Raw genomic sequence first — 57,671 nt, 5'->3', positions numbered from 1 at the left:
ATTCATTACCGGCAAGCGGCATATAGCTGGTCCAGCCGGCAGATGGTGATCCCCCGATAACGAAGGAAATGTTAAACAGCATGGCACCAATAAAGAATGTCCAGAAACTGACGGCATTCAAATATGGAAAAGCCACGTCACGTGCTCCGATTTGAAGCGGAATAACAACGTTGATAAGTCCAATCAAGAACGGCATGGCCATGAAAATGATCATGATCGTACCATGTGTTGTGAAAATTTCGTTATAGTGCTGTGCATCCAGAAACTTGGAATCCGGTGTAGCAAGCTGCACACGCATAAGCAAAGCATCGACACCGCCACGGAACAGCATGAGCACTGCGGAAGCGATGTACATAATTCCTAATTTCTTATGGTCAACGGTAGTAAGCCATTCTCTCCATAGCCACTGCCATTTTTTAAAATATGTCAGATAAAATAGAATTCCGATTACTGTTAAACCGATGGAAACGTCCGCACCATAAATCAGCGGGTCACCGGTAACAAAAAATTCATCCCATTTCATAATTTTGTGCCTCCTCTATTAATGAGAATGAGATACCCCATGAGAGTCTTGTTCCGGATTATTCGCATCTTTCGCTTTTGAACCGTGCGGGTTTTGCGGAACTACTCCTAAGCGTTCACGGGTCTTCACTGCATAGTCTCTATCTTTAGCATGATCTACCCATTTTAAATGTGTGGATGAGAATGTCATCTTTTTTGCTTCGCCTTGAAGCATTAACTGATCATACTGTTTTTTAGACAACTTAGGCGCCTTGCTCTTCGTATCTTTTGCCCATTTGTCAAAATCACTTTGTGAAACAGAATGCACATCAAAAATCTGGTGAGTGAATCCTTCACCATTAAAGTTCGAGTTTCTGCCGGAGAATGTTCCGGTATGGTCGGCTTGTAAGTATAATTTCGTTTCCATACCTGGCATCGCGTACTTTTGGCCCCCAAGTGCAGGAACCCAGAATGAAGACATTGAATCTGCAGAGGTCAATTTAAACTGAACCGGACGGTCTTTTGGAATATTAATGTAGTTGACCGTTTCAATGCCCTGCTCCGGATAGGAGAAGATCCATTTCCAGTCTACTGCTGTAGCAGTAATGACAAGAGGTTCCTTCTTTTCGCCTGAAGCAGAAACCGGCGCCTTCTCGAGATCATAAATCGATGTAACCGTCGGAATAGCAAGAGCGATAATAATCAAAATCGGAATAACTGTCCAGATCGTTTCAAGCTTTTTGCTTCCATGATGATCCGGTTCAAAGTTATCATCGTTCTTTCGGTCGCGGTATTTAATAACGATGACTGTGAATAAGACATAAACCACAACACAAATAAGTGCCATAAACCCAATAGAGTAAAGAATAAGATCCTTCTGTTGCGCAGCAACAGGCCCTTTCGGATCAAGAACTATATAATTGCTGCATCCGCCCAAGAAGAAAACGGACAGCAAAAGTCCCAACGCAAAAAACGGTTTAAACCGCTTAAACACTAGGCCCACCTTCCTTCCTTTCAACATCGTGTGAGGTTTCTCACTGCAAAATAACTAACATTGTGCTTTTGTTCACATAATACCAAATTCCCACCAAAAATAGATACCCTTTTATAAACTGTCATAAGTTCTTCAACTAAATTTCACGACTTCATCACATATTTTTCAAAGAATGTTCATATTTCTGGGATTTCCTTCTTACGCTTCCATTTCCGAATTATTTCCATACGCAAGAAAAGAAAAAGCCGCCGTCTACGGCGACTCATTTAAGTTCTAACTATGTTATTTCCCTCTGCGTTTCATATTAAACCACTTCCGAAAAATAATTTCAACACTTAAGTTTTTCCATTCTTAGGTCTTATTTTTTTCCCATCATTCCCTTATTTATTGGCGGGCGAAGAGTCAGAAGTAATGGATTCCGGATGGTATACCATTTTGCCGCCGTAATGCCCTGTAAGAGACAATGTAACCGCACCGGCTAATGAAAGGACAAGCACCAGCGGTAAAAGAGGCTTAATGAATCCAAACATATGGACCAGTTTTAGCAAAACGACAGCTCCAAAAATAAAAAGAGTGACCAGTGCATAGGTTTCATGAATATGAACCTCACTCTCAATACTGTGACCTGCCTGGTCTCTTAAAAAGTGTTCAGCCCCGTCTCCTGACACATAAGCAAGGATTCCTGTCAAAAAGCCGGTCGAGAATAGGAATAATGCCAGCCGGTCAAAAAATGGTTTCTTCCAAACAGCGATGATCTGTACAATCACACCAATGATAAGCAAGGCAATAGGGAAGTGAACTAACAATGGATGAAGCGGAGTAGATAGCATTAAAAATTTCAGCTCCCTTGTGTTTTTTTTTAACATACACAAAGAAACTGAAATTAAACTGAAAAAAACATTATATATTACGCCAGGACCGGCAGCTCTACTCTGAAGGTAGTGCCTTTGCCCGGCTGGCTTTCGGCCTCTATGCTTCCTCTATATAGACTGGTGATTTCTTTAGCAATCGATAAACCAAGACCTGCCCCGCCCTGTGTCCGGGACCTTCCCTTGTCCACTCGATAAAAACGGTCAAACAGATAAGGCAAATCCGCAAAAGGAATGCCTTCTCCTTCGTCTCTTATTTCAATCACCAAATTATTCTTTGCCTGCGCTTTAAGCCTGATTTCAACTGGAGAACCCGCGTCAGAGTATTTAAGCGCGTTATCGAGCAATAGTTGAAGCAGTTCTTTAATTCTCACCCTGTCCGCTTCCACTATAAGATCTTCAGTAGGGGCAATCACTTTGACAGTTCGTGTGCTTTGAGAGAGCCGCTCATATTGACTGGCCATTTTCCTTGCAAGCTCATTAATCGAGAACGAATCTTTATGAATTTCTTGCCGTTCCTGGTCTTTGGCCAGCGTCAGGAGATGAGACACCAGGTTTTTCATCTGATGAACCTCTTCCTTTAATTCATTGAGCGTTTCCTTGGAAAAAGACGACATCTTGCTTTTTTCCTCTTTTTCCAATACTTCAAGTGAAGCAGAAAAGATACTTATGGGTGTCCGGAGTTCATGGGAAGCATCAGCAATAAATTTTTTCTGGCTCTCCATATTCTGAATCACCGGCTTTAACGCTTTTCTGGACAGTCGTTCTCCCATGACGACGGATAAAATAAAGACCGCCAGACCCAGAAGGGAAAGCAGGAAAAACCAGCGCTCCACCTTTTCATGGACGCCACTGATGTTTTTTCCGACATACAGGACCGTTTTCTCATTCAGACGTGCACTTGCATAGATGATGTGCTGTTTCTCATGGCCGTTCTTTCCGTTTAATTCTGCGAGTTTGCCTTTCCGGGAACAGCATGATTTGGATTGAACAAATCGGTTAAACGCCTGATTCGTTTTTCCTGTTGAATTACCGGATCCGTTTTTTACGACTACTGAATAATAGGGTGAACCTTGATCCTGTGTTACAGAATCTTCATTGAGCTCTGAAGCCTTGTCTTTATTCAGCTCGTAATGAAGAATATCCTGGATGTCCTCTCTGGCAGTCTCAAACATCATGCCTTTTACTAAAAAATATAACAGTACAAAAATAATAAACAGCGTAATAAAGAACCAGCTGCTGTAATTCCATGTCAGTTTCCGTCTCAATTGTTGCAGCATCAGTCTCTCACCATTTGGTAACCGATTCCCCTGACGGTTTGAATGTATTTTTTCTTGCCGGAAGGATCCAGCTTTTTCCTCAATAATTTGATAAATGCTTCAAGTGTATTCATCGTCACGTCACTTTCTGCTCCCCAAACATGTTGAAGAATAACTTCTCGTGTCAGCACCTGATTTTTATGGCGGGCAAACAACTCAAGAAGCTGAAATTCTTTTGGCGTCAGCTGTATGGTTTCATCTTTTCGCTTTAGCACATGGCGTTGAATATCGAGACGTAAATCCCCGATTTCCATCCAGCTTTCTTCATATTGAAATGTCCGTCTTCTGCCCAGCGCAGCCAGCCTGGCAAATAGCTCCTTGAACTCAAAAGGTTTTGCCAGATAATCGTCGGCACCCGATTCAAATCCGAGAACAAGGTCATCCACCTGATTCCTTGCAGTAAGCATAAGAATGGCGCCATTATAGCCTTCTTCCCGCAGTTCACGGCAGACAGCAATTCCGTCTTTTTTCGGAAGCATCCAATCTAAAATCATAATATCAAAAGGTTCTTCAATGCCACGGTACAAAGCGGTTTCGCCATCTTCACACCACTCGAGCCGATATCCTTCATCTTCAAGCATTTTTATGACCAGACGGGCGAGACGGCGATCGTCTTCAGCCAATAAAACTTTCATAGATCATTGCTCCCATATGAGTCATTACCTCCGGGGCCTTTTGCCTTTTTTAAAGCTTGATTGATATGGCTCACGGGGGTTCTGCCCATTTTTTTTCGCTTCTGGTGAGATGATATCCTTCCGTTCCGGCTTTTCCAGAACTTGCTTTTGGATCGGCTGCCGGATTCCTTTTTCAATCAGCTCCAGATACTTTCGGTCCTTTTGAGCAACCAGGGTGATGGCCAGCCCCTTGCTGCCTGCACGCCCTGTACGTCCGATCCGGTGGATATAGCTTTCGGTATCATGGGGAATATCATAGTTAATCACATGAGTAACGCCCTCGACATCCAGTCCCCGTGCAGCCACATCGGTTGCAATAAGGAAACGGGTCTCTCCCTGCCTGAAGCGCTGCATTGCTGCTTCCCGCTTAGCCTGTGATAGATCTCCGTGCAGTTGGTCCGCTTCAAGCCCGGCTTCCCTCAAGGCTTCATACAATTTGCTCACTCTGCGTTTCGTACGGCAAAAAATGATTGCCAGATACGGCCGGTGCATCCGAAGCAGTTTTTTTAAGTCATCCTGCTTGGAGCGGTCGGTTGTTTCTATAACCCGCTGCCTGATTTCTTTCACGGTGATTTCCTTTTTTCGTACGGAAATCTCTTTCGGGTGGTTTAAATAGGTTTCTGCCAGTTTCACAATCTCAGGAGGCATTGTAGCGGAAAAAAGCATCGTTTGGCGCTCTTTGGATGTCTGCCGGATAATTTCTTCCACGTCTTCAAGAAATCCGATATGAAGCATTTGGTCGGCTTCATCCAGAACAAGCATGGAGGCTTGCGATAAATCCACTGTGCCCCTCCTGACATGGTCCAGAAGGCGGCCTGGGGTAGCAATAATGATCTGCACGCTTCCGCCGAGCTTATGGATTTGCGCGGCTACATCCTGTCCTCCATACACGGATAAAACATCAATGCCCATCGGTTCACTTAATTTTCTTACTTCCTCCGCCACCTGGATGGCCAGTTCTCTTGTTGGTGCCACAATCAATGCTTGGACATTTTTGACTTTTGGATCTATCCGCTGCAGAACAGGCAAGGCAAATGCCATGGTTTTCCCTGTTCCGGTCTGTGACTTGGCGATCACATCCGTTCCCTCCAATAGAAGAGGGATAACCTGTTCCTGGATCGGCGTCGGCTCGTAAATCCCCTGGTTCTTCAGTGATTCCAAAAGCCGCTGGTTCAGATGCATGAAGTTAAAATCAGCCATTTATGTACTCCTTTCCGTTCTAAAAAAGGAAGCCAGTTCAGGCTTCCTTTTTCTTTAGTATTTAATTTGCCACTTTGTTGTTCAGCTTATCAGTAAGCTTTGACAGCATATCTGCTGTCATTTTATCTAAATTATAGTCTGTTTTAAAGCCCCATTCATTGGCAGCAGCAGATGAATCGATATGGTTGGGCCAGCTTTCGGCAATTGCCTGTCTGATTGGATCCACATCATAATCCATCCTAAAGGAAGGCATCTGCTTTTTGATAGATGCTGCGATTTGTTCCGGTTCGATGCTCATGGCCGACACATTAAACGAATTGCGGTGTATCAGCTTGGAAGGGTCTGCTTCCATCAGGTTGATGATCGCATTCAAGGCATCCGGCATATACATCATATCCATGTAGGTTTCTGCATCAATGAAAGAGGTATAGCTTCCTTTGCGTACCGCTTCGTAATAAATTTCGACCGCATAATCGGTTGTTCCGCCCCCAGGAGGCGTTACATATGAAATTAACCCAGGGAAACGAAGACCCCGTGTATCCAGTCCAAACTTGTGATAATAATAATCACAGAGCAGCTCGCCAGCTACTTTGTTGACTCCGTACATCGTGGTTGGACGCTGAATCGTATCCTGCGGTGTCTGGTCCTTCGGTGTAGACGGGCCAAAAGCGCCAATGGAGCTTGGCGTAAAGAACTGACAGTTCATTTCTTTGGCCACCTCCAACGCATTCACCAGTCCACCCATATTCAGGTTCCACGCGAGCAAAGGCTTTGCTTCTGCAGTGGCAGAGAGCAGGGCTGCAAGGTGGATCATGGTATCTGCCTGATGTTTTTTCATAATGCTTGCCATCGCTTGCGGATCGGTAACGTCCAGCACTTCAAATGGTCCCGAATGGACGACCGCGCTGTCGGTTTTTCGGATATCTGTCGCAATAACATTGTCATTTCCATATATGTTACGGGCATGCATGACCAGCTCTGAACCGATTTGGCCAAGCGCCCCTGTAATCAGAATCTTCTTCATCATCATTCCTCCAAATCTACGCCGGTTGTGCGATCAGGAGATAATCCCCATCTGCTTGCCGACTTTTGCGTAAATGGCAAGAGCTTGGTCGAGCATTTCCTTTGTATGGGCGGCAGTAGGCATATTTCTTACTCGGCCAGTCCCTCTTGGTACGGTAGGAAAAACAATGGACTTCGCATATACGCCTTCTTCGTTCAGCTTTTTACTGAATTCCTGCGTCTTGACTTCATCCCCAACGATTACCGGTGTAATAGGTGTTTCGCTGTTCCCAATATCAAAACCGAGCTTTTCAAGACCCTGTTTTAAGTATTTGCTGTTTTCCCAAAGACGTTCCTGCAGCTCTGTGCTGGAAGTCAGGATTTCGATGGCTTTTGTACAAGCGGCCACATCTCCTGGAGTAAGGGAGGTGGAGAATAGGAATGGACGGCTTCTGACTTTGAGCCAGTCGATTAAATCCTTCTTGCCGGCCACATATCCGCCGACCACACCAATTGCCTTTGAAAGTGTACCGATTTGGAAATCTACTCGGTCGGACAGCCCAAAGTGCTTTACCGTTCCTGCGCCATTGCCCAGCACGCCAGAACCGTGGGCATCATCCACATACGTAATCAGGTCAAATTCTTCTGCAATTTCAACGATTTCAGGCAGTTTGGCAATATCTCCGTCCATGGAGAAAACACCGTCCGTAATGACCATGATTTTGTTATATAAGCCGGATTCCTTGGCTTCCTTCGCTTTCGCACGAAGATCGTCCATGTCGGAATGGTTCACCCGGATAATCTTTGCTTTTGATAAACGGCAACCGTCGATAATGGAGGCATGATTTAATTCATCAGAAAGGATTGCGTCATTTTTATCCATGACAGCAGAGATGGCAGCCATGTTGCAGTTGAAACCGGACTGATAAGCGATCGCGGCTTCCGTATGTTTGAATTCCGCCAGCTTTTCTTCAAGCTTCAAATGAAGCTCCATCGTACCGTTGATCGTACGCACTGCCCCTGCACCAACACCATATTCTTCAATGGCCTCTTTGGCAGCCTTCTTCAGGCGCTCATCCGTCGCCAATCCAAGATAGTTGTTGGAAGAGAGGTTGATCAGTTCATTTCCGCCAACCTTGATGACCGGTCCGTTCGCACTTTGGAGCGGATCAATCACGTTATAAAGCCCTTTTTCTTTTAAATCTCCAAGGTTTTCTTGTAAAAATTGGTCCAGTACATGACTTGACATAATTTACTCTCCTTTCATGGATAAAAAAAATATGTTATGTGAGTCTGAACAAATGTACACGTGAGAAAGACACTTTTATTCAGAGTTTAGTCAGTGATGATAAGTATCTCGTTCTTAAATTATATTATCATATTTCGATTTTGTTTACATCATGTGGACAATATTCACACTTCTCTGTCTACTATTTTATTCCCCGTTTCTCAAGGATTTATCGGTGAATGCAAAAAACCGCCGGCATGAAGGTTATGCTGGCGGTGATATTTAAACCAAGCCTATTTTTTATTGTTACTCTTGAAAGGATGATCTCCGTTCCAAGGTGCTCGCTTTCCACTTCAATCAATTGCTCAAGGAAGTTTTAAAAATTCCTCAAAGCAAGCAAAACTAAAGAAAGCTCTACTATTTTACCAAATTATGCTTAAAAGCATAGATGACGGCCTGGGTGCGGTCTTGTACGTCGAGTTTGCTCAGGATGTTGCTTACGTGGACTTTTACGGTTTTCTGGGCGATGAAGAGGGCATCGGCGATTTCCTGGTTGGATTTCCCCTCTGTCATGAGGAAGAGGACTTCCAGCTCGCGGCTCGTGAGTTCCTCGTGCGGCTGCTGCTGGTTCCTTTGCCGCATGCGGTTCATCATTTTGCCTGTCACTTCGGGCTCAAGAACGGACTGGCCATAATATGTATTTCGAACCGCATCCGCAATCTCGCTGGCTTTGGAGGTTTTTAGCATATAGCTTACCGCACCGGCCTCAATGGCGGGATACACTTTTTCATCATCCAGAAAGCTGGTGACAATAATGATTTTGGCTTCGGGCCATTGTTCGATAATCTTTTTGGTTGCCTCAATGCCATCCATTTCATTCATAACAAGATCCATCAAGATCACATCCGGACGCAGCTCAAGAGCCAGCTCTACGGCCTTTTTTCCATTTTCCGCCTCACCGACCACGGTCAGGTCCTGCTGGGCGGAAAGGTAGGATGAAACACCGATCCTCACCATTTCATGATCATCCGCAAACAATACTTTAATCATTTTGATCCTCCTCCATCGAAATTACGGGTACTTTAACTTCCAGTCGGGTCCCTTTGTCGGGCAGACTCACCACTTTTAACGTACCGCCAATTTCCAGCGCCCGTTCCTGCATATTTTGCAAACCATATGAGCCTGCTTTATTTTCATCAAGTGCAAACCCAACGCCATTGTCGGACACCCGTAAAATAATCAGGCCTTCCCGCTCGATCAGCAAAATCTCCAACGAGGTGGCTTTTGCGTGCCTTAATGTATTGGAAACCGACTCCTGCAAAATCCGGAACAGATGGTCTTCCACACCTTTATCCAAACGCATGTCTTCAATTTTTTCATGAATGTCAATCGGTACTTTTTGAGTCAGTTCATCGAGCAGCTCTTTAATTCCTTCCTGCAATGACTTTCCTTTCAAAGCGGCAGGGCGAAGATGGAGCAATAAGGCTCTCATCTCCAGCTGGGACTGATGGATCATCTGCTCCACCAAATTGAGCTGACGGTTTTCGGGTGCATCCGGATCTTTGGATTCATTAATGGCGGACATCAGCATAGAGGCGGCAAACAGCTGCTGGCTGACGGAATCATGCAGTTCCCTTGCCAAACGGTGCCGCTCTCTTGAGATCATTTCCTGAATGACTTTTTCCTGGTCTTCCGCTTTCTCATTCGCCAGCTTCTGGGATGCCCTTGCCTGCTCCGCAGCATGGCGCTGAACATTTTTCATTCTTTTCCAGAGCGCATCCACTTCCGTGCCCTCGGACACCACCGGAAGATAGATGGGTCTGCCGTTCTCGATTTCCCGCAATCCTTCTTCCACCTGCTTCAGCTGCCGGCGTGCAGTAATGCCCTGAAACAAACCAAAAAAACCGCCAATAACAAGGCTCAAGGCAGGAACAACCACTATAAACGGCAGGCTGAACAGATGCTGCTCCCATAAATAAGAGACATCAGGCAGGGGAAACGCCATAAACACCGTAATAAAGATCACCAACATAACGACAAAAGCGATGGCAAGGGACATGACGACACTGCGCATTAACATACTCATGTCCGCTTCACCTCTAAATCCCCAACCGCCAACGTCGTGATGATCTTAATCCGCTGTGACGCTTCATAGTAGTTATCCGTATGGTAGGAAAAAAGCTGATTAAACACTTTCGGTTCATGGATATCAAAAATGGTCGCGTTGCCTGCAAACACTGAGTGATGGACGCTGACGGCCACTTCGTACGGAACGAAAATTTTGATATTGCCGACAATGTTTCGAACCGTGATTACTGACTCGCCCTCAGGGAGGACCGTATTGCTGAGATCAATGACCGTGTCGCCGATTCCGCATTGAATATTAATATCTTCCCACTCGTACACATGGTCCGGGGTTTGCTGAGGTCCGTACACAATGTTTTTAAATAAATTTTTCTTTTTAAAGAGTGACTCGGACAGCCTGGAATCCGGTTCTCTGATTTCCGGCTTAATCCATGCCGGCCGTTTTTTGTTCTGGTACACCTGGATCAGCAGATAAATGAGAATAGCAACAAGCACAAATTTGAATGCCATCATATTCAGCAATGTAACTGCTGCTCCAAACCATCCTCCCCAATAGAGGAGCTTCCCGAATGTCCGAGTCCTTCTTTTCCCTCCAACATAGATGCAGCCTGCCATAACGGCAAAAATGAAAATCAGTTCGCCGCCGCGAAAAATAAGTTCAAGAATAAGAAGAAATAGACCGATCAATAGCAGCCAGCTGATTAAATCTGTTTTCTTACCGCTAAACATGGTGCACCCCCTTCTCTCTCAGTCTCCGGCTCCTAAATATTCCTAAAAGGCGCAGAGCTCTACGCCTTTTAGAATACCATTTTTATCTTAGGAAATCGTAGGTTTTTCTTTATTTTCCCATTGTTTTTCAAGCTGGGCAAAACGCTCATCGATCGTGTTGCGGTGATAGTCGGAATTGACTTGATGCTCAAGCCGCTCAAGATAACGCTCCATTTCATCGAAACGCAGCCCCGGCTTAGCGCCTGCACTCGCATCAAGCACCTTGTTCATGCCCCGGTTTGCCCGGGCAATATTCTCACGGCCCATTAATTCCATGCGCTTCACATACATATCCTTTAATTTATGCTTCATTTGCTCAAACTTTTGCTCCAAATTTTGAAGCTCGCGTGCCGCTTCTTCTCTTGATTGATTCAGCCGGGCTGCACGTTCCTCGTATTGCTGCTGTTCAGCCACTGCAAATTCATACAGCTCGCTTTCACCGGCTTGAAGTGCCAAATCCGCCTGCCGCTTTCGTTTTTCTGCGTGGGCCTTTGCTTCCCGATGTTCTTTTGTAAATTCCTCAGTCAGCGTATATTGGCGTTCCACCAGCTTTCTGACCCGGTCCGCTGCCTGCTCGCACTGCCGTAAATATTGGTTGAGCAGGGCAATCGGGTTTTTCTGTTCTTTTTGATCCAGCATTTCATGAAAATCCGCCGCAATAGAATTCTTGATTCTTGTAAACAATGTACTCATTAATCCTCTCTCCTTTTGTTAGTTTCTGTTCATTTCTGCCCATTGTTTTTCAAAGTTTACAAATGGGTCACTGTCATCGTTCGAATCCTGTTTTTTCCCGCTCCAGCTCTTATACACCACGTATAGTACATAAACTGCTGCAATTCCCAGCAATGCCGGAATATTGGATATAGCGGAGCACGCCGCGATTATGCCGATTACGGCCCAGATTACTTTCTTAGATGTCGTTTCCGCCTTCATGAAGCCCTTGACGGCAAAATATAGAATCACCAGCCCGATCGCGAGGCCGATCATCGGTCCGAGGTTCGCCAGCAGGATAACCGCCGCAATGCCTCCGAGTAAAAACAAACCAAATTTTTTCATTTGTTGTTTCCTCCTTTCTTAACTCTAGCTTACCTTCTGGTGAATTTTCCTATAATGTACTCCAGCTATATTTCTGCTAAGACTTGAGGCGTATTTTCATAGAGAACAGGGGAGAGGGGGGATTTTTGAGGGTGATGAGAGTCTGTTTGCGGGCAAGTTCTGGGATATTTCGGGCAACTATACGAAGTTTCCGGGCAACCTTGCCGAAAAATCGGTACGACAGACAAATCCGCAAAAAAAAAGCCGGCTCAGGAGTATATCTCCCAAGCCGGCTTTCAAGTTCAGTATTCTTATTATGTCCAGGACTCAATATCGTCCTCGTCGATTTCTTCCTCATCATCGGTGACATTATCATACTCCGGTGAATGCTTCGGATCTTCCTGCACCATACCCTGGTCTTCATCCCCAAAGGCAAAGCCCCGGTCAGCAGGCACATGCTGCTGGAGGTTTCGCACACCGTTGGCTTTAATTTCATTTTCGACGAGATAGCGGATGGAATCCATCAGGTTCGTTTGTGAGTTGATCCAGTCAATAATGGCGGGGGCTTCATTTTTTTTCGTCTTCAATGAAATATTATCGCCTGGCTTTTTTTGTTTCTTCATCATTACACCCCCTTACCATTTAAAATTAAAACTTAAACCGGCTGTTTCGCACGGTCTTTGATCGCACCGTAGATTTTGCCGCGTACAAACGCATCCAGTCCGTTTGCATTCATCGTCACTGCATATTTTGCAGGGATGTAAAGAAGCTGGATTTCGCGTTCTTCACAAAGTTCCTTCAGCATCGGAGCAAGGATCGGCTGCATAAGAATGCTTCCGCCGCCATATACGCAGATCAAATCGATTTCGTTTCTGGCCTTTGTCAATTGCTTGCGGATATTGTTGATGATTTGGCGCGCTTGTCCTTCAAGCGGTCTTTTCAACGTGTTCATCGCACGCGCATGATATTTGTGGTTCGGGTTTTTGATCACGTCACTGAAAAATTGACGCGGGCTGTCCGGAAGGTGAATCAGACGGTTAAACTCGCTGAGCGCTTCCTCGATCGCATACCCTGCACCGTGGTTGGTACCGTGCACGAACTGGCGCAAGAATTTATTTCCTTCAGTAATTGGGTACTCGGTAGAACCGTCCCCAATATCCGTGTGTAGGATTCGCTTGTTTTTAAAGAAGCTTCCGTTAAAGTTATTCGGAAGATCATTTTCTTCAACAAAAGCATCAAAAATATCGCCTTTTCTCCAGTTGCCATCTGCATCCTTTTGAAGAGAGAAAGTTACTGGAGTTGCTTCAGGAATAACTTTTACAAACTCAAATTCCACCTTTACAGCTACACGCTGTTTACCCACATGAACAGTTACGTGGTGCGGGCCATTCATGAAGCGCTTTTCAAATTTTGCTGCAGATTCGTCGGAATGCTGGGTAATGGGAAGTGCAGTTGCCATATCGGCCGATACATCGATGGATGCAGGCAGCTTCTTTTCTTCTGCAAATCCTTTTTGAACCGCCACAGCTGCAATTTGAGCAAGCGTATTCACGACTGGAAGGTCAATCTCGTATTTGTAGTCCACACCCACCTGGATGTTTTCAATCAGCTCGCCGCTCTCAAGCGCGAACTTGCCCACATAGTACATACCCGCACGTGCAGCAGGAGAATCAATCGTTACAATCAGGTTTTCCTGAAGGTTGCGTACGATCGTTTCAGGAGCCTGCTCTTCGCTCCAAGGCAGCTGGTCCACTGCGCAATTGACGTTCGGCTGTTGAAACAAACGTCCATCAATATAAATATCATGCTCGCTGTTTCCGTTGTCATTACCTACTAAAAAATGATATTGCATAGTATCTATTCCTCCTAATATTTTATCTAAAACTACCTGGTGGCACAAGGTATTACTCAGCCATACGTTAAAATATGTATGCTGTTAAAGAAGAGAGTCTGAAATAATAGTGGCTGAAGTTCTACTATATAGAACTTCGAACGATTTGAATAGATTCCGACACTCCTCTACTTAATAATATTTGACAATTTTAGAGTAACACCTTCTATTTTAAAGAAATACCCCGCTCAGAAGTTTCTGAATATTTTCTTGGAAAAACTCCCTCACTTCATTTGCCTCTTTTTTGTGGTAAAGTAATTTTTTAGGTTTACAGGCGGGAAAACAGGCTTAACCGGAGTAACCGTCGTCATCCTGTTTGTTATCGCCGCGTTTTTCGGACCGCTTGTCTGCGTGTTCGCCGTGCTGTTTTTATATCAGCTGATCTTTTTGGCACAATAAATTCATCTCGTATAAAAAACCTCCTCCCCGGCCATAGTAAGGACGAAAAAGGAGGTTTTTTTAAATGAACAAGCAACGCGCACAAGAAATTGCGTCTTCTCCTGTGATGGCAAACGTGACCTTAGATGGCGTGCCAGTATATATCCAGCATGTCGACGAACAAGGAGAAACCGCCCGCATCTATCCGCTCGGGCAACCAGAAAACGAACAGCAGGTTTCACTGGGCAGCTTAACTGAGCATTAATCCCCCTTCACCTGAAGGGGTTTTCTTATGCCTTTAGAAGGAATGGCGATTCATTTGGAGAAAAAAACGGGAATAGAAGGTACAGGAAAGATAATATCGTTTGAGCTGAGGTGAAGCATGCATGCTGACATTAGATAAAAAACATAATCCACTGGAAAACAAGGAGCTGATTGCCTCCTATTTCAGCCAAAAACAGAACCTGAAAAACGTGATCGGACAGACAGACACTCTTTTTCAGGAACTGAAACCCTTGCCTGCCGTGCTGCATTCCTCGTTATTCTCGTTTAAAAAATTGCTGCACAGCTTTCCGCGAATACTGCTGTCGACGTCATGGCACAAACATCTCGAAGACATGCCAATGGTCGAGACCGATGGGCATCACACGATTTTTCCCTCATGGAAAAAGGAACTCGATCAGGAGTTTAGCAGACTTCAAAAAGAGATTACCCGGGAGGTTAATGTCAAAGAGTTTGGCGCAGCGGGCGATGGAGTAACCGATGATACGGAAGCGTTCAAAAAAGCGATCGGCCATGGAAAGGTAAAAGTTATTGTGCCTGAAGGCATGTTTATCACAAAAGGCATCCGGCTTCCTTCATGGACGATGTTGGTTGGATCCGGTAAAGGAACAACCGTAATCAAGCTTCATGACCGCGCACCCAGAAGCCGGCAGCTGCTCACCAATTCGGGGCGATGGAGAGGCAACCACCATGTTTTTGTCCAGGGTATGAGTCTGGATTGGAACGTCGAACGATTAGGTCCCAATAAACGGACAGCATCCGGAAACAATCAATCAAGCTGTCTTACCTTTGCACACGTCACCTACGGCTGGGTGAAGGATGTCGAAGGAATCAACCCGGGACTGCACTGTTTTGATGTGTCCTCTGCGGTTTACACGTATTTTGGGGATGGCACAAGGGCCAGAAGGAGCAGCCGGTACATCTGGCTCGATCAGTTAAATGGGTACGGCTTTGGGGATGATGGAATTACCACCCATCATAGCGATAATATTCTAATTTCAAACTGCCATATGTGTGATCCAAGCGGCCGGGCGCACAAAGAAGGATTTTCAAATTCCAACGGGATCGAGGTCGATGATGGCTCCAGGAACGTCACCCTCGTGAACAATTCAACAACCCGCTGCTTCGGCGGTGTGGAAATCAAAGCTCATTATAATTCGGCAGCCGCAAGCAACACACAGATTATCGGGCACCTGTCCATTCATGACAACCGCTCATATAACTTCAGGCATATCGGCCATCACATCGAAACCGATCCAGAGTCGATGACCGCCTATAATATAAAAGCGAGCCATATTGTCGCGGTGGCTCCCATAAGAACGCCTTTATACAAGGATTCCACGCCAAGGGCGATGGTCATTTCTGCCTACAGAAATGTGGTGATCAATCACTTTACCGTCGTTGGAGACCCTGACTACGATTACCGCGGAGAGCCGGTCATTGCCGTGCAATACCGTTCGAGGAATATTATATTAAACGGGCTGGACATCAAGCATTTTAAAACCGCAGGGGAAGACATCAAAGTATTTGGCGGTGGCAATGGGGCAGATGCTGTAGAGATCCGCAACGTGACCATTCAGGATTCAGCACCTACCGCTCTGCATATCGGGCCCGGAATCCAGCAAATCAAGATTAGTAACGTTCAGGCCGTGTGCGAGAAAGGGAGAGAGGGACTGGTGGCCAGACAATCAGAGCCAAAAATATCGGAATTTCATGCCTTAGGCTACAAGACACCCATTGCGGTAGGAAATCAGACCTGAAGACAACTGCTATGTCTATGATTTGTCATAATTTATTTACGTTAAATCAACAATCACCCCCTTTTTCTTCATATCTCCTTAACAGTAAAGTGGTTTAATGAGTACGAATCACACTCGTTAGGGAGGAAATAACCATGAAAAAGGGCATTACTTTCGGATTATCATTAGCAATCATGGCCTCAAGCGCCATTCCTGCTTTCGCTGCACATAACCATCAAGACAAGCAAAAACATAATCAAATCAAGAACATCGAGTTTACATCAATGAACGCTCCCAGCTCCATCGAAAACATGGTCAAAACCTATACAGACGCTAAAGTAAAAATTACTTATAAAAATGGTGAAGTGAAAGAAATGCCTCTAGACTACAACCAGCTCTTCTTATCAAAGGATAAAATTGTAGACAACAAAGGCGAAAAGATACCAGCCGGCACTCCAATAGACGCAAAAGGTAACCCAATCATTGACCGCAGCGTACCGGACAAGCCGTCTTATTACATTTCTGATGCACCCGATTCCAACAGCTTCATCACCATTGCTGGAAAAGACTATATCATCTCTCACTATGAGTATGATTCAATGGACAATTCCGGAAAACAGATTAGCGGCCTTCCTGCGTCCATGACATTGACACAAGTAGACCGGGATAAGAAGACCGGCAAGCTTACCGTAAATCATGCAAAAAAGATTGATTTTTCTAATGTAAACGGACTATGGACACCATGTAATGGATCAACAACAGAATGGGGAACTCATCTCGGATCTGAAGAATATGAACCGGATGCAAGAGCATTTGAAGATCCAGCTTCCTCTTCCTACCGTGACGTCACCAACTTTGCCAAACAGTATTTTGGTGATGCATCCAAAGCCAATCCTTATTTTTACGGATGGATTCCTGAGATTTCCGTACATCCAAATGGTAAGGCATCGGTTGTAAAGCATTATAGTACAGGCCGGTTCTCTCATGAGATCATGCAGGTGCTTCCAGACCAAAAGACCGCACTTTTCGGAGATGACGGCTCAAATACCATGATGTTTATGTATGTTGCTGATAAAAAGCGTGACTTCTCTGCAGGCACACTTTATGCTGCAAAATTCAAGCAGACTTCAACGGCCAGCGGTGGAGCAGGAGATCTGCAGTGGATTAAGCTGGGCTACTCTACGGATAAAGAAGTAAAGAGAATCATCGACAAAGGCACCAAGTTCAGCGATATCTTTGAAACATCAGACAAGCTTGCACCCGGCTTTAAGGCCGTTAAAACCGCAGCAAGCAAAAAAGTGGAGTACCTGAAAGTGAAGCCGGGCATGGAAAAAGCAGCTGCATTCCTGGAATCCCGCCGATATGGTGCACTGCTTGGGGCAACCTCCGAATTCAACAAAATGGAAGGCATCGCAGTAAATAAAGCGGACAACAAAGCCTATATTGCCATCTCCTATGAAAACAACAGTATGAAAAAAGAAGAAATCGACGGGGTTCAGGATGATATCCAGCTTCCGGTCATTGACTCAGGTGTTACCTTTGAACTGGATTTGAATCCTGGTGAAAAAGATCATAAAAAAGGACAAATTGACAGCAAGTATGTGCCTTCGAGCATGAATGGCCTGTTGGCCGGTGAAGATTATCCTAAAGCGGATACCTATGGAAATACAGCGAATCCAAATAAAGTAGCCAACCCTGACAACTTGAGCTTTTCTGACGACATGAACACCCTGTTCATTGGTGAAGACAGCGCACACCATACGAATAACTTTGTTTGGGCCTACAATGTGAAAACAAAGAAACTATCAAGAATCTTATCTGTACCTGTTGGAGCAGAAGCCACCGGCTTACGTGCAGTGGACAACGTGAAGAACTCACGATATGTTCTCAGCAACTTCCAGCACCCAGGTGAGGATTTGGAAGGAAAACAGATTACAGCAGTAGATAAGACGAAGCTTGAAGAAGCGATGAAAAAAGGAATCGGCATTCAGGAAACTGGCGGTGTCGGTTATATCTCCGGTCTTCCGTCTGGCCAACTTAAAAAATAAATAAAAACACCCCCTATACGTTGGATTTATACGTCCGGTGTATAGGGGGGTTTTTTGTTAACCGACGGGTACATGCTGGTCTTCAATCATCTTTTTGCAGGCTTGATAACATTCCTCCACGTGGGAGTTTCCAAGATATTTCATCGCTCCAAAGCTGATGCCGGCCGCCACCGCCTGTCCCACCAAAGGTACAAACTTCGAAATCTGCTTAACCGCAATCTTCTTCCCAGCCTTCTTTAACAGAAGACCGATCATTTTCTTCGTAATCACCTTACCGGCAAACTCGCTTCCCATCGAGGTAAGAACCACAATGACTTTTCCCTTCAGCGTGGCATCCAGTTTTTCAATCTGATTGGGTGCCAGGCCAAATTTTTCATTGATCGTAGGGAGCAGCTCCATCATGATCGTAATATCGGCCCCAACATCCATGCCGGGAATGGGAACGATTGAAGCAGCAGCCGAAGCAGATGCCCGCTTGTTCACTAGCGCTCTACACTCTTTGCGAATTTCCTCTAGTTCTTCTATCGTTCTGGGAATCATATGATTTCTCCTTTAAATGTATTCAGGGGATAATGCTGTTATTATACCCTTTCCCCCTCGACCGTTAACCTGCTCAGTGTAGCTGCCGAATTCCCTACCGGCAGAATGGTATAGAGTTATCACAAAAGATAAAAAAAGGCTGAAACCAAATTCAGCCTTTAAATCCTTATTGTGCTTTTTCTTTCTTGATCTGCTTGCTTCGCAGCTGGCCGCATGCCGCATCGATATCGGTGCCGTGCTCCTGGCGGATTTTACAGTTGATGCCGCGCTTTTTCAGCGTATCGTAAAAAGCCAGAACGGAAGCCTGTTCGCTTCGCTGGTATTGGCCATGCTCATCCACCGGGTTGTAGGGAATAAGATTCACATATACTTTCTGTTTTTTATCGTGAAACAGATCGGCAAGCTCTTCTGCTTCTTTCTGATGGTCATTCACATCCCGCAGCAGAATGTACTCGATCGTAATCCGGCGGTTGGTGGTTGTAATATAATAATCGACGGCTTCCATTAATGGCTCAAGCGGAATCGCCTTGTTAATCTTCATGATCCGTGTGCGCAGCTCGTTGTTGGGAGCATGCAGCGACAATGCAAGGTTCACATTAAGCCCCGTATCGGCAAACTCACGAATTTTTTTCGCCAGCCCGCTGGTAGATACCGTAATGCGGCGGGAGCCGATCGCAAGTCCTTTAGGATCGATTACCACGTTAATAAAATCGATCATATTTTCAAAGTTGTCAAACGGCTCACCGATCCCCATGACCACAATATGGCTTACTCTCTCGTCCTTTTTGCGCTCATCGAGGTGCAGCTGGACATTCATGATCTGCTCCACGATTTCCCCGCTGGATAGGTCTCTGCTTTTCTTCAGCAGACCGCTTGCACAGAAGCTGCATCCGATGTTGCAGCCAACCTGGGTGGTAACGCAAACCGACAATCCATATTTATGCTTCATCAGCACCGTTTCAATCAAATTGCCGTCCTGCAATTTAAACAAGAATTTGACCGTTCCGTCTTCTGATTCCTGTTTGACGTGCTGCTGCATCGTCTGAAACGAAAAGCGCTCGGACAAAAGCTTCACACATTCTTCTTTTACACCGGACATTTCCGTAAATGAAGCCACGCGTTTTCGATATAACTGCTCCCACACCTGGGCCGCATGAAATCGCTTGATGCCGCGCTCAAGCAGCCAGGCAGAAAGCTGTTCGAATGTTAATCCATAAATGGATTCCTTCATCATGTTGTTACCCTCTTTTCAGATTCTATATTGAACTGCCACCGGGACAGACAAGGTCTTAATTTTCAATTGTTATCTTAACATACAATAACAGGCATTGAGGAGTTTCGCTACTCCCAGTATGAGCAACTTTGACACTTCTATATCTTCCCCCTTTCCACAAAAATGGAAACCCGGTCAGTGATTTGGTGTATCGCCCTCCGATATGCCCGATATTTCAATGGATATCTTTATACCTGACCTTCATGAGGATATAATGTAAACAGGACAAATCCCATGGAGAAATGTATGCTGAATTACGTTCTGAATGCAAAAAGCAACCAGTTTTACTATGAAGGAAAAGGGCAGCTTTCCATTAAAACCTTTCGAAACGGCCGGGCGCACTACAAGACGAACTCCGGCTTTTTTGCGGTGGAGGAAGACAGCTACCTGCTCCTGAACGCGGGTGATTATGCTATTTCCATTGAGGAAGAAACAGAGATAGAGTCCTTCTGTTTATTTTTCACCGATGAACTTGCGGGTGAAGTGATGAGGACATTATCCGAAGCCGAACACAGCCTGCTCGATGATCCCTTCAAAACGACAAGTTCTGCAGGTTTTTTTGAAAAAACCTACCCTATCTCTGCGGATCTTTCCCAACAAATCGACTATTTCCGGGGAAATATGTCACTCCAAAGTGCCACTTGGCAAGAAGAGCAGTTTCATACCATTATGGAGCATATTATCACGGAGCAATGCCATCTCCAGAATGAAATCATTGCGCTGCCTGCATTAAAACGATCAACGAGAGAAGAAGTCTACCGAAGAGTTAGTGTGGCTCACGAATACATCCGTGCCTTTTTTCATCTGCCGCTTACACTTAAGGAAATCTCCCATATCGCTTGTCTCTCTCCAAACCATCTCATCAAAAACTATACCGCTGTGTATGGCTGCACGCCCCATCAGCACATTACCGCTTACCGTGTACAAAAGGCGATACAACTGCTGAAACAGCCGGAAATAAGCATGACCCGGATCGCCTTTGAGCTGGGCTTTGAAACACCGGCTTCTTTTAGCAAAATGTTTAAGCAGCAAACTGGATGTTCCCCTCTTTCATACCGAAAAAAAGTGATTTTGGATAAGAAAGATTAAGCGGCATCCGGTATGCTGATGAAGAATACAAATAAAGGAGAGATGATAATGGAAGCAGTCATACATAAAGTAGGTCAAATCGGAGTCCCAGTAAACGACTTAAAACGTGCCATTACCTTTTACCAGGAAAAATTGAGATTGAATCTATTATTCCAAACGGGCAATATGGCATTTTTCGAGTGCAATGGCCTGCGGTTATTGCTTGATTTACCTGAAAACGAAGCCTCTGCGCATCCAAGCTCAGTCATTTACTTTCAGGTCGAGGATATTCAAAAAGCACATCAAGAGATGGCCGGCCGCGGAGTATCATTCATCAGCGCACCCCATCTCATTGCGAGAATGGGACAACGGGAAACGTGGATGGCCTTCTTTACGGATACAGAAGGAAACACCCATGCTTTAATGAGCGAGCTTGATGTCTAGAGCTGAAAAAAGATACCCAGGTGAGGATATCTTCTTTATTTCCACTCTAACTCTGGCAAAATATCTTTCTGCAATTCACAAATTTCGTCGATCATGGCACATGCCTGATAATAAGCTGGGGCCTGAGGATCCAACAATATTGCCTGCAGCAGTTTGGTTTTGGATTGTTCCAAATAGGCTTCAAGCAACAGTTTATGAATGCTTCCCTGAATATTGATGGTTCCGAGTATGGCCGTTGGCAGTTCAATCTCCATCGGCTTAAGCGAGATTCCGTTTCCGTTCACAATGGCTTGAGTCTCCACCACCATGTCATCCGGAAGTCCTTTGATTGCTCCTTTATTGGGCATGTTCGCCGCATTGATCTGGATTTCTTCATCAAAGTAGATGGCTTCAATGATTGGAATGGCATATTCGTTACTCTTGTTAACATTATTTTTATCAAACGAGTACGCTTGTTCCGCCCAATCTTCTTGTGTGGTCGTGTCGTCAAATAACCCTTTATCCAAAGAATTCCCGCTGGCAGAATACACAAATTCCGGTACTTCAGAACCTTTCTGCCACAGCTTTTCCCGGATCGGATCATAGCGGAATTGAAGAGAGAGGCCTGCGTAAAAGTCTTCAGCGTATGAAACGTATTCGCCGCAATGATTCGTTCCCGGATACGGATAATATCCGTACGTACGGTACATCGTTCGTGATAACGCATAATGATCAAAATGAGCCAGGCGATTGGCCGATTTTTCTTTTTCATGGAACAAAGGATAAAGGTCCTCTCCTGTTTCCTTGTCCCATATTTTTGTAAAAAAGCCGAAGTGGTTCAATCCTCCGCCCTCAACGCCGATAGAGCTTGCCGGGATTTCCAGAAAGCTTGCCAGCTGATCGATTCCCATATCGAGCCCATGACAAAGTCCGACAATCTTAATGGACGTTAATTTGGAGATGGCTTCCACCAATTTCGCTTCCGGATTGGTGTAGTTGATAAACCAAGCTTCCGGGCATATTTTTTCCATCGTCCGTGCAATATGAAGCATCGGGCCCAGGTTTCTTAAGGTGTGGTACATGGAGCCGGGACCGCCATTTTCTCCGTAGATCTGCTTGCTTCCATAACGGCGGGGGATGTGGAAGTCCTGAGACCAGTAAAAGTACCGGTTTACTTCAATGGCAACGATTACAAAATCAGCGTCAGTTAACGCTTCTTCGAGATTTGTGGTTCTGGACAATTCACCAGGATGTGAGAACGCTGAAAACATCTCTGACGCGTATTGATACGTCCGGTTAACATTCTCTTGTTCAATATCCATTAAGGCGACTTCCAAATGATCCGCCTTTTTCAGCTTTTCGGATAAAGCAATATCGTTTAGCGCGCCAAGTGCGAACGACACACTTCCAGCTCCAATTAAAGCAACTTTCATGTTATATCTCTCCTTCAGATTGATGGATGGCCAGAAAGCCTGCTCCGATGACTCCTGCGTCAGAGCTGTATTGGTTGATGACGATATTGATCTTGTCTCTCAGGTTTTTGAAAACTTTTTTCCTGGTGCCTTCCGCGACCATCTCGATCAGCCATGGATTATGATGGATAACCGCTCCTCCTAAAACAAAAATTTCGGGATCAATGGTCTGAATGAGGGAGGCAATGGCATTTGAGAAGTGCTCAATCCATAAATCAATGACCTTTTTCGCTTCTTCGTCATTCTTTTGATACCGTTCAAAAAGCAGGGCAGAAGTAGCATCTTCGCCGTACAGCCTCTTGCTTTCTTCTTCGAGGGCAAGACCGCTGCATAATGATTCCAGTGAGCCGTCGTACAGGCTCGGATGGTTTTTTTTCTGGCTGGAAACAATCATGCTTCCAATTTCACCGGCATATCCGTGTGAGCCTCTGAGAATTTTGTTATCAATGATGATTCCGCTGCCCACACCGGTGCTTACCGTGATGTACATTGCATTTCGACATCCTTTTGCCGCGCCGTAATGAGCCTCAAGCAGCGCAACCATGTTCACATCGTTATCAATGAACACCTGGTAACCGGGAAAATAAGACCGAAGGGTATCCACACTTACTTCTTCCAGCCACGGAATATTGGTCGCATCCACGATTTTCTCCGCCTCGTCCGGCCAGGGAACCGGAAGGCCAATGCCGATCTTTTTTGCCGTACGATCCGGATCAACTTTCTTGATCATGTCTAGAATCGATTTGAAGATTTCATCTGGTTTCTTGTATTCAGTTGTCAAGGCGGTTTCTTTCCTGGTTAGAGACAGACCGTTTTCCACGAGGCCTACACGTATATTCGTACCGCCGACATCAATGCCGATCACACTCTCATTCATGTTTTTTATCCCTCGACTTTTTGTGTAATGTGCTTTGCCGCCTCCGTATCCAAGTAAAAATCAATATGGTCATGGTGAAGCAATTCCTGGGCAGGCAGCTTAGCTTCCGGATGGTTAAAGATCTCTTTTACAATGTCTGCTTTGTGTCTGCCGGTAATGGCTACAATGACTTTTTTGCTTTGGATCACCTGTTTTAATCCAAGAGTGATTCCATTTGTCAAAGCAGCAGGCTCGTCAAAATACTTTTGTGCCGTGGTTTTTGTTTCATTTGAAAGATCGACAACACTGCTATGATCCCGCACCGGCGTTCCTGGTTCGTTTAATCCGATATGCCCGTTCATTCCCACGCCCATTAAGCTGAATGTTATGGGATGCTGCTCGATATAAGCATCGATTTTTTCACATTCCTGCTGCAAGTCAGGACTCATCCCATCATAAAAAAGGATTTGGTGTGACTGGATGCCAGCTGGAGAAAATAAATCCCTTTGCAGCATTTGATAGCAGCTTCCCGTCGAGTGTTTTTCAATGCCCACCCATTCATCGAGACTGACGATCCGGAGTTTCCTGATATCCTCCGTGTTCGCCTGTACAGCAAACCTCTTGTAGCTTTTCTGCGGTGTGCTTCCAGAAGCGAGGCAAAAAACCGGATAAGCCTCTTCTTTCAGGCCTGCTGCCATTGCTTCGGCGATCGCCTCTGCCACCTGTTCTTCTTTTTCAAAGATTTTAAGCATGTTTTTCACCTCCGGCTGCTTTTTCAGCAGATATAACCGTTCCCATTTCACGCTGCAGTGAAAGAATTCCCGCTCCCAGAGCAGACATGTGCTCGGCAGCACTGAACGAAATCGTTGGATCCCAGTCCATATACTGCCCGACATTCTTTTTGATCCCGTCCAGGAGATCGTCCGAAAACAAAGCCATCGTTTTACCGCTGATAATGATTCGGTCCACATCCAGGACACTGATAATATTGGTGATCACCAGTGCGACCTTTTTGGCCAGATATTTTTGGCAAGCTTCCCTTTCTTGCGGATTGCTCAGATCAAACGTTTTTACAATTGCACTAAGACCGAGCTTCCCTTCGAGCCAGCCGACTGAGGTAGGCGTCTTTTTAAAATCTTCATCAAAGCATAGATACTCAAGCTCACCCGCTCTTGAATTAAACCCTCTATGAAGCTGCTTATTCAGGATCAATCCGGCGCCAATCCCTTCACCAAACGAGATATGTATCAAATCGGCGGGCATCTCATCAAACGCTTCAAGATTGCGGAATTCTGCCACGGTGGAGGCATTCACATCATTTTCAAGAAGTATAGGATAAGAGACACTGCCTTTCAGCCTTTCAACAATCTCCTCGAAATGAAAATCCTCTTCCTGATCTTCCACGGTTTTCATCCTGATGGTTTTGCTTCTTGTATTAATGGCACCAGCCACACCGATGCCAATTCCAAGCACCACACTGCAGGTTTTCTTTGCTTCCTCCTCCATGACCGCTACGATTTCATTAAAAATTCGGGCAAAATCCTCATGGTAGAAGGGAAGGTCGGTATGAAAGGTGCGGGAAGCGATGATCTGGTTCTTTAAATTCACAAGTAGGCCCGTCACAGCCTGGCCAATGATCTCCAGCCCAATGGTGAAATAGCTGTTTTCATTGAACTTGTACACCGTTCGTTTCCGGCCCAGCCCGCCCATTCCCTCGCGGCTTTCTCCGGTTTCCTTTAAAATGCCGATTTCAGTAAAATAATTCACGATTTTACTGACCGTCACAAAACTCATCGCCGTTTTTTCTGTGATTTCCACCTTGGCCAGTTCCGGATGGTGAAGAAGGATATCGAAAATGATTTTTCTGTTTTCATCCTTTATATCGTTAGGTAAATAAGATTTCATCCATAACCTCTCATTTCTAATTTAAGAACATTAATTAATAACCTTTAATAATTAAACAAAAATAAAAGACCTAATTTTCAGATCATTCGATTAAATAATAAGGGACGGCTGCTTACACTGTCAATACAAATTTTGGATAGCACCTGATACGTGAGGGAAGAGGTTTGCCTGTATACGTGTTACCTTTAACTGGAACGGTGTTAAAAAAGCGACTTACATACTGAAGATGAGGTGAAAAAGATGAAAGTAGGAATCATTGGACTTGGAGATATTGCCCGTAAAGCCTATATGCCGGTGCTGACCCAAAAGGAAGGCATCGAGCTTGTTCTATGTACAAGAAATGAAGACACCCTTCAGCAGCTGGCGAGCCAGTATAGAATCGCCGAAACTGCCCGCACGATAGATGAGCTGCTTGCAAAAGAGATTACTGCCGCGTTTGTGAGTGCAGCAACCGATGCGCATCTTGAGATCGCCGAACAGCTGCTGCAAAACGGAATTCATACGTACATCGATAAGCCGGTATCCCTTCATTTACAGGAAACAGAACGGGTCGTCCAGCTTGCCAAAGAAAATGACGTAATTGCCATGATCGGATTCAACCGCCGGTTTGTTCCAAGAGTCTGCGAGTTGAAAGGCCATGGGAAAGCCAACCTGATTTTGATGCAAAAAAACCGGTTCTCATCCCCTGACTACACCCGCCGCTTTATCATTGATGATTTTATCCATGTGGTGGACACGCTTCGTTTCTTAATGGGAACCGAGGTGCAAGATGTGAACGTTCAGCATCAAAAAAAGGATGACCAACTCCAGTTCGTGATCATCCAGCTGATTGGGGATGGCTGTAAGGCGATGGGAATCATGAACCGAAACGGCGGTGTGACCGAGGAGATCATTGAATACCATACCGGCCATCACAAATATGTCGTCAACAGTTTGGTAGAGACCACTCATTATCACAATAAAGACATTCAAACGGCCAAATTCGGCGATTGGGAACCCACCCTCTACAAGCGCGGCTTCTATCAGATCACCGATCATTTTCTGAACTGCGTCCGTCAGAATCGACAGCCCGATCCGTCATTGGAGGACTCACTCCTTACCCATGAGATTTGCGAGCGAATCGTTAACTTAATTGAAGAAAAACGGTAAAAGAAGAACCGGAGACCTGAGTGTCTCCGGTTTTAGTTTGCAGGATAAATATAGAACAAAAAGGACAATAAGAAACCTCTATAGAAAATATAGTAAGGAAAAAAACTGTTCTTATTCCACAAACGGGCCGGTTAATGGAAGAAGGAGTATCTATTTTAAAATCAACATATTGGGAGGGACTGAACTTGAGTAGATTGGCTAAAACTCATCAACCACCTTACTATGCGGTTATATTTTCATCACAACGAACTGAGATTGACAAAGGTTATGAGAAAATGGCCGAAAAAATGGTTGAGCTAGCATCTCAACAGAAAGGTTTCTTAGGTGTAGAAAGTTCCCACGATGGGGGACTGGGAATTACTGTTTCCTACTGGGAATCTTTAGATGCTATAAAGCAGTGGAAGGAACATTCAGCACATCAAGTTGCACAGAATAGAGGTAAAAAGGAATGGTACAAAAACTTTGCACTAAGAGTATGCAAAGTAGAAAGAGATAACTTTTTTGAGATGTAAAATATTGGCTTTCTTCAGCTATCGCGCAATTATTGAAGAAGATCCCTGCTTTTTTATTGCTGATTCATGCTGTTCTTTAATTTTTGTACTCCAAAAGCGAACCTGTTACTTCATCCTTTGCAACCCAATTTTCAGTCTCCCTTTCCCTCTATATTTACCTGATACCATCAGTCAAAAAACGTCATTCATCCGCTCAAGGAGTTCCCCAAACAACTCCTTCTCTTCGTTCGTCCAGGTTTCGAGCATGTTTTGATACCGGGCGAGCCTCGTTTTTTTATCCGCTTTCAATTTCTCGCGGCCCAATTCGGTTATGGTAAAGAGACTCACCCTTCCATCCGATGGATCGGAGGAACGCTCAATCAGTCCTTTTCCCTCCAATGCTCCTGCCTGGCGTGAGAGGGTGGATATATCAAGTTTAAAGGACTCTGCCAGCTTTTTGACCCGCGCAGGTCCGAACTCGTCCAGCTGCCTCAAGATCAAATACGAAGCTCTCTCCAGATTTCCTATTTTATTTTCCGAGTTATCAATGTATACCGCCCGCCGGATAAAGGTGGTCAGTTCATATTCAATTCGCTCAACTGCATTCTTGTTGTTCAAAGCCCATCACTCCTGCACAAGCTTATAGCCCAATTTCATTGACATTTGCCTATATGCTTGTATAATACAAATATATAATTGTATCGTACAAGTAATTACGAAAAATGTAAAGAGCTATCCTAGTCAGACAGAAAGGAGGGAGTTGTTCTTATTAGAACAGCACCTTTTGTGAAAGCTATACGAATTATTCTGCAGATCACTATTCTTTACACGTTTTCCCTAATTGGAGAATGGGTTCATAACCTGCTTCATCTTCCGGTATCGGGGAGCATCGTGGGACTGATCCTTATGCTGATCTGCTTAACCTTTAAAATAGTTCCGGTCAAGATTGTGGAAGACGGAGCAAGTTTTTTATTGTCATTTCTTCCTCTTTTATTTATCCCCGCAATGACGGGTGTTATGAATTACCCGGCACTATTTTCAGGCAAAGGCCTGGTTCTGCTGCTGATTGTCGTGCTGAGCACCATTGTCACAATGGTCTCTGCAGGAATTGCCAGCCAACTGCTCGAGAAAAACGCCAACAAGGGAAAGGAGAATGACGAGTGCAACAAGCAAGTATCGCAATCCTGATTATTTTGCTTACCATTGCGGTGTATATCGCAATGACAAAACTATATGTACGCTTCTCCTATCCGATTCTCATACCCGTGCTGACCACCACCGTGGCAATCATCCTGCTGTTGTTGGCCTTTCATGTTTCCTATGATCAGTACATGATCGGCGGGAAGTGGATTAATTCCCTTCTGGGGCCAGCAGTGGTCGCCTTGGCATATCCGCTATATAACCAGCGCAAAATTCTGGTCAAGTACAGCCTGCCTATCATCGGAGGCGTATTTGCGGGTTTGTTCTCAGGCATGATCAGCGGTCTTCTCTTTGCTGAAGTATTCGGCATCGACCGGGATTTGATCCTATCCATTGTGCCTAAGTCGATTACAACTCCGGTTGCCATTCAGATCGCCACTGGTATCGGCGGTGTCCCTTCCATGACCGTTGTTTTCGTCATGATCGCCGGATTCTCCGGTGTTATTTTAGGGCCAAAAATTATGAAATGGGTTCGCATCCGAAGCTATCTTGGAAAAGGTATTGCCTTTGGGAGCGCCTCTCACGCCCTTGGGACGTCAAAAGCATTTGAGTACGGTGAACTGACTGTATCCATGAGTTCGGTATCGATGACGCTTTGCGCCCTTCTTGGTTCGGTATTCGGTCCGATCGTCGTATGGATTTTTCACGTATAAGAAAAGCCGTCCGGATTTCCGGGCGGCTTTTTTCTGCTCTGATTAGGTTTACTCACCATTTTAGTGTCATTACTCACGGAAATCTGTACATTACTCACCATTTTTAATCAGTTACTCACCTAACGCATCATTTTCACCAAAATAAAAATTATGCGAAATAGGTATAGGTGAATCGTGCTAAAAACTGCTTCATTTCAGGACACAAAGTTACTGAATGGTGAAAAAGGGGAATGTAAAGAATGCTGTTTTGCAAGCGTTTTACTAAACAAATGGGGAGGAAATTCAATGGCAAATGTGATCAAACCCAATCCAAAGCTTTATGTAATGGATAACGGAAGGATGCAGATGGACAAAAACTGGATGATTGCGATGCACAATCCGGCCACGGCGGACAATCCGAATGCGCCTGCTGAGTTTGTCGAGTTCCCGGTGTATACCGTGCTGATCGACCATCCCGAAGGCAAAATCCTGTTTGATACGGCCTGCAATCCGGAATCAATGGGTGCCGAAGGACGATGGGGAAAAGCGACTCAATCCTTGTTCCCGATCAACATGGGAGAACAATGCTACCTGCACAACCGGCTAGAGGAATTAAACGTACGGCCACAAGACATTAAATACGTTGTGGCGTCTCACCTCCACCTCGACCACGCCGGATGCCTTGAGCTGTTTACGAATGCCACGATCATCGTCCATGAGGATGAACTGAGCGGCGCGCTGCAAGCTTATGCCCGAAATGAAAAGGAAGGCGCCTACATATGGGGAGATATTGATGCCTGGATCAAAAACAATCTGCAATGGAAAACGATCAAGCGAAATGAAGATCAGATTCATCTGGCAGAAGGAATCAGTCTCCTCAACTTTGGAAGCGGACACGCCTGGGGCATGCTTGGCCTGCAAATCAACATGCCGGAAACCGGCGGCATTATCCTGGCTTCAGACGCTATTTATACAGCTGAGAGCTTCGGCCCGCCTGTAAAGCCTCCGGGCATTATCTATGACTCCCTCGGCTATTTGAATGCCGTGGAAAAAATCCGACGTCTCGCCGATCAAACCAACTCTCAGGTCTGGTTTGGTCATGATGCCAATCAATTTAAAACCTTCCGCAAATCAACGGAAGGCTATTACGAGTAAAAGGAGAAGAAGGAGGACAACGAAGAATGAATGCAGCAAAGCTGGTGTTTACACCATTAAGTTATATTGGCTGGGGAGCGTTAAAGGAACTGCTGCCCGAGGTTGAAAAATACGGTCCGAAAAAGATTCTTGTGGTTACGGATCCGATGCTCGCCAAAATTGGATTGACCGACAAGATCACCGGTCCGCTTGAGGAACAGGGCTATTCTGTCACCCTGTACACGGAGGTCGTTCCGGAGCCGCCTGTTGAAGTGGGAGAAAAGCTCGTGTCCTTCACCCGGGAAGGCGGATTTGACATGGTGATCGGGGTTGGCGGAGGAAGTGCACTGGATTTGACCAAGCTTGCTTCGGTTCTCGCTGTTCACGAAGGTCCTGTTACGGATTATTTGAATTTAACAGGCACACGAGCGGTTGAAAGAAAAGGCCTGCCAAAGATTCTGATTCCAACCACCTCCGGAACCGGTTCAGAAGTCACCAACATCTCCGTACTGTCACTTGAAACGACAAAGGACGTGGTCACCCATGATAACCTGCTTGCCGATGTAGCGATCATTGATCCTGCACTGACCCTGTCCGTACCGCCAAAAGTAACGGCAGCGACTGGCATTGATGCACTGACACATGCGGTGGAAGCCTACATTTCCGTCAACGCGTGCCCTACGACAGACGGGTTAGCTCTGCAGGCGATCCGCCTGATCGCACGATCCCTTCGCCGCGCTGTTGAGAACGGCAACGATGAACAGGCCCGGATTGACTTGAGCAACGGAAGCTATATCGCCGGTCTTGCCTTTTTTAATGCCGGTGTGGCCGGTGTTCATGCGCTTGCCTATCCGCTCGGCGGCCAATTCCACATTTCTCACGGCGAGTCCAATGCCGTACTGCTGCCGTATGTGATGGGCTATATCCGAAAAAGCTGCGTCACACGCATGGGAGATATCTTAAATGCGCTTGGCGGCAACTCTGCCTTCCTTTCCGATGAAGAGGCATCTTACCGTTGCGTCGAGGAACTGAAGCGCCTGGTCAATGATGTGGGCATTCCCAATACACTCTCAGGTTTTGATGTTCCCGAATCTGCCCTCGAGAGCCTAACACAGGACGGTGTGAAACAAAAAAGAATCCTTGCCCGAAGCCCTCTCCCGCTGCTCGAAGACGATATCCGGAACATTTACCGATCTGCCTTTGAAGGTGCAGTAATAGAGCCCCAGTAACACTTTGTAAAACCTAAGAAGCCTGGAGAATGTCAGGCTTCTTTTTTATGGAATACAAGCTTTCATGATTGGTACCATAGCCCACCGGGTAGAGGATAAGGTGTCTACTTTTAATGAGGAGGGAACATGATGGCAATTTCGTTAAAGAAACTGAAGCATCAGGTTGTGGTCATAACCGGAGCATCCAGCGGCATCGGGCTGGCGACGGCAAGAATGGCAGCCTCAAAAGGAGCAAAGGTGGTGCTGGCAGCCCGGAATGAAGCGGCTCTTCAGCAGCTGGCAGAGGAACTGAGAAGCAAAGGCTGTCCCGCTGCCTATGTGGTAGCAGATGTGAGCAAGGAGGAGGATGTACGCAAAATCTCCGACACGGCAATGAGTGAATTTGGCCGGTTCGATACATGGATCAACAATGCAGGGGTATCGATTTTCGGCAAAGCGATGGACGTCACCACCGAAGATATGAAGCGGATGTTTGAAACGAATTTCTGGGGCGTGGTGTACGGATCAAGAATGGCGGTAAAGCACTTTACCGAAAGAGGCGTTCCCGGAGCGTTGATCAACGTGGGAAGCCTGTTCGGCGACCGCGGGAACGTCGTTCAGTCCACCTATTCCGCGTCAAAATTTGCGCTGCATGGCTGGACCGAGAACCTGCGCATGGAACTGGAAAAAGATAAGGCACCCGTCTCGGTGACCTTAATCCATCCCGGCAGGATCGATACGCCGTACAATGAGCATGCCATGAGCTACCTGGACAAGCAGCCAGCCCATATCGGCATGATGTACGCACCTGAAGCGGTAGCGGATGCCATTCTGTATGCGGCATCCCACCCGACGAGGGACATGTTTGTCGGATCACAGGCGAAGCTAAATGCGATATTGGGAAGACTCGCTCCCCGCATGATGGACAAATGGATGGAGGCGACCATGTTCCGCACACTGCACGACAACGGGCCGTCCAACACGCGCGAAGAAAGCGGACTGTATCATCCCGGTTACGGCATGCACGAACGGGGCACCAATACCGGCTGGGTGCGCAACCGAAGCTGGTACGTCAAAGCCTCCAAGCACCCGGTGCTGTCGGCCATGGCATTGACTGGCCTCGGAATGTATGCCTGGAATATGTCAAAGAATCATAAAAAAGAGCAAGTGCCTTATTCTTAAAAGAAATAGAAAAGGAGACCGAATACAGTGTTCGGTCTCCTTTTTTAAATTCTATTTCTTTGAAAAGTTCACCTTTTCCAACCCTGCAATGCTGATTTCATCTCCGGATTTAAGTGTTGCTGTTACACTGGTTACTCCACCATCTTTAGTTGAATTGGCCAGTAATTCATTTACAATGGCATAATCTTTTCTAAATAAAAAGAAGTTGCCAAATTCATCTGGTGTAGTGAATTTGTAGCGTCCTGGAGCAATGTCCTTGCCCACAATCCAATAGCCTGAAGTAAAGCTTTTCACCTTCGTATGAGAAACTTGCGTAAACTGAACACTATCCAAGCCGTCTATTTCTATTTTATCTCCAGATTTAATATCGGTGGTAACCACTGTCACTCCGAAATCCTCGTCTGGACTGGATAGTATTTCGTTAATGTAACGATTGCTGTCTTTTGTATCAATAAATAAATTTCCAAAGCCTGATTTTGTCGTAATTCTGTAACGTCCGGCCTTAATGTCCTTGCCTGCTTTCCATGTTCCAGCACTCAAGCTTTTGACATAAGGCACGGTAATGGTTGCTGTTGTTGTTTTTCCGTTGGTGGAGGAAGCCGTAATTTTAGCACTTCCTGCCCCTACTGCCGTAACTTTCCCTTTGCTGTCCACTTTTGCAACTTTGGAATTGGATGACTTCCACTTTAACGTTTTATTGGTCGTGTTGCCAGGGCTTACGGTTGCAGATAAGGTAATGGATTTACCCTTGTTCAGCGTGACTTTGCTTTTGTTCATCTTGACAGATTTCGCCAGAACCGGAGCATTCACAGTCACTTTAATATTAACTGACTTTGCGTCTTTCACACTTGCAGTGATGGTTGCACTGCCTTTTTTCTTACCGGTTATTTTACCCTTGCTGTCGACAGTCGCATATTTGGTGCTGGAAGATTTCCATGTTACTTTTTTATCGGTGCTGTCAGATGGAGAAACAGTTGCTGACAGCTGGGCGGTTTTCCCTGCCGTTACCGATAATTTGGTTTTATTGACTTTGACCGTCTTAGTGGAAACCGTTACCGTCACCTTTTTGGACAGCTTGGAATTATCTTTTGTTGTTGCTGTAATGGTAGCCGACCCATTGGCAATCCCTTTAATGTTTCCTTTCGTATCCACGGTTGCCACTTTTGTATTGGAGCTTTTCCAGAGCACTGTTTTATCAGTCGTATTGGTTGGAGTGACAGTTGCGGTTACTTTTACTGTTTGTTTTTTCGTGATGTTAAATGTCGCTTTGTTTATTGTTAAACTCGAAGGAATAATATTTTTAACCGTTACCGTGATACTTTTTTTAACGGCTGAATTGCCTTTAGCTGTTGCTGTTATAGTGGCAGTTCCCGCTTTGTTTCCTTTTACATTTCCATTCGCATCCACTGCCGCCACTTTTGTATTGCTGCTCGTCCAGCTGACTTCTTTATTGGTTGCTGTCGAAGGGGCGATTGTAGCCTTTAGAGAAGCCGTATTGTTCACTATAAGAGAGAGGCTTGGTTTACTTAAAATAATACTTTGCGGGATAAGAATGACCTGTTTAAAACTCATGGTTCCGTTCATTCCCGAAATGGAAACCTTGTCTCCATTTTCTAATTTCTGTTGAATGGGCTCATCCCAATCAGAAATACCATAGCTGTCTTTTTCGTTGTAGTCCGCTCCAAATATGGCCAAATCAGCAGAATCATAGTCATCATAAGGGGAGTCCAATTTTAAGCTGTATGTACCTGCCGGAATGTCGGTACCCACTTCATAATAACCAGACGATACCTTTTTCAAGTCCGGTTTAGCTGCGTCCTGGACTTCCACGTTGGATTCATCATTAACAACGTTGATCCACACCGTATCTCCGTCTTTTAAATTAGCTATAAAGCGACCGGAATAATCACTGTCCATGTTTTCGGACACAACATCTTTGTCTTCACCATTCACATTGCGGGTAACATAAATACCGGCTGTTCCTTGGTCAATGCGGAATGCTTTCAGTCCGGCAGAAAATTCCTTCCCAACCGTGTATGTCCCACTGCTTACTGACGTACCGCCTGCCGCTTGCGCTACATTGCCAAATGCAGCGGTAAATACCAGCGCCATCATTATGACTACCCTAACCCAAAACCCTTTTTTCATGGATTTCTTCTCTCCCTTATCATCTCAATATGTAACAGGCGTAAAGCCCCATTCACCAACTTTATCGCTACTTTTCTCCTATCTTACTTACTAATAATGTAATAGATTGGTACATTTAGTCAATTAAAATAAAAAGAGTAAAGCGCTTTTTCTGCTCTTTACTCTCTTGGGCCTTTAAAGCTATACGTGAAGTAATTAGGGTAAACTTTATTTCGCCGTTAATTTAACAGTGATGGAAGTACCTCTTCCAAGCTCACTTTCAACGTGGATACTTCCTTTGTGCAAATCGATGATTTTTTTTACGATGGGAAGTCCAAGACCGCTGCCCCCATATTTTCGGTTGCGGGACTGATCCGCTTTATAAAATCGTTCAAAAATATGAAGGAGGGCCTCCTGGTTCATGCCGATTCCAGTATCTTTTATGTTAACGATCAGCGAATCGTCTTCTTTTTTGAATGCCTCAACTGAAATGGTCCCTTTTTCCGGTGTAAACTTGATGCTGTTATGAAGCAGGTTAATCCATACTTGATCCATTAAATCCTGATCTGCTGCGATCGATAGATTTTCAAGGTCAATCTCCATGTTGATTTCTTTCTCGGCCCATTGCGGTTCATTCGCCAAAATGATGCGGCGAATTTGGTGGTCCAGCCGGTACTCCGTTAACTCAAAGGGTGGATGTTCGGACTCCAATGAAGTCAGCTTTAAAAGATTATCACTTAATTTTGAAAGTCTTATACTCTCCTTTTCGATAATGTCCAAGTAGTGTTTGCGTTCGTCATGGCTCAAATTCTCGTTCTTGAGCGCATGGGCAAACCCCATAATGGATGTAAGAGGAGACTGAATTTCATGGGAAACATTTGAGATGAACTCCTGCCGCATTTCTTCCATCTTACCCAGCTTTTCTGCCATATCGGTAATGCTTTCGACAATTCTGGAATAAGGGTGGTCGCTGCGGCCGCCCATTTGCTGCGTGTAAAAAGAAAGATCGATGTTAAAATGTCCTTCAGCCATCATTTTCATGGCGTTAATCAGGGGATGCAGAAATTTCTCCTGCCGCGCCCTGACCCAGGTAACTCTGGTAATCAAATAGACACCGCATCCAAATATAAAAAATCCCAGCAAGGAATTAGTGATCTGTCTTATAAATTCATGAGGGACAACGTCGATGCGATCGTAAACATAACCAGTCAGCCAATAGGCACAGGACCAGCTTATGAATAATGCCATAATAACAGCCGGAAAACCAAGGATTCGTTTCAACCATTCTGGAAGGTTCATGAGCGAACCTCCAGCCGGTAGCCCAGCCCGCGGACAGTGGAGATTTTAAACGGACAATCGTCATCAGAAAACCGCTGCCGCAATCGCTTAATATGGACATCGACCGTGCGTTCATCACCCGTATAGTCAAAGCCCCAAATGTCCTCAATTAATTGTTCTCTGGAAAAAATCTTCTGCGGATGGGAGGCGATGATAAATAAAAGCTCAAATTCTTTTAACGGCAAGTCAATGGTCTCTTTGCCCAGTAGGACTTTATTGGTGTCGCGATCGATAACGGCATCGCCGATTTCAATCCGATTGGAAAGATTAATCTGATACCGTTTCAGCAAAACTCTCACCCGTGCCGCCAGCTCCGCTCCGGCAAAAGGCTTCACCAGGTAATCATCTGCACCAAGGTCAAATCCTTTTACTTTTTGAGCGGTTTCCCCTTTGGCGGTGACCATTAAAATTGGGATCTTATCTGAATAATAGGTGCGTACTTCCTGACAAAATACATACCCATCCATATTCGGCATCATGATATCAAGAATGATGAGATCAATTTTATGTTTCTCAAGCAAGGAAAGAGCGGCTTCCCCATCTGCTGCCTCTACCGTGGATAAGCCTTCTTTCGCCAGAATGACATGTATTAATTCCCGGATATGCGGGTCATCATCAACAATTAATATTTTTGCCATGATATTCATTCCTTTTATAACAAAATAGTGAGAACCGCCATTTCAAAGGGTAGTTCTCACAAGCTCAATAATCTTTATTTTAGCATTTCCTTCGTTGTTCACTAGGCACGCCGCATATAAGCGCGTACCGTGATTGGCGCAAAAATCGCCACGATCACTGTTGCTCCAATCAGGGAGATCGTGAAGTCCCAGCCCACTGTGCCGGAGTTGGTTAACTCTCGTACAGCTGTCACCAGATGGGAGATGGGATTAATTTTTACAAACCATTGAAGCAGCTTAGGCATGGTTTCGGCCGGCACAAAGGCGTTCGAGAGAAACGTGAGCGGAAACAGAACAAGCATCGAAATTCCTTGTACGCTTGAAGCGGTACGCGAAATGACTCCAAAGAAAGCAAAGATCCAGCTGATGGCCCAAGAACAGACGATGACGAGAAGCCCGGCAACAACGACTGCGCCTAATCCACCTTCTGGACGGAGTCCCATCACATACCCCATAGAAAACGTGAGTACAGTCGCTATCGTGTAGCGAATGGTATCCGCCAGCAACGCTCCCGCTAACGGGGCAATACGGGCGATTGGCAGCGACTTAAACCGGTCGAATACGCCTTTATCCATGTCCTCCCGCAGCTGTACGCCTGTCACGATAGAGGTTGTAATCACCGTTTGGACGAGGATCCCCGGTATAATAACAGGTAAATAGTTTTGTACATTCCCCGAAATCGCTCCGCCAAAAATATACGTAAACATGAGCGTAAAAATAATCGGCTGCAGCGTGACATCAAATAATTGCTCAGGTGTGCGCTTGATCTTAAGCAGTCCTCTGTAAGCCATGGTTAATGAATTTTTTACAGATTCCCGAAAGCTGGTTTTCCTGCGAAGTTTCCGTTCATGAGGTGCTTTTATCGTTGTGCTGCTCATGCCAACTCCTCCTTTTTCACCTGTGTATTGGATGCCGTATTTTGACCAGTGATCGACAGGAATACTTCATCGAGCGTTGGTTTCTGCACACTTAATTCTTCCAGTTGAATACCGGCCTCTCTCAATGTAATCAGCAAATCCGTCACCCGGTCGGCATCAGCCATCGGTGCGGTGATTTTTCCGCCTTCCGCCGTTACCGCAGACTGGACGTTAAGCACGCGCTCCACAATCAAGCGGGCCTTTGACAACGATTGTTCGTTTTGAATGCTTAAATGCAGGGAGGAGGTACCGACCGATTCTTTCAGGTCATTCACTGTACCTTCTGCCACAACCCGGCCGTGATCAATCACTGCGATTCGGTCAGCCAGTTCATCCGCTTCCTGAAGATACTGCGTCGTTAAAAGGACCGTTGAACCTTCCTTTACTAACCGGCGGATCGTATCCCACATCTGGTTACGCGTCCGCGGATCAAGTCCTGTCGTTGGTTCATCCAAGAAAATGAGTGGCGGCTGGGCAATAAGACTTGCGGCCAAATCCAGTCTGCGTCGCATACCACCGGAAAAATGTTTAAGCGGACGTTTTGCCGCTTCCGTTAAACCAAACTCCTCCAATAATTCCATTGCTTTGCGCTTGGATTCTGCCCGGCTCAGACCCAACAAACGGGAAAAAATGACCAGGTTCTCCGTCGCGCTGAGCGACTCATCAACGGACGCATACTGACCGGTCACGCCAATCAACTGACGAACAATCTGTGCATCCTTCGCCACATCGTATCCAAAGATCTTAGCTGAACCTGCATCCGCCTTAAGCAGCGTGGCCAGCATTCGGATCGTCGTTGTTTTACCTGCACCATTGGGGCCAAGCACGCCATAGATGCTGCCCGCACGAACATTTAAATCCACGCCATCCACCGCGCGGTTATCACCAAACACCTTGACCAAACCACGCGCTTCCACAGCCAGGTCTTTATGATCCATACCCTTTCTTTTATCGGTAAATTGATTCAAAGTTAATCCTCCTTCTAACTCTTTAACTGATTATGAAGGTAATGATAAAGGATTAATGTGAACTGAATGTGAACTGTAAAAAAATAAAAAAAGTGAAGTTCAAAAATATATTTATTACTCAATAGATAAAGCCTATTAATTCACATGTTTTTGGCGTTATCTGCCAATACCTCATACAATAAGTGTTAAAATAAAGTCACTAAACTCTCCAAAGAGGTGACATCAACTTGATCATTTACGAAGCGACAAAAACGGAATTTATCTCTGATGTTACAAATGAACTTCTTGTAGAACGTCTTTATGACTCCTATCAAAATAAAATAGGCCGAACGAGTAAAAGTGAAATACAATCATGGGAGAATTCTCTCCAACGAATGTCAAATGTCATGCAGGATAAAGAGATCCCTGATGATTCTGCTGTAGCCATAGAATTTAAGATACCCAATACATCTAAACGGGTGGACTTCTTAGTAGCAGGTCACGATGGCTTACAAGATCATGTGGTAATCGTGGAATTGAAGCAATGGTCTGAGGTTGAGAAGGTAACTTCCAAAGATGCGCTTGTGTCTACCTATCTCGGGGGAGGGAAGCGAACAGTCACCCATCCTTCTTATCAAGCATGGTCATATGCTGCCTTAATTCATGACTTTAATCAAAATGTACAGGATCAGCATATTTTGTTGGATCCCTGTGCCTATCTACATAACTACCGGAAAACAGAAAATGACCCGTTAATGGATCCTCACTATGCAGATCATCTGGAGAAAGCACCGGTTTTTGCTAAAGGTGAAATACAAAAATTAAGGGACTTTATTAAGAAGTACGTTCGTTTCGGTGATCGTAACCAGTTAATTTATCAAATAGAACATGGTAAAATTCGCCCTTCAAAATCATTACAGGATTCTCTTGCAAGTATGTTGAAAGGGAACGATGAATTCGTGCTGATTGATGAGCAAAAAGTGTTTTATGAAGATGCTTTTCATTTAGCGTTGGAGAGCATCAAAACAAATAAAAAGAGAGTGATGGTGATTGAGGGTGGACCAGGAACAGGCAAATCAGTTATGGCTGTGAACCTTCTTGTAAATCTTATTAATCAGGAATTAACAGCATTATATGTATCAAAGAATTCAGCTCCGCGTAACGTTTATGCTTCTAAACTGAAAGGTACCATCAAGAAAACCCAGATTGATAACCTGTTTAAAGGATCTGGAAGCTTCACGGAATCTGATAAGGATGAATTTGACGTTCTCATTATTGATGAAGCACACCGTCTAAATGAAAAGTCCGGCCTCTACAGCAATATAGGAGAAAATCAGATAAAAGAGGTAATCCACTCATCTAAATTTACGATTTTCTTTATCGATGAAAACCAAAAAGTCACATTAAAAGATATTGGCAGCGTTGATCTCATTAATAAGTATGCAAAAGAGCTAAATGCTGAACTGATTCAGGGTAAACTTGTTTCCCAATTTCGCTGTGATGGGTCTGACGCCTATATTGCTTGGCTGGATGACGTCCTTCAAATCAGGGAAACAGCAAACGCAAATGATCGTGGCATAGATTATCACTTTAGAGTATGTGATGACCCTAATGCTATGCTGAGGGAAATTGAAGAACTCAATAATAAAAACAACAAGTCACGTATGCTTGCAGGATATTGTTGGGAATGGCCAACGAAAGGCAGGAAAAACACCTTACATAAAGACATTGAACTTCCGGAACACAACTTTGAAATCAGCTGGAATCTATCAGACAGCATCTGGGCAATTGAACAGGATTCCGTCTCTGAAGCCGGCTGCATCCATACGTCTCAAGGACTGGAGTTTGATTACGTCGGTGTCATTATAGGACCCGATATTTCTTATAAGGATGGACATGTGGTTACAGACTATACTAAGCGTGCTAAAACGGATCAGTCTCTAAGAGGTATTAAAAAACTGGCGAAAGAGGACCCGGAGAAAGCTCAAGAACTGGCAGACCAAATTATACGAAACACTTATCGAACAGTTATGACAAGAGGGATGAAAGGATGCTTTATCTTTTGTACCGATGCAGAGTTGAATCAGTATTTCAAAGAGCGCCTAAAAAAGTCTGTTCCTTATGAAGATTTGTCGCCTAAGATAGAGGTGGCAGCGGAGGATCGGGGAAAATATTAAATTTAAGTAGTATTAGTAAAGGAGAGTGCTTATATAAGCCCCTTCATTACTAAAAAAATTATTAATAGAACAGGCCATCCCTCAGAATGGGATGGCCTGTATTTGTATTACAAAATCAATTATTTATGATAAGGCTCCCCCCGATTAATCCGAAACGCCCGATAAATCTGCTCCACCAGCACCAGCTTCATCAGCTGATGAGGATAGGTAATCCTTCCAAACGAAATCTTCTCATTCGCCCGCTTCATGACTTCATCACTCAGTCCTAGGGATCCGCCGATCACAAAGGCCACTTTGCTTTTGCCGTAGGTGGCGAGCTGATCGAGATTTTTTGCCAAATCTTCTGAGGAAATCAGTTTGCCTTCAATCGCCATGGCAATGACGTGGGCGTCCTGGGGAATTTTGGCCAGGAGGCGGTCGCCTTCTGCTTTTTTGACGAGCTGCATTTCCTGGTCGCTCAGGTTTTCGGGTGCTTTTTCGTCCGCCACTTCGACAATGTCGATTTTTGCGTAGGGTCCGAGCCGCTTCACATATTCGTCAATTCCCATTTTTAAATACTTTTCTTTCAGTTTGCCAACCGTTACAACTAAGATATTCACAGGGGAAAACTCCTTTTATAAACAACTTATCCACAAAAGTTATCCACATATGCACAAAATCTATCCACATTTAGTATAGGATCACTCGTTCGATACTTTATATATGGCTGTTTTATCGCAATATGTACAGATTGTTGATAACTTTTCGTTTTCTGTTAATAACTCCAGGTTCGGATAAATTTCCAATTCATCGATCAATTCGTCGATTCCGATATCCACATGTTCATCACAGCAATATTTCTTCAAAATCATTCTCCTTATCCACAAGATACTCTCCTCGTATTTTAACACAAAGCGCACCTTCGCTATTCTCTTGTTTTATTCGACAAAAAAATCAGGAGAAGGCTCTCCTGATTTTCTTATGATGATTTTTGCATCGCCAGTTTCACAGTGACGTTTTTCTTTTTGCCTTTGCTATAGTAAGTGATATCGAGTTTGTCTCCGACCTTTTTCTTGTAGAGCGCTTTACGAAGCTCTAGCGGAGATCCGATTTTCTTGCCGTCAAATTCTGTGATCACATCCATCTCTTTAATGCCTGCGCGGTCAGCTGGTGACAATGGTTCCACATCCATGACCACGACTCCTGAGTTCACGCTGGATGGCAGCTTCAATGTGGTTTGACGGTGGTAGCTGCTGACCTGTGACAGCGGGATCGGTCCTACACCGAGGAACGGACGCTTCACTTCGCCATACTTCTCAAGGTCGCTAATGATCGGCTTTGCGGTATCGGCAGGGATCGCAAAACCGATTCCTTCTACTTCCTCCTGGGCGATCTTGCTGGAATTGATGCCGATGACCTGTCCTGCAACGTTGATGAGAGCGCCACCGCTGTTACCAGGGTTGATCGCTGCATCGGTCTGGATGACTTCCGCCTGCCAGTCCGGATTGCCGTCTTCATCAATATCGACCGGCATCGTGCGGTCGGCGCTGGAGACAACACCCTGTGTTACGGAGCCTGGGAACGTACCGAGCGGGTTACCGATCGCAATCGCCGGTTCACCCGGCTTCAATGAGCTTGAGGAACCGAATTGTGCGACATCCTTCACTTTGCTTCCGTCCACTTCCACCACCGCCAGGTCCATCAGCGGATCGGTTCCACGAAGTGTTCCTTTCAGCTTCGTTCCGTTGCTCAAGGTCACTTCGAGACGGGAGGCATCTTTAACCACGTGATTGTTCGTAACGATGTACGCTTTTCCGCCTTCTTTTTTATAAATAACGCCTGAGCCCGAACCGGCGGCCTGCTGCTTTCCGCCCTGGTTCCAGAATTGGCCCTGCTGGATGTTCAGGACCTCCACTACGGCATCTCTTGTTTTCGCGACGGCATCTGTCACATTATCGGTGACATTGACCTTCACGTTTTTCGTTATGCCGCTTTCTTCTACTCCTCCATTATTGTTGTTGGAACTGGAGTAATTCTCAGGCAGCAGCCCCATGCCACCGAGAGCTGGAACCGAAAATAAGATTAGCAGTCCGCCAAGGATGGCACCCACAAGGGCAGCCAGCAAAAAACCGCCGCGGTTTCCTTTTTGCCTTTTGGAACCGGATTCATGATCATCATCGTAATAGCCCATTTCCTGCTTCACCGTTCCTTTCACGAGTATAAAAAGTGCTGTAATGTATACTTAATTATAAAAAATTAGCACCACGGCTTAAAAATTATGGGTAATTTTTCACACTTTTCCACACTTATGTTATTGCCCTATATTCTTGTGCTTAAACAGAAAAAAACCGACTAAACCAATACAAGTTCAGTCGGCTCTGCGGCATCCGTATGATGAAGTTGAAGATCATCACCAATCACAAATCCCTTGCTTTCAAGCGTTTGCTTTACAGCCAGGTGGGCAATGTCCTTCATGTTGTTGTCTTTACTTAAGTGAGCCAGATAGATGCGCTTTGTCTGGTCGCCGATCAAATCGTTAAGCGCATAGCCGCAATCTTCATTGGAAATATGCCCGTGATCGCCCAAAATTCTTCGCTTAATGTTCCACGGGTAGCGGCCCATCATCAGCATGTTGATGTCATGGTTTGACTCCATGACAAAGGCGTCACTGTGCTTTGTGATACCCTTCATACGGTCGCTGACATAGCCGGTATCCGTCATCAGCGTCAGCTTCTTCCCCTCGTGATGGAACACGTAGAACATGGGCTCTGCTGCATCATGGGACACACCAAAGGATTCTACCTCCAAATCACCGAACGTCTTCACGCTTTCCATTTCAAACTCAAACTTTTGCTCCGAATCTACTTCACCGATCAATCCGTTCATCGCTTTCCACGTTTTGGCATTGGCATAGACCGGCAGTTTATACTTTCTTGCCAGCACGCCAAGCCCTTTAATGTGGTCGCTGTGCTCATGGGTGACGAGAATGCCGTCAAGCTGGTCCAGCTCACAGCAGCCCGCCTTTTCAAATAAGAGTTTCATCTGCTTTGCGCTCAAGCCGGCATCCACTAAGAGACGGGATTTCCCCGTTTCCACATAAATCGCATTTCCTGTACTGCCGCTTGCCAGCACGCTAAATTGCAAACTCATGAAGTATAGTCCTTTCTATTGTCCTTTGTCCACTTCCTGTACCGAGCTGTCTGTAGCATTGACGAAGTAATGGTCATTTTGGGTTTCAATGGACCAGGTCGGTGCATACACCTGCACATTTTCCACGTTTGCCAGACTATAGTAACCAAGGACAATTTTTTCAATTTTATCACCGATTGACAAATAGTTGTTTCGGTAGAGTTTCTCGATGGCCTTCATTGGCGGTATGATTTCCTGTTTTGTACCCTGCCGGTAGACCGAGATAAACGTTTGAGTGTACCGGGTCAGGTAGCCTTTGTCATTCCATTCGAACATCACCATCCCGCTCGGACGGCTCGAATCGTCTTCGGTATTAAAGAATATCGGTTTTCCCTGGTACACCTGAGTGAACCAGATTTTACGATTCTTTGTATCTTTCTTATAAAACTGGTATTCGTTGCCGCGGTACACGTTATCCTTCAAAAATCGGCTCACATCGCGGGTCAGGTCATCCTTATCCAGCTCCACCGGCTTCTTCAGGTCAAAAATAAGCGTGGTATCCGTGCTGTTCTTGTTCAGCTTGCTTGTCTTCGCCTTGATCTCGTTTTCCGAGAACGGTGCCCGCTGTCCGCTGATGAGCGTCTGCTTATCATCATAGCTATTTGGAAGACTGTCTTTGTATTTGATGTTGTTGTCTTCGAGCTGCTTTTCAAGCGTCGGATTAAAGATCGTATCCAGTTTGCTTTTCGCCAGTTTTTGTGACAATTGATAGCCGAGGAAGATGTTCAAAATCAAGAACGTTAAGATAAAAATGGTTTTTGTTTTTTTCCAATCCATCAGTTCTCTCCCCCAGGCTTACGACTGTCATGAAACAATGGCTGCCAGTCATGATTGGGGCCGTAGTTCACAAACCACGCAGGCTTGAGCATGTACACGTTGTCCTGACCCTTCTCATGGCTCATGTCATATCCCACGGCCAGTTTGTTGACAAGGGACATGTCATATTCCTTCAGTGCCGCTTTGATCTGTTCGGCCCCCTGCAGCCGGACCTCTTTCGGCTTAAATGAATTCTCATCGATCACAAGCTCGGCCATGGACCGCTGATAATCATTCAGTTCATTGTTTGTCCAGTCCAGCCGCATCTCCATATTGCCTCCAATGATCGGGATTCCCCTCACAAAAGGAAGAAAGGCTACAGACCCGCTCGAAGGGTCCAGGTTATAGAAGAAGTAAGGATTTCCCCAGCCCGCATGGTTGTTGATGAAGTCGACACTGTTAAACAGCGGGCTTCTCGTTTGCTGGGTAATGTCCTCATCCGGCTCCTGGGCGAAATTCGTATACTTGATGCGGTTGCTCGTGCGGTTAATTTCGAGCGCCGAGTTTTCATCCGTATAATAGTCGCCGGTATTTCCGCTTTTCACCGTACTTGGATCCGGAAACAGCGCATTTTTGTACCGGTCGATCGTATCTTCATTCACTGTGCGTGCCAAATAACTGTAGGAATTCAGCGTGAAACTGTGTTTAGGAAAATAGAAACGGCGGGCCACTTGTGCTCCTTCATTCGTTCCGCTTTCCACATTAAATGGTTCGTATTCCAATACACCTGTTTTCGCATCATTGATGATATTTTTCAGCGAATCAAACGGGAAGGTCGTGCTGGCCGTAATCATCTTTCTCTGAGAATAGGAGATGATATGGGCTTCCACCTCATTGGTATCTTTCTTGTAAAAGATCACCCGGTCCGCTGTAGGAATGGCGAATGAACCTCCCGATGAAGCCATGTTGAAAATCTGGCTGTAAAGATCCGACGTCATGTCTGTCGGATAAATCACTTCGATGTATTCCTTTTGCTTCAATTGATCATCCACCCCGTTAAACGGGCGGGTTTTTGTGTCAAAGAACTTCGTGTTATCAAGCATCTGGTTGATGCGCGAGATGAATTTGTCATTGGCCGGCATTCCCCGGTACGAATTTTTGTCGTAAAAAATGACCTGGCTCGGACGAATCACATCCGTCACTTTCTTCGTATCCGTCACCTCTGCTTTTTTCACCGTACGGGTGTCCTCAATTGCCGCATAGTTGGGCTTCAACGTCCAAAGGCTCCAGGTAAGAACAAGGCTCAGCGCGATCAGAAATACAAGCACGACCGACTTAATCACTTCAAAATTCTTGTAGACTGACTTTACGACAAATTTAATAGCGTTGTAGATTTTTCTCCACGTCATGTGTTACTCCCCCTTTACCTTTTTTAAAGGAAGGGTAAAATGGATCGTCGTTCCCTGGCCCCATTCACTCTCAGCCCAGATGTCCCCGCCGTGGGCGAGCACAATTTCCTTGGTAATCGCAAGGCCGAGGCCTGTACCCCCTAAGTCTCTGGATCGGGCGCGGTCCACACGGAAAAACCGGTCAAAGATCTTCGACACGTTGTTTTTCGGAATGCCGACCCCCTGGTCCGAAATGCTTACTTTTATTTTTCTGCCGTGAAGGGAGGCCGATACCGAAATCGTGCCTCCTTCAGGCGAGTATTTAATCGCATTCGAGATGACGTTATCAACCACTTGTGTCATCTTGTCGGTGTCGATCTGTACCATGATTTTACGCTCTGGCAGGTTCCTTATAAAGCTGAGGTGCTCGTGCTGCAGCATTTCAAACCGGTCGATGATGTCCTGCAAAAACTGGACAAGATCGGTTTGAACAAAATTAAACTTGTAATCTTTGCTGTCCATTTTGGAAAGCTGCAAAAGGTCGGTGACCAGGCGGATCATCCGCTCGGTTTCATTTTGCGTAACCTCCAAAAAGCGGGGAGCGATGTTCTCATCCTGCCATGCCCCTTCAGCCAGTGCTTCGAGGTAACTCCTCATGGTGGTCAATGGTGTACGCAGCTCATGGGATACGTTAAACACGAATTCTCTGCGCTCGTTTTCAATCTGCTCCTGCTCGGTAACATCATGCAGAACCGCGATCAGACCGTTAACCGGTCCGCCTTCCTTCTGGATCACGGAGAAATTCGCGCGCAGTACGTAATGAACCTTGTCTGTGCTGAAATCTAGCAGCATGCTCTCATATTCATTGTACAGCTCGTCCCACGTATACTGGTCGTTCAGCCGGAGCAGCTCCAGCAGGGAATTGCCAAGCGCATGCTGACGGGAGATGTTGAGCATCTCCTCGGCCCGGTCGTTCATGAGGATAATGCAGCCATCCCGGTCGGTGGCGATTACACCGTCGGTCATATACGTCAGGACCGAACGAAGCTTTCGCCTTTCGCTCTCGGTAATGGCGGTCGCTTCCTGCAGCTTTCGGGTCAGGTCATTGAACGTCATGGAAAGCTGACCGATCTCATCGTCGCCATAAACCTGCACCTTACGCGAAAAGTCACCCCGCGCCATCACCAGCGCCTGCTTTCGCATATCGGCCATCGGGCGTGTGATCGTCCGCGCAAGAAAAATACCGAGTATCGCGGTTATTACCAGGGCAATAACGGTACCGGTCGTCAAAATTTTATTAATGTCACTGATTTGCTTATACACGCTCTCGATCGATGATTTGACATAAATCGCGCCAAGAACCTGTTTGTTCTTGTCCACCTGCTGATCCTTGCCGACAATTATGGGCTTGGCCCAGACAATGACCCGCTGATTCGTTGCCTTGTCATACATCTCGGATTGATCCTGGGTCCCGTTTAATGCCAGCTTGATCTTACTGTTCGTGCTGACCTGGCCAATCAAATTTTTGCTGTCGCTGCCAATGACCACCCCGTCTTTGTTCAACACAAGAACGGACTTGATGTTCTCATCCTTGGTCTCATTGATCAGCTGGGCAATATCCGTTGTCAGCGTGTTGCTGTTGCCATCTTCTGTCGTTTCCTTCATCTGCTGGGCATCAAGAATCTTCTGCTCCGCATTGAACTCAAAGAAATCCAGATTGTTTTTTAACGCACTGATGTAGTTTTCCTTTAAGTTGTCTTCAAGATTGTTGATGAAGTATACGCTGATGACCTGCATCGCGATCAAAATGAGCAAAACATAGATCAATACAAACTTAACGTGTATTGATCTGAAAAAGCCTACCTTATCCATTTGTCTACTCCTGATCAGGATTTCGTAAGTAATAGCCCACGCCGCGTCTCGTTATAATCCAAAGGGGATGGCTTGGGTTGTCTTCCACTTTTTCACGGAGACGGCGGACGGTCACATCCACGGTCCGGACATCGCCAAAATAGTCGTACCCCCATACGGTTTGAAGCAAATGCTCCCGTGTCATGACTTGTCCAATGTGCTTGGCCAAATAATACAGAAGCTCAAACTCCCGGTGTGTCAGCTCAATGGATTCCCCGCGCTTGGTTACCAAATACGCATCCGGATGAATGGTGAGCGAGCCAATGATAATCTCATTGGTCTCATCCACTTCACGCTCTGTCTCCTGCTGATGGCGGCGCAGGTTCGCCTTTACACGGGCGATCAGCTCACGCGTGCTGAACGGCTTGGTCACATAATCATCGGCCCCAAGCTCAAGACCAAGAACCTTATCAATCTCCGAGTCTTTCGCCGTCAGCATGATAATCGGCGTATCGTACTTTTTCCGGACCTCACGGCAAACTTCCATTCCATCCTTCATCGGAAGCATGATATCCAGAAGAATCATGTCCGGCTTTTCACTCTCTATCTTTTCGATCGCCGATACACCATCATACGCACAGGTGACCTGGAAACCTTCTTTCTCCAGATTGAACTGCAGAATATCTGCAATCGGCCTCTCGTCATCTACTACAAGAATCTTTTTGTCCATCCGGTAGTCGCTCCTTTTTTGGAAACCGTTAATTTTTAGTATCTATATAGATCTATGGATTGGATAATTTTTGGCATGTCTACCCTTTATTTTACCACAATATCTAAATTCTCCATAACGTCAGACTTCTAGGTAAAATGGAATAATCCTCCTTTTCTTTAAGGAGGACGGTTTTATGGTTTCTCTGTCAGACGGAGAGCCAAATCCTCTTTTTGGACATAAACCACCAGTACTGAAATAATCAGCAGCAGTATGGCCGGCGTAAGCACCTGATGGAACGCGTAATGCGCAACCGGCACGGCCAAAAAGGTCACCAGTCCCGCTACCGTCAAGCTCCTGCGCACCGCAAAAAGAACAAGAAACAGGACCGCTGCAGCCGCTGCAATCCGCCAGTCAAACACAAGGATGCCGCCGATAAAGGAGGCGACGCCTTTGCCGCCATGAAACTTCAGGGTGACCGGCCACAAATGCCCCACAATCACCATAAAAAAGGATGCCAGCTGAAGGGCAGGGGAGAAGCCGAATGATTTGGAAAGCTGCACCGCGGCTGCGGCCTTGATCAGATCACCGGCAAGCGTCCATACAAAGCCCCACGGCCCAATGACGCGACCTGCATTCCGTGCGCCAATATTGCCGGTGCCTTCCTTCCGAAGGTCAATCCCCTTTAGCCATTTGGCCACCAGATACCCCGTCATGATGTTGCCGATGAAATAACAGCCCACCACATACAGCACAATGTACACCGTCCCCATGCCTGTCACCCTTCCGTGCGTATCTTTTCTTCTTCCTATTCTATGGGCGAGGCCCGCTGCACGTGTAAATATTAAAAAAATGTAGTAAAAAAGCATGCAGAACGGTAGCTGCATGCCTCTTGTGTCATGATTGTTTTAGGAATAGTAAATTGTTTTGCAAGTAAAATGGTGGCTCGAGACGGAATCGAACCGCCGACACGAGGATTTTCAGTCCTCTGCTCTACCGACTGAGCTATCGAGCCAAGATTTAGTATTTCTGTCCGTCGGTTCCCTGTCTCTTCCTCTACTAGTGGAAGCTGACGTTGTGTATCCGTCGAGACAAATCGTAGCATATTCAAGCTGTAACGCTCTTTGCTACCGAGCCAGGATTTAGTATTACTATGTGAAAAAATGGCGGACCCGACCGGGGTCGAACCGGCGATCTCCTGCGTGACAGGCAGGCATGTTAACCACTACACCACGAGTCCAGTGATACAATCTATATTAAAGAGTAGTTTTTCTTACAAATTTTTTCTATGAAAAAAACTTGGTATTTTTATGAAATAAAAATACTTGGTATTTTTTTTCGAAAAATACTTGGTGACCCGTACGGGATTCGAACCCGTGTTACCGCCGTGAAAGGGCGGTGTCTTAACCGCTTGACCAACGGGCCACTTTGTAAGAAAATGGTGAGCCATGAAGGACTCGAACCTTCGACCCTCTGATTAAAAGTCAGATGCTCTACCAACTGAGCTAATGGCTCTTATTGTTATTCTGTCCGTTGGTACCCTGTCTCTTCCTCTACTAGTGGAAGCTGACGTTGTGTATCCGTCGAGACAACTCGCCGCTCGTTCACGATGTATTGCTCGTGACTGAGCTAATGGCTCTTATTGTTATTCTGTCCGTTGGTACCCTGTCTCTTCCTCTACTAGTGGAAGCTGACGTTGTGTATCCGTCGAGACAACTCGCCGCTCGTTCACGATGGGTTGCTCGTGACTGAGCTAATGGCTCTTATTGTTATTCTGTCCGTTGACCCTGTCTCTTCCTCTACTAGTGGAAGCTGACGTTGTGCGCCTTTTCGGCTGCAAAGTGGTTTTAACACGACAAGAGTTATCTTATCATCGTTTTATATCATTTGGCAAGCTGTTTTTTTAAAAAAGAGTAGAAAAATGTATTTTTTCTTTTAAAAGCAGGGAAGAGGGGGCTGAACCATGGTTTTGGCTCCCCAAAAATCGATTTACTGGCCAGTTTGAGAACTTTGCTGGCCAAACCTGGATTATGTCAACTGCGCTTCATCACAAAAAACAAAAAACCCGGCCTCCGCATCAAAACGGAGCGCCGGGCTCATTAAATTAGAACAATCAAACAAACACGCCGCGGACCATGTTGGTCTGGCTGCGGTCTGGGCCGACAGAGAAGATGGTTAACGGAATACCGGTAAGCTGGGAAACACGCTCTACGTAGTGACGGGCGTTTTCCGGAAGATCGCTTAGTGTTTTCGCGCCTGTGATATCTTCAGTCCAGCCAGGAAGCTCTTCGTATACAGGCTCACATTGTGCAAGAACTTTAAGGCTAGCAGGGAACTCGTTGATCACTTCACCTTTGTACTTGTACGCCACACAGATCTTCAATGTCTCAATGCCTGTAAGCACATCAATTGAGTTAAGAGAAAGATCAGTGATCCCGCTGACACGGCGTGCATGGCGAACAACCACAGAGTCAAACCAACCGACGCGACGAGGACGTCCTGTAGTCGTACCGTATTCGCGGCCGACTTCACGGATTTGATTTCCGATTTCATCAGTTAATTCAGTAGGGAACGGGCCGTCACCCACACGGGTTGTGTAGGATTTGCATACACCGACAACGTGATGGATCTTGGATGGTCCCACACCAGAACCGATGGTAACTCCCCCGGCAATCGGGTTGGATGAAGTTACGAAAGGATAAGTACCCTGGTCGATATCAAGCATTACGCCTTGTGCGCCTTCGAAAAGTACACGGCGGCCTTCATCAAGTGCATCGTTAAGAACAACGGAAGTGTCGCAAACATATTTGGCAATCTGCTGGCCATATCCATAGTATTCTTCAAGGATTTCTTCTTTCGTAAATCCTTCAGACTCATAAATTCGTTCAAACAAGCGGTTCTTTTCAGCAAGGTTGCGCTCAAGCTTCTCTTCGAATACTTCCTTGTCCAAAAGATCCGCGATACGGATGCCGATACGAGCGGCTTTATCCATGTATGCCGGCCCAATCCCTTTCTTGGTGGTACCGATCTTGTTTTCGCCTTTGCTTTCTTCTTCAAGCACATCAAGGCGAAGGTGATATGGAAGGATAACATGCGCACGGTTGGAGATTCGAAGATTTTCGGTGTGGACGCCAAGATCATGCAAGTAAGCAAGCTCTTCCACAACGGCTTTAGGATCAACAACCATACCGTTACCAATCACACAAACTTTATCATCATAAAAAATTCCGGACGGGATCAAGTGCAGTTTATATTTCTTACCGTTAAATACAATAGTATGTCCAGCATTGTTACCACCCTGATAACGGGCAACAACTTCTGCTTTTTCAGAAAGATAGTCGGTAATTTTTCCTTTACCTTCATCTCCCCATTGTGTTCCGACAACGACTACGGATGACATTACGCCAGCACCTCCAAATAATCTTAAAAAACACTTTAATTTGCTAGTAACTTAAAAATCCATGATTAGTTTATCAATTATATAGGCAAAAGTCAATAAAACACGAACATTTTAAAATATTTACAGTTAAGCCGTTCGGTTTTGCGTATGAAACAGCAAAAAGGAGGATGGCTGGCAGCCATTCACCCGCCAAAACCCCATTATTTAAACTAGCACCGCAGAAATCACCCACAGCAAAAAAAAACAGACACCCTCTTACTTGAGAGTGCCTTTTAATCAACAATTTTATGCGCCGGGCGGCATACTGCTTTCGTCATGCCGGCGGTCGAGATTGACGAACTTGTTGTATTCTTTGACAAACGCGAGCTCAACCGTGCCAGTCGGGCCGTTACGCTGTTTGGCAATAATGATTTCGATAATATTTTTACTTTCTGATTCTTTGTCGTAGTAGTCGTCACGGTACAGGAACGCCACGATATCGGCATCCTGCTCGATACTTCCGGATTCACGGATATCCGACATCATCGGACGCTTGTCCTGACGGGATTCCACGCCACGGGAAAGCTGTGACAGGGCAATGACCGGCACCTGCAGCTCACGGGCGAGCGCTTTAAGGGAACGGGAGATCTCGGATACTTCCTGCTGGCGGTTTTCGCCCGCTCTGCCGTTCCCCTGAATGAGCTGCAAATAGTCAATCAGAATCATGCCAAGGCCTTTTTCCTGCTTAAGGCGGCGGCATTTCGAGCGGATATCCCCAATGCGGACACCAGGTGTATCATCAATGAAAATTCCGGCTGCTGACAGGCTTCCCATGGCCATCGTGAGCTTCTGCCAGTCTTCCGGGAGCAGGGAGCCTGTACGAAGCCGCTGGGCGTCAATATTGCCTTCCGCACACAGCATACGCATGACCAGCTGCTCCGCACCCATTTCCAGCGAGAAGATAGCGACATTTTCTTCCGTTTTGGTGGCGACGTTTTGCGCGATATTCAGGGCAAACGCCGTTTTACCCACGGAAGGACGGGCGGCAACAATAATCAAGTCATTTCGCTGAAATCCTGCGGTCATCCGGTCCAGATCGTTGAAACCGGTTGGAATTCCGGTAATGTCCCCTTTGCGGTTATGCAGCTGCTCGATATTATCATAGGCAGCTACCAGTACATCTTTTATGGAAATGAAGGCACCGCCGTTTTTACGGTTGGCTACCTCCAGAATTGTCTTCTCCGCTTCATTTAGGACCGCTTCAACCTCTTCTTCACGGGCGTAGCCGTTGGCCGCAATTTCGGTCGCTGCACGAATCAAACGGCGAAGAAGGGATTTTTCTTCCACGATCTGGCTGTAGTAATCAATATTGGCCGCGGTCGGTGAGCTGCTTGCAAGGTCACTTAAATACGAGACACCGCCGATTTCATCAAGAAGCTTCCGGTCGGCGAGAGCGGCTGTTGCCGTCACAAGGTCGACAGGTTCCCCTTTTTCCGATAAATCGAGCATCACCTGATAAATCCGCTGATGGGAGGCACGGTAAAAATCCTCCGGGATCAAAATTTCCGAAGCGGTAACCAATGCTTCCGGCTCCAGGAAAATAGCGCCCAGAACCGCTTGTTCAGCCTCTATGTTCTGTGGTGGGATGCGATCAACAAAAAGATCACTCATCATTCTTCCTCCTGGTAAGATCTTTTGCCATTTTTGGCAAGAAGACCCTGATTACAGAAGAATGAGACCGGTCAGTTCCGGTCCCATTGGCTTTCTGTTTATGCTTCAACTACATGTACTTTAATCGTTCCTGTCACTTCAGGGTGAAGTTTTACAGGTACGTTGGTATATCCCAACGCTTTAATGGGATTCGAAAGGTCAATTTTTCGCTTGTCAATGGTGACATTCAATTTTTTCAAACCGTCTGCGATCTGTTTGCTCGTAACCGATCCGAACACTCGGCCGCCTTCACCGGCTTTGGTTTTGATTTCAACTTCCATTTTCTCAAGCTTTTCTTTGAGCTGCTTGGCATCTTCCAAAGCGGCTGCTGCTTTTTTCTCTTCACTTTTCTTTTGGCCTTCTACCACAGAAAGGGCACCTTTGGTAGCTTCTGTAGCAAGATTGTTCGGCAATAAGTAGTTGCGGGCATACCCTTCGGATACGTTTTTAATTTCCCCTTTTTTACCTTTTCCTTTTACATCCTGAAGAAAGACTACTTTCATTCTTCTTCTCCCCCTTCGAAGTATTCATCGATGGCCGCTTTTAATTTGGTCTCTGCACCATCGAGCGTTTCATTTTCAAGCTGGCAGGCTGCGTTGGTCAAATGGCCGCCGCCGCCAAGCTGTTCCATGATCATCTGGACATTCACTTCCCCCAGTGAACGGCCGCTGATGCTGATTTTTTGGTCGTGACGCTTCGCAATGACAAACGAAGCGGTCACATCGTTCATTGACAGCAAAATATCCGCTGCCTGGGCAATCATGACCTGCCCGCATTCCTCACCAGGCTCTGCTTTTGAAATCACAACGCCACTCTTATAGGATTTTGCATTTTCAATAAGTTTTGACCGGGTCTTATAGGTTTGAAGGTCTTCCTTCAAGAACCGCTGAACGAGGATGGTATCCGCGCCGTGAGCCCTTAAATAGGAAGCTGCATCAAACGTCCGGGAACCGGTCCTGAGCGTAAAGCTTTTCGTATCCACAATAATCCCTGCAAGCAGGGCTGTCGCTTCGAGCATACGCATTTTAAGCCGCTTCGGCTGATATTCCAGAAGCTCGGTCACAAGCTCTGCGGTTGAAGAAGCATAAGGCTCCATATAGACAAGAACCGGATCTGCGATAAACTCTTCTCCACGGCGGTGATGGTCAATAACCACCACATGGTCAAGCTTGGAAAGCAGGCGTTCTTCCATCACCATGGACGGCTTATGGGTGTCCACGACCACAAGGAGGGTGCCGGCTGTAGAAATTTCAAGCGCTTCTTCCGGCGTAATAAAGTGCTTCCAGAGAGAATCGGTTCCCTTGATTTCATTCATCAGCCGCTGAACACCAGTATCCAGATCAGACGTATCGAGGACGATATATCCTTCTTTTCCGTTAACCTGCGCCACTTTTAAAATTCCCATGGCAGAACCCATGGAATCCATATCGGGGCTTTTGTGCCCCATGATGATCACTTTATCGCTGTCGAGGACAAGTTCGCTTAACGCATGGGAAATGACCCGTGCCCTTACCCGTGTACGTTTCTCCACCGGATTGGTTTTTCCGCCGTAGAAGCGCACTTTTCCGTTTTGCTGCTTGATCGCCACCTGGTCACCGCCGCGGCCAAGCGCAAGGTCAAGACTCGATTGGGCCAGCTGGCCGAGTTCAGGCAGCTCGACCGGACCGGATGCCACACCGATACTCAATGTGAGAGCCACATTTTCTTTTGAAGTGGCATCTCTTACTTCATCCAGCAATGCGAACTTATTTTTTTCAAGCTCATGTAAAATCCTTTTGTTGAAGACGGCTAAAAAACGCTCGGAAGAGGTGCGTTTTAAATAAATTCCATGGTCGGTTGCCCATTTGTTCAGAATGGAAATAACTTTGGAGTTGATTCTCGAACGGAACTGGTCATCAAGCCCCTGTGTAACCTCTTCATAGTTATCAAGGTAAATGAGGCCAAGGCAGGTTTGCTCTTCCTCATACAGATGTTCAACTTCAAGCTGTTCCGTTACATCAAAGAAATAGAGAAGGCGTTCTTCTTTTTTAAAATGCACTTCGAATTTTCTTGATTTTAAATTCACGATTTCTTCCCGTGCATCACTTTTAATAAACGGCACCAGGTCCTCAGAAATAAGATTCAGGGAATGGCCGATGAACGCTTCTTCCCCGACCCAGGCTCCCATGAATGGATTGGCCCATTCAATTTTGTAATCTTCATCATACAGAATGATTCCGATCGGCATTTCCATCAATGCTTCTTCTCCGACCTTTTTAATACGGTGGGATAGCGTGGAAATATAATCGCCAAGGTCCTCCTGGAACGAATTCTCGGCCCGCATCATCAAATAGAAGATCGCGCCCAAGACTACAAAACTGACAGCCCCGAGGACCCACTGGTAGGACATGATGATGATCACTAAAAGGACCGATATGACACACAAGGCTATCTGTGGATAACCATGCCACCGTTTTAATAAAAACTTAGGCATACTTTCAGCTCCTACTGTCTGGTATTTATCCGTTTCTTTATTTCGAACCCTAAGTCAATTATACCTAAGAATTTAACGACTTCCATAATAATCGGCAGAATGGAGGAAGTAAATATTACTAACACAGATATAAATACGGGAACGGCCTTGGGCCAGCCCTTATTTTTGGCATAGCTAAAGATAACGGTAAGACCCTGTACGACAAGTACAAGAGTCAATATGATAAATAAATTGATCATAAGGATGTATAATCCAGACCCTTTGTCCATCTTTATAAAAGAAAGCAAAAGGGCCAAAATGTAATACCACAAAAATGATTTTGGAAACGACCAGTCGCGGAATGGCGGAAATGGCCGGTAGTCGAACCTCATTCTTTTTAACACAAGGGCAGCAAGCCATTGAGTAATTAAGGTGACTGCAATCGCCCCGATGATAATCGCCGTCGGCAGCATGTACGGGATCATGGCCACCTGCTCCCGCATCTGGTCGAGCTGGGGGGACAGATCCTGGCCGCTGTCTTTATAAAACTTGGATGCCTGGTCAATGACACTGGTAAACTGCTTTTGAGCATCCTTTACGATATCAAGGTTCAAGAGAAGCTTTGCAAAAACCAGCAGCATCAGAAAATTAAAGACGCTGGCAAGGCTTCCGCCCAAAAGGACACCAAATGCAGATGTCTTCCTCTTATACAATTCACCCATTATAATCCCCATGAGACCGGATGAGAACGCATAAATAAGTCCTGCTGTTCCTCCCATCACAAAGGATAATACGAGCGTAACCGCCCATACGAGCAGACCCGGCTTCCATCCATGCTTAAATGCAAACAGGATGATCGGAAGCGGCAGTAAAAAATATGTTAATATGCTGATAATCGGCACATTCAGACTGATTAGCATAAGAATAATGTAAACGCCAGCCATTACAGCTCCGTCTACGATGGTTGATGTTTTCCGCAATTGGTTCACCTCTGGCTTTATTGCCTACGGTCCTTATTGTAGTAAATTATTTGCTGTAAATCCAATGATATTCATTAGCTTAACCCTATCTTGCCAAATCTAACATGCACAACAGTATCTACCTTATCATGATGTCCTTTATAATGGAACTGGGACTAGCCAGCTAGTTTACAAACAACCAGGAAAGAGGAGGAGATCTCATGGAGCTTATTGTATATTTGGCAGGACAAATTCATGACGACTGGCGCGAAGAAATCAAATCGCAAGCAAGGGAGCGGGAACTTCCCATCACCTTTGTCGGTCCGATGGAAGACCACGAGCGGTCGGATAATATTGGGGAAGAAATCCTTGGTAAACAGCCCAATGCCGTTTTGAAGGACGAGGCCGCCTCGAGCATCAACAATCTCCGTACAGACATCCTGATCAAAAAAGCAGATGTCGTGATCGCCTTGTTCGGTGAAAAATACAAGCAGTGGAACACAGCAATGGACGCCGCTAGAGCCACTGCCCTGCAAAAGCCTTTGATCCTGATTCGTCCCGAGTCACTGC

General features: G+C 45.7%; 55 protein-coding genes and 4 tRNA genes (2 of these 59 cut by a window edge). 14 read left to right on the top strand and 45 right to left on the bottom strand.

Going from position 1 to position 57,671, the window contains the following annotated elements:
* The 15 genes from qoxB to DMO16_RS16595 all read right to left on the bottom strand — a co-directional run.
* Positions 1-523, bottom strand: partial view of a cytochrome aa3 quinol oxidase subunit I gene (gene qoxB, locus DMO16_RS16665; RefSeq protein ID WP_061973252.1) — the beginning only. It extends 1,421 nt beyond the left edge of the window; 523 of the gene's 1,944 nt are visible here — the first part of the coding sequence; its start codon is at positions 521-523; its stop codon lies beyond the left edge, outside the window.
* 18 nt (positions 524-541) lie between these two features.
* Positions 542-1,522: a cytochrome aa3 quinol oxidase subunit II gene (gene qoxA, locus DMO16_RS16660; RefSeq protein WP_082635850.1), complete on the bottom strand. Its 981-nt coding sequence runs from the start codon at positions 1,520-1,522 to the stop codon at positions 542-544.
* A 353-nt stretch (positions 1,523-1,875) separates the two neighbouring features.
* Complete coding sequence (locus DMO16_RS16655) at positions 1,876-2,325, bottom strand: DUF2231 domain-containing protein (protein ID WP_129478706.1); 450 nt, start codon at positions 2,323-2,325, stop codon at positions 1,876-1,878.
* Between the two features lie 77 nt (positions 2,326-2,402).
* Positions 2,403-3,644, bottom strand: a complete 1,242-nt coding sequence (locus DMO16_RS16650; protein ID WP_129478704.1) for a sensor histidine kinase — start codon at positions 3,642-3,644, stop codon at positions 2,403-2,405.
* Positions 3,644-4,318, bottom strand: a complete 675-nt coding sequence (locus DMO16_RS16645; protein WP_129478702.1) for a response regulator transcription factor — start codon at positions 4,316-4,318, stop codon at positions 3,644-3,646. The genes DMO16_RS16650 and DMO16_RS16645 overlap by 1 nt, the downstream gene beginning before the upstream one ends.
* Before the next feature lie 24 nt (positions 4,319-4,342).
* Positions 4,343-5,557, bottom strand: coding sequence for a DEAD/DEAH box helicase (locus DMO16_RS16640; protein WP_074440582.1), 1,215 nt, complete (start codon positions 5,555-5,557; stop codon positions 4,343-4,345).
* Positions 5,558-5,618: 61 nt separating this feature from the next.
* A complete protein-coding gene (locus DMO16_RS16635; RefSeq protein WP_129478699.1) occupies positions 5,619-6,581 on the bottom strand; it encodes an L-threonine 3-dehydrogenase in 963 nt (320 codons plus the stop codon).
* Between the two features lie 33 nt (positions 6,582-6,614).
* The gene (locus tag DMO16_RS16630) at positions 6,615-7,808 is read right to left on the bottom strand and encodes a glycine C-acetyltransferase (RefSeq protein WP_061973229.1); all 1,194 of its coding nucleotides are present in this window, start codon (positions 7,806-7,808) and stop codon (positions 6,615-6,617) included.
* A gap of 396 nt (positions 7,809-8,204) precedes the next feature.
* Entirely contained in the window at positions 8,205-8,837 is a 633-nt protein-coding gene (locus tag DMO16_RS16625) for a response regulator transcription factor (protein ID WP_061973226.1), read from the bottom strand.
* Complete coding sequence (locus DMO16_RS16620) at positions 8,830-9,873, bottom strand: sensor histidine kinase (protein WP_129478697.1); 1,044 nt, start codon at positions 9,871-9,873, stop codon at positions 8,830-8,832. The genes DMO16_RS16625 and DMO16_RS16620 overlap by 8 nt, the downstream gene beginning before the upstream one ends.
* The gene (gene liaF, locus DMO16_RS16615; protein ID WP_129478695.1) at positions 9,870-10,601 is read right to left on the bottom strand and encodes a cell wall-active antibiotics response protein LiaF; all 732 of its coding nucleotides are present in this window, start codon (positions 10,599-10,601) and stop codon (positions 9,870-9,872) included. Before liaF ends, DMO16_RS16620 begins: the two co-directional genes overlap by 4 nt.
* 87 nt (positions 10,602-10,688) lie before the next feature.
* Complete coding sequence (locus tag DMO16_RS16610; protein WP_129478693.1) at positions 10,689-11,333, bottom strand: PspA/IM30 family protein; 645 nt, start codon at positions 11,331-11,333, stop codon at positions 10,689-10,691.
* A gap of 18 nt (positions 11,334-11,351) precedes the next feature.
* Entirely contained in the window at positions 11,352-11,696 is a 345-nt protein-coding gene (locus DMO16_RS16605; RefSeq protein ID WP_061973217.1) for a hypothetical protein, read from the bottom strand.
* A 293-nt stretch (positions 11,697-11,989) separates the two neighbouring features.
* A complete protein-coding gene (locus tag DMO16_RS16600; RefSeq protein ID WP_129478692.1) occupies positions 11,990-12,298 on the bottom strand; it encodes a hypothetical protein in 309 nt (102 codons plus the stop codon).
* Between the two features lie 32 nt (positions 12,299-12,330).
* A complete protein-coding gene (locus DMO16_RS16595; protein WP_061973212.1) occupies positions 12,331-13,527 on the bottom strand; it encodes a ParM/StbA family protein in 1,197 nt (398 codons plus the stop codon).
* A gap of 502 nt (positions 13,528-14,029) precedes the next feature.
* Between DMO16_RS16595 and DMO16_RS16590 the strand changes: the two genes are divergently transcribed.
* The 3 genes from DMO16_RS16590 (at position 14,030) to DMO16_RS16580 (ending at position 18,013) form a co-directional block, all read left to right on the top strand.
* Positions 14,030-14,209 carry a small acid-soluble spore protein H gene (locus tag DMO16_RS16590; RefSeq protein ID WP_061973210.1) on the top strand — a complete coding sequence of 60 codons (180 nt, stop codon included), beginning with the start codon at positions 14,030-14,032 and terminating at the stop codon, positions 14,207-14,209.
* Positions 14,210-14,330: 121 nt separating this feature from the next.
* On the top strand, positions 14,331-15,986 hold the full coding sequence (locus DMO16_RS16585; protein WP_129478690.1) for a glycosyl hydrolase family 28-related protein: 1,656 nt from the start codon (positions 14,331-14,333) through the stop codon (positions 15,984-15,986).
* 134 nt (positions 15,987-16,120) lie between these two features.
* On the top strand, positions 16,121-18,013 hold the full coding sequence (locus DMO16_RS16580) for a PhoX family protein (RefSeq protein WP_129478688.1): 1,893 nt from the start codon (positions 16,121-16,123) through the stop codon (positions 18,011-18,013).
* Between the two features lie 57 nt (positions 18,014-18,070).
* On the opposite strand, the gene DMO16_RS16575 is transcribed toward DMO16_RS16580, so the two are convergent.
* Both DMO16_RS16575 and rlmN read right to left on the bottom strand, forming a co-directional pair.
* On the bottom strand, positions 18,071-18,553 hold the full coding sequence (locus DMO16_RS16575; protein ID WP_061973203.1) for a hypothetical protein: 483 nt from the start codon (positions 18,551-18,553) through the stop codon (positions 18,071-18,073).
* A gap of 166 nt (positions 18,554-18,719) precedes the next feature.
* Positions 18,720-19,787 carry a 23S rRNA (adenine(2503)-C(2))-methyltransferase RlmN gene (gene rlmN, locus DMO16_RS16570; protein ID WP_129478686.1) on the bottom strand — a complete coding sequence of 356 codons (1,068 nt, stop codon included), beginning with the start codon at positions 19,785-19,787 and terminating at the stop codon, positions 18,720-18,722.
* Between the two features lie 285 nt (positions 19,788-20,072).
* On the opposite strand from rlmN, the gene DMO16_RS16565 reads away from it, so the two are divergent.
* Both DMO16_RS16565 and DMO16_RS16560 read left to right on the top strand, forming a co-directional pair.
* Positions 20,073-20,915: a helix-turn-helix domain-containing protein gene (locus tag DMO16_RS16565; RefSeq protein ID WP_241840582.1), complete on the top strand. Its 843-nt coding sequence runs from the start codon at positions 20,073-20,075 to the stop codon at positions 20,913-20,915.
* 48 nt (positions 20,916-20,963) lie between these two features.
* Positions 20,964-21,338: a VOC family protein gene (locus DMO16_RS16560; RefSeq protein WP_206738116.1), complete on the top strand. Its 375-nt coding sequence runs from the start codon at positions 20,964-20,966 to the stop codon at positions 21,336-21,338.
* A 35-nt stretch (positions 21,339-21,373) separates the two neighbouring features.
* Here DMO16_RS16560 and DMO16_RS16555 read toward each other — a convergent pair whose 3' ends face one another.
* The 4 genes from DMO16_RS16555 to DMO16_RS16540 are packed head-to-tail and all read right to left on the bottom strand — an operon-like array spanning position 21,374 to position 25,550.
* Positions 21,374-22,750 (bottom strand): alpha-galactosidase, encoded by a 1,377-nt coding sequence (locus DMO16_RS16555; RefSeq protein WP_129478681.1) that lies wholly within the window; start codon positions 22,748-22,750, stop codon positions 21,374-21,376.
* Position 22,751: 1 nt separating this feature from the next.
* Positions 22,752-23,666, bottom strand: a complete 915-nt coding sequence (locus DMO16_RS16550) for an ROK family protein (RefSeq protein WP_061973193.1) — start codon at positions 23,664-23,666, stop codon at positions 22,752-22,754.
* A 5-nt stretch (positions 23,667-23,671) separates the two neighbouring features.
* Positions 23,672-24,397: a 6-phosphogluconolactonase gene (locus DMO16_RS16545; RefSeq protein WP_129478679.1), complete on the bottom strand. Its 726-nt coding sequence runs from the start codon at positions 24,395-24,397 to the stop codon at positions 23,672-23,674.
* Entirely contained in the window at positions 24,390-25,550 is a 1,161-nt protein-coding gene (locus DMO16_RS16540) for an ROK family protein (RefSeq protein ID WP_129478676.1), read from the bottom strand. The genes DMO16_RS16545 and DMO16_RS16540 overlap by 8 nt, the downstream gene beginning before the upstream one ends.
* Before the next feature lie 240 nt (positions 25,551-25,790).
* Here DMO16_RS16540 and DMO16_RS16535 point away from each other — a divergent pair, with 240 nt between their 5' ends.
* Together DMO16_RS16535 and DMO16_RS16530 are read left to right on the top strand one after the other, a co-directional pair.
* Positions 25,791-26,699 (top strand): Gfo/Idh/MocA family protein, encoded by a 909-nt coding sequence (locus DMO16_RS16535; RefSeq protein WP_129478674.1) that lies wholly within the window; start codon positions 25,791-25,793, stop codon positions 26,697-26,699.
* A 185-nt stretch (positions 26,700-26,884) separates the two neighbouring features.
* Entirely contained in the window at positions 26,885-27,211 is a 327-nt protein-coding gene (locus DMO16_RS16530) for an antibiotic biosynthesis monooxygenase family protein (protein WP_061973184.1), read from the top strand.
* A gap of 171 nt (positions 27,212-27,382) precedes the next feature.
* Here DMO16_RS16530 and DMO16_RS16525 read toward each other — a convergent pair whose 3' ends face one another.
* Positions 27,383-27,808 (bottom strand): MarR family winged helix-turn-helix transcriptional regulator, encoded by a 426-nt coding sequence (locus DMO16_RS16525; protein ID WP_129478672.1) that lies wholly within the window; start codon positions 27,806-27,808, stop codon positions 27,383-27,385.
* Positions 27,809-27,976: 168 nt separating this feature from the next.
* On the opposite strand from DMO16_RS16525, the gene DMO16_RS16520 reads away from it, so the two are divergent.
* The 5 genes from DMO16_RS16520 to DMO16_RS16500 all read left to right on the top strand — a co-directional run bounded on the left by DMO16_RS16520 (position 27,977) and on the right by DMO16_RS16500 (position 32,546).
* Positions 27,977-28,378, top strand: coding sequence for a CidA/LrgA family holin-like protein (locus tag DMO16_RS16520; RefSeq protein WP_129478670.1), 402 nt, complete (start codon positions 27,977-27,979; stop codon positions 28,376-28,378).
* Complete coding sequence (locus DMO16_RS16515; protein WP_061973179.1) at positions 28,351-29,043, top strand: LrgB family protein; 693 nt, start codon at positions 28,351-28,353, stop codon at positions 29,041-29,043. The genes DMO16_RS16520 and DMO16_RS16515 overlap by 28 nt, the downstream gene beginning before the upstream one ends.
* Before the next feature lie 285 nt (positions 29,044-29,328).
* Complete coding sequence (ahlS, locus tag DMO16_RS16510; RefSeq protein WP_129478668.1) at positions 29,329-30,177, top strand: AhlS family quorum-quenching N-acyl homoserine lactonase; 849 nt, start codon at positions 29,329-29,331, stop codon at positions 30,175-30,177.
* A gap of 26 nt (positions 30,178-30,203) precedes the next feature.
* A complete protein-coding gene (locus DMO16_RS16505) occupies positions 30,204-31,385 on the top strand; it encodes an iron-containing alcohol dehydrogenase (protein WP_129478666.1) in 1,182 nt (393 codons plus the stop codon).
* A 129-nt stretch (positions 31,386-31,514) separates the two neighbouring features.
* A complete protein-coding gene (locus DMO16_RS16500; protein WP_129478664.1) occupies positions 31,515-32,546 on the top strand; it encodes an SDR family oxidoreductase in 1,032 nt (343 codons plus the stop codon).
* A 51-nt stretch (positions 32,547-32,597) separates the two neighbouring features.
* Here the strand turns inward: DMO16_RS16500 and DMO16_RS16495 are convergent, their stop codons facing one another.
* The 5 genes from DMO16_RS16495 to DMO16_RS16475 form a co-directional block, all read right to left on the bottom strand.
* Complete coding sequence (locus DMO16_RS16495) at positions 32,598-34,694, bottom strand: Ig-like domain-containing protein (RefSeq protein WP_129478662.1); 2,097 nt, start codon at positions 34,692-34,694, stop codon at positions 32,598-32,600.
* Positions 34,695-34,901: 207 nt separating this feature from the next.
* On the bottom strand, positions 34,902-35,972 hold the full coding sequence (locus DMO16_RS16490) for a sensor histidine kinase (protein WP_129478660.1): 1,071 nt from the start codon (positions 35,970-35,972) through the stop codon (positions 34,902-34,904).
* Positions 35,969-36,649 carry a response regulator transcription factor gene (locus DMO16_RS16485; protein ID WP_129478658.1) on the bottom strand — a complete coding sequence of 227 codons (681 nt, stop codon included), beginning with the start codon at positions 36,647-36,649 and terminating at the stop codon, positions 35,969-35,971. Before DMO16_RS16485 ends, DMO16_RS16490 begins: the two co-directional genes overlap by 4 nt.
* A 101-nt stretch (positions 36,650-36,750) precedes the next feature.
* A complete protein-coding gene (locus DMO16_RS16480) occupies positions 36,751-37,566 on the bottom strand; it encodes an ABC transporter permease (RefSeq protein ID WP_129478656.1) in 816 nt (271 codons plus the stop codon).
* Complete coding sequence (locus tag DMO16_RS16475) at positions 37,563-38,543, bottom strand: ATP-binding cassette domain-containing protein (protein ID WP_129480411.1); 981 nt, start codon at positions 38,541-38,543, stop codon at positions 37,563-37,565. Before DMO16_RS16475 ends, DMO16_RS16480 begins: the two co-directional genes overlap by 4 nt.
* Positions 38,544-38,800: 257 nt before the next feature.
* Between DMO16_RS16475 and DMO16_RS16470 the strand changes: the two genes are divergently transcribed.
* Positions 38,801-40,729, top strand: a complete 1,929-nt coding sequence (locus tag DMO16_RS16470) for a DUF2075 domain-containing protein (RefSeq protein WP_129478654.1) — start codon at positions 38,801-38,803, stop codon at positions 40,727-40,729.
* A gap of 119 nt (positions 40,730-40,848) precedes the next feature.
* On the opposite strand, the gene rlmH is transcribed toward DMO16_RS16470, so the two are convergent.
* From rlmH to DMO16_RS16380, 18 genes are all read right to left on the bottom strand, one after another.
* Positions 40,849-41,328 carry a 23S rRNA (pseudouridine(1915)-N(3))-methyltransferase RlmH gene (gene rlmH / locus DMO16_RS16465; protein ID WP_061973160.1) on the bottom strand — a complete coding sequence of 160 codons (480 nt, stop codon included), beginning with the start codon at positions 41,326-41,328 and terminating at the stop codon, positions 40,849-40,851.
* Positions 41,329-41,409: 81 nt separating this feature from the next.
* On the bottom strand, positions 41,410-41,574 hold the full coding sequence (locus DMO16_RS16460) for a CxxH/CxxC protein (protein WP_425590040.1): 165 nt from the start codon (positions 41,572-41,574) through the stop codon (positions 41,410-41,412).
* 113 nt (positions 41,575-41,687) lie between these two features.
* Entirely contained in the window at positions 41,688-42,899 is a 1,212-nt protein-coding gene (locus DMO16_RS16455) for a S1C family serine protease (protein ID WP_061973158.1), read from the bottom strand.
* A gap of 161 nt (positions 42,900-43,060) precedes the next feature.
* Entirely contained in the window at positions 43,061-43,858 is a 798-nt protein-coding gene (locus DMO16_RS16450; RefSeq protein ID WP_129478650.1) for an MBL fold metallo-hydrolase, read from the bottom strand.
* 15 nt (positions 43,859-43,873) lie between these two features.
* On the bottom strand, positions 43,874-44,674 hold the full coding sequence (locus tag DMO16_RS16445; RefSeq protein ID WP_061973153.1) for a two-component system regulatory protein YycI: 801 nt from the start codon (positions 44,672-44,674) through the stop codon (positions 43,874-43,876).
* Positions 44,674-46,062, bottom strand: a complete 1,389-nt coding sequence (locus DMO16_RS16440; RefSeq protein ID WP_061973151.1) for a YycH family regulatory protein — start codon at positions 46,060-46,062, stop codon at positions 44,674-44,676. Before DMO16_RS16440 ends, DMO16_RS16445 begins: the two co-directional genes overlap by 1 nt.
* Positions 46,063-46,065: 3 nt before the next feature.
* Positions 46,066-47,913 carry a cell wall metabolism sensor histidine kinase WalK gene (gene walK / locus DMO16_RS16435; protein ID WP_061973148.1) on the bottom strand — a complete coding sequence of 616 codons (1,848 nt, stop codon included), beginning with the start codon at positions 47,911-47,913 and terminating at the stop codon, positions 46,066-46,068.
* Between the two features lie 4 nt (positions 47,914-47,917).
* Positions 47,918-48,622, bottom strand: coding sequence for a response regulator YycF (yycF, locus tag DMO16_RS16430; RefSeq protein WP_129478648.1), 705 nt, complete (start codon positions 48,620-48,622; stop codon positions 47,918-47,920).
* A 173-nt stretch (positions 48,623-48,795) separates the two neighbouring features.
* Complete coding sequence (locus tag DMO16_RS16425) at positions 48,796-49,470, bottom strand: glycerol-3-phosphate acyltransferase (protein ID WP_206738115.1); 675 nt, start codon at positions 49,468-49,470, stop codon at positions 48,796-48,798.
* 70 nt (positions 49,471-49,540) lie between these two features.
* Positions 49,541-49,616 (bottom strand) — tRNA-Phe (locus DMO16_RS16420).
* 149 nt (positions 49,617-49,765) lie between these two features.
* Positions 49,766-49,841, bottom strand: a tRNA-Asp gene (locus tag DMO16_RS16415).
* A gap of 110 nt (positions 49,842-49,951) precedes the next feature.
* Positions 49,952-50,026: transfer RNA gene (locus DMO16_RS16410), tRNA-Glu, on the bottom strand.
* Positions 50,027-50,040: 14 nt separating this feature from the next.
* A tRNA-Lys gene (locus DMO16_RS16405) sits at positions 50,041-50,116 on the bottom strand.
* A gap of 598 nt (positions 50,117-50,714) precedes the next feature.
* A complete protein-coding gene (locus DMO16_RS16400) occupies positions 50,715-52,001 on the bottom strand; it encodes an adenylosuccinate synthase (RefSeq protein WP_061973137.1) in 1,287 nt (428 codons plus the stop codon).
* A 285-nt stretch (positions 52,002-52,286) separates the two neighbouring features.
* Positions 52,287-53,651: a replicative DNA helicase gene (dnaB, locus tag DMO16_RS16395; protein ID WP_129478644.1), complete on the bottom strand. Its 1,365-nt coding sequence runs from the start codon at positions 53,649-53,651 to the stop codon at positions 52,287-52,289.
* A gap of 98 nt (positions 53,652-53,749) precedes the next feature.
* A complete protein-coding gene (gene rplI / locus DMO16_RS16390; RefSeq protein ID WP_061973133.1) occupies positions 53,750-54,193 on the bottom strand; it encodes a 50S ribosomal protein L9 in 444 nt (147 codons plus the stop codon).
* The gene (locus tag DMO16_RS16385) at positions 54,190-56,163 is read right to left on the bottom strand and encodes a DHH family phosphoesterase (RefSeq protein WP_129478642.1); all 1,974 of its coding nucleotides are present in this window, start codon (positions 56,161-56,163) and stop codon (positions 54,190-54,192) included. The genes rplI and DMO16_RS16385 overlap by 4 nt, the downstream gene beginning before the upstream one ends.
* Positions 56,164-56,174: 11 nt before the next feature.
* Positions 56,175-57,122, bottom strand: a complete 948-nt coding sequence (locus DMO16_RS16380) for a YybS family protein (RefSeq protein WP_129478640.1) — start codon at positions 57,120-57,122, stop codon at positions 56,175-56,177.
* Between the two features lie 200 nt (positions 57,123-57,322).
* Between DMO16_RS16380 and DMO16_RS16375 the strand changes: the two genes are divergently transcribed.
* Positions 57,323-57,671: the 5' portion of a YtoQ family protein gene (locus tag DMO16_RS16375; RefSeq protein WP_061973127.1), read on the top strand. Its footprint extends 95 nt past the window's final position; the window shows 349 of its 444 coding nt (coding positions 1-349); the start codon lies at positions 57,323-57,325; its stop codon lies off the right edge, out of view.

Origin of the sequence: Fictibacillus sp. S7 (assembly GCF_004127935.1) — a bacterium.
In the GTDB taxonomy this organism is placed as follows: domain Bacteria; phylum Bacillota; class Bacilli; order Bacillales; family Fictibacillaceae; genus Fictibacillus_C; species Fictibacillus_C enclensis.
This window is presented reverse-complemented; position numbering and strand designations above follow the sequence as displayed.

Coding starts and splice junctions, on each gene's coding strand:
- DMO16_RS16490 (WP_129478660.1), bottom strand. CDS start 35,972: ATGAACCTTCCAGAATGGTTGAAACGAATCCTTGGTTTTCCGGCTGTT.
- DMO16_RS16400 (WP_061973137.1), bottom strand. CDS start 52,001: ATGTCATCCGTAGTCGTTGTCGGAACACAATGGGGAGATGAAGGTAAA.
- liaF (WP_129478695.1), bottom strand. CDS start 10,601: ATGTTTAGCGGTAAGAAAACAGATTTAATCAGCTGGCTGCTATTGATC.
- DMO16_RS16425 (WP_206738115.1), bottom strand. CDS start 49,470: ATGCTTTTTTACTACATTTTTTTAATATTTACACGTGCAGCGGGCCTC.
- DMO16_RS16440 (WP_061973151.1), bottom strand. CDS start 46,062: ATGACGTGGAGAAAAATCTACAACGCTATTAAATTTGTCGTAAAGTCA.
- DMO16_RS16385 (WP_129478642.1), bottom strand. CDS start 56,163: ATGCCTAAGTTTTTATTAAAACGGTGGCATGGTTATCCACAGATAGCC.
- DMO16_RS16635 (WP_129478699.1), bottom strand. CDS start 6,581: ATGAAGAAGATTCTGATTACAGGGGCGCTTGGCCAAATCGGTTCAGAG.
- dnaB (WP_129478644.1), bottom strand. CDS start 53,651: ATGAGTGATCTTTTTGTTGATCGCATCCCACCACAGAACATAGAGGCT.
- DMO16_RS16560 (WP_206738116.1), top strand. CDS start 20,964: ATGGAAGCAGTCATACATAAAGTAGGTCAAATCGGAGTCCCAGTAAAC.
- DMO16_RS16565 (WP_241840582.1), top strand. CDS start 20,073: ATGCTGAATTACGTTCTGAATGCAAAAAGCAACCAGTTTTACTATGAA.
- DMO16_RS16585 (WP_129478690.1), top strand. CDS start 14,331: ATGCTGACATTAGATAAAAAACATAATCCACTGGAAAACAAGGAGCTG.
- DMO16_RS16645 (WP_129478702.1), bottom strand. CDS start 4,318: ATGAAAGTTTTATTGGCTGAAGACGATCGCCGTCTCGCCCGTCTGGTC.
- ahlS (WP_129478668.1), top strand. CDS start 29,329: ATGGCAAATGTGATCAAACCCAATCCAAAGCTTTATGTAATGGATAAC.
- DMO16_RS16475 (WP_129480411.1), bottom strand. CDS start 38,543: ATGGATCATAAAGACCTGGCTGTGGAAGCGCGTGGTTTGGTCAAGGTG.
- rlmN (WP_129478686.1), bottom strand. CDS start 19,787: ATGATGAAGGAATCCATTTATGGATTAACATTCGAACAGCTTTCTGCC.
- DMO16_RS16450 (WP_129478650.1), bottom strand. CDS start 43,858: ATGAGTTTGCAATTTAGCGTGCTGGCAAGCGGCAGTACAGGAAATGCG.
- DMO16_RS16540 (WP_129478676.1), bottom strand. CDS start 25,550: ATGAAATCTTATTTACCTAACGATATAAAGGATGAAAACAGAAAAATC.
- DMO16_RS16640 (WP_074440582.1), bottom strand. CDS start 5,557: ATGGCTGATTTTAACTTCATGCATCTGAACCAGCGGCTTTTGGAATCA.
- DMO16_RS16620 (WP_129478697.1), bottom strand. CDS start 9,873: ATGAGTATGTTAATGCGCAGTGTCGTCATGTCCCTTGCCATCGCTTTT.
- yycF (WP_129478648.1), bottom strand. CDS start 48,622: ATGGACAAAAAGATTCTTGTAGTAGATGACGAGAGGCCGATTGCAGAT.
- DMO16_RS16655 (WP_129478706.1), bottom strand. CDS start 2,325: ATGCTATCTACTCCGCTTCATCCATTGTTAGTTCACTTCCCTATTGCC.
- DMO16_RS16495 (WP_129478662.1), bottom strand. CDS start 34,694: ATGAAAAAAGGGTTTTGGGTTAGGGTAGTCATAATGATGGCGCTGGTA.
- DMO16_RS16630 (WP_061973229.1), bottom strand. CDS start 7,808: ATGTCAAGTCATGTACTGGACCAATTTTTACAAGAAAACCTTGGAGAT.
- DMO16_RS16610 (WP_129478693.1), bottom strand. CDS start 11,333: ATGAGTACATTGTTTACAAGAATCAAGAATTCTATTGCGGCGGATTTT.
- DMO16_RS16535 (WP_129478674.1), top strand. CDS start 25,791: ATGAAAGTAGGAATCATTGGACTTGGAGATATTGCCCGTAAAGCCTAT.
- DMO16_RS16550 (WP_061973193.1), bottom strand. CDS start 23,666: ATGAATGAGAGTGTGATCGGCATTGATGTCGGCGGTACGAATATACGT.
- DMO16_RS16625 (WP_061973226.1), bottom strand. CDS start 8,837: ATGATTAAAGTATTGTTTGCGGATGATCATGAAATGGTGAGGATCGGT.
- walK (WP_061973148.1), bottom strand. CDS start 47,913: ATGGATAAGGTAGGCTTTTTCAGATCAATACACGTTAAGTTTGTATTG.
- DMO16_RS16480 (WP_129478656.1), bottom strand. CDS start 37,566: ATGAGCAGCACAACGATAAAAGCACCTCATGAACGGAAACTTCGCAGG.
- DMO16_RS16445 (WP_061973153.1), bottom strand. CDS start 44,674: ATGGATTGGAAAAAAACAAAAACCATTTTTATCTTAACGTTCTTGATT.
- DMO16_RS16545 (WP_129478679.1), bottom strand. CDS start 24,397: ATGCTTAAAATCTTTGAAAAAGAAGAACAGGTGGCAGAGGCGATCGCC.
- DMO16_RS16485 (WP_129478658.1), bottom strand. CDS start 36,649: ATGGCAAAAATATTAATTGTTGATGATGACCCGCATATCCGGGAATTA.
- DMO16_RS16505 (WP_129478666.1), top strand. CDS start 30,204: ATGAATGCAGCAAAGCTGGTGTTTACACCATTAAGTTATATTGGCTGG.
- DMO16_RS16595 (WP_061973212.1), bottom strand. CDS start 13,527: ATGCAATATCATTTTTTAGTAGGTAATGACAACGGAAACAGCGAGCAT.
- DMO16_RS16575 (WP_061973203.1), bottom strand. CDS start 18,553: ATGATTCCCAGAACGATAGAAGAACTAGAGGAAATTCGCAAAGAGTGT.
- DMO16_RS16590 (WP_061973210.1), top strand. CDS start 14,030: ATGAACAAGCAACGCGCACAAGAAATTGCGTCTTCTCCTGTGATGGCA.
- rplI (WP_061973133.1), bottom strand. CDS start 54,193: ATGAAAGTAGTCTTTCTTCAGGATGTAAAAGGAAAAGGTAAAAAAGGG.
- DMO16_RS16555 (WP_129478681.1), bottom strand. CDS start 22,750: ATGAAAGTTGCTTTAATTGGAGCTGGAAGTGTGTCGTTCGCACTTGGC.
- DMO16_RS16650 (WP_129478704.1), bottom strand. CDS start 3,644: ATGCTGCAACAATTGAGACGGAAACTGACATGGAATTACAGCAGCTGG.
- DMO16_RS16600 (WP_129478692.1), bottom strand. CDS start 12,298: ATGAAGAAACAAAAAAAGCCAGGCGATAATATTTCATTGAAGACGAAA.
- DMO16_RS16455 (WP_061973158.1), bottom strand. CDS start 42,899: ATGGGCTATTACGATGATGATCATGAATCCGGTTCCAAAAGGCAAAAA.
- qoxA (WP_082635850.1), bottom strand. CDS start 1,522: ATGTTGAAAGGAAGGAAGGTGGGCCTAGTGTTTAAGCGGTTTAAACCG.
- DMO16_RS16500 (WP_129478664.1), top strand. CDS start 31,515: ATGGCAATTTCGTTAAAGAAACTGAAGCATCAGGTTGTGGTCATAACC.
- DMO16_RS16580 (WP_129478688.1), top strand. CDS start 16,121: ATGAAAAAGGGCATTACTTTCGGATTATCATTAGCAATCATGGCCTCA.
- DMO16_RS16605 (WP_061973217.1), bottom strand. CDS start 11,696: ATGAAAAAATTTGGTTTGTTTTTACTCGGAGGCATTGCGGCGGTTATC.